The organism is bacterium 336/3 (assembly GCA_001281695.1).
Classification (GTDB): Bacteria; Bacteroidota; Bacteroidia; order Cytophagales; family Thermonemataceae; genus Raineya.
Map to the genome: position 1 here is coordinate 115,344 of LJIE01000002.1, position 57,671 is coordinate 173,014.

The following is a 57,671-nucleotide window of genomic DNA, read 5'->3' on the forward strand; positions in this document are numbered from 1 at the left end:
TATACCTCAAAATTTATGCTTAATTTTTTTATAGAATAGAAATTGAAAGGTTTATAAATAAAAAACCGCCTCAAACAAGTTTGAAACGGCTAAGTCGGGATGGCCAGATTCGAACTGACGACCTCTCGCACCCTAAACGAGTGTACTACCTGGCTGTACTACATCCCGAACTGGAGTGCAAAAGTAAAATAGTTTTTTAAAATCTCCAAATTTTAGAATTATTTTGTTAAATAAATCTAAAAAATTTGGTTTATTGTCTTTAATCGTGCAATTTGTAAAATAAAATACCATTAGATATGAGTAAACCACATATAGCTGTTTTTGGAGGAGGTAGCTGGGCTACAGCCTTAGTCAAAATTCTTACAGAACAAGATGTTAAGATTAGCTGGTGGATGCGAAATGCCAAAACAGCTGCCTTTATTAGAAAATTCCATTTGAATCCCAATTATTTAAGTGATGTATATATAGATGAAGAAAAAGTAAAGGTTTGGTTGGATGCCAAACAAGCCATTCAAGACGCTGATTATATATTGCTTGCCGTTCCTGCTGCATTCACAGAACAAGCTTTGGCAGAGCTCACCCCAGAAGATTTCAAAGGAAAACGTATTATTTCTGCTATAAAAGGGATGATACCAGAAAAGCACTTTTTAGTTACTGATTTGATGAATCAGGAAAAAGGTGTACCTTTCTTGGATATGGCAATTATTGGAGGTCCTTGCCATGCTGAGGAAGTTGCTTTAGAAAGACAGTCCTATTTAACAGTTGCCTCACCCAATGTTGCACTTGCAGAAGATATTGCCAAAATGCTCACATGCAGATATATCAAAGCTACTGCCTTTGATGATATGTATGGCGTTGAGTATAGTGCCGTTATGAAAAACATTATAGCTCTCGCAAGTGGTATTTGCCATGGCTTAGGCTATGGTGATAATTTTCAGTCTGTGTTGGTGACCAATTCCTTGAGAGAAATCAAGACGTTTTTGGATAAAGTTTATCCTCAACATCGAGATCTGACAGATACGGCTTATTTGGGCGATTTACTTGTAACATCTTATTCTCAATTTAGTAGAAATAGAACTTTTGGGAATATGATAGGAAGAGGTTATAGTGTAAAATCGGCTCAGATGGAAATGAATATGATTGCTGAAGGTTATTATGCTGTAAAAAGTATTTATGCCATCAATCAGAAATATCAAGTGGATATGCCTATTACAACGGCAGTTTATAAAATTTTATATGAAAAAGCCTCTGCTAATAAAGAAATTTCTATTTTAAAAGAGAAGTTTTTTTAAATACAAAGGTTGTAGCAAGCTGAATATATGACAGAAGAAATACTCAAAGCCTTGATGCAGTTGTTTGGGCTTACAGCCTCTTTGGAAGGCACAAATCCACAATATAGGTTACTTGTAGAGAATTTTTTAAAGGAGCATCTTAACTTAGAACTTTCTCAAAAATATCTACTTATTTTTGAGGAATATGCCAAATTGCGTACTGTAGAAGTAGATGAGCAAGGGCAGAAACTCACGAGTATGCGTGTTTCTTCTAGGATGCTTGTAATTTGTACACATATCAATCAAGAACTTACCCAACAACAAAAAATCATTGTTATTACAAGGCTTCTTGAGCTAATTTCAGCAGATAGTATTATTACAGATACAGAATTAGAGTTTATCAATACTATTGCTTCTATTTTTAATATACAAAGGCAAGAACTTGAGAATATTCTTCATTTTGTAAATCTTATCCGAATAGAAAATTCTTTTTTAGAAAATACACTTTATATTACTCCATTCGAGGATATTCACCATCAATACCATCTTCAACAAATTTATCTATCTGGCTTTTTTGTCATTCTTAGAGTTGTAAGTTTAGAAACATATTTGCTGAAATATGTTGGTGACCAAGATTTTTATTTGAATGGTTTGATTCTAAAACCTAATGCCATTCATGTTTTTTCACCTGGGAGTGTTGTAAGAGGGAGTAAGATTGACCCCATTTATTACAGCGATATTGTGAGTATTTTCCGAAAGGATAAATCTCAAGAAAATATCACTTTTGAAGCTCATCATATTAGTTATTTATTTTCTGGAAGAAAAAGTGGAGTAAGAAATATTCATATTCAAGAAACCTCAGGTAAACTTTTTGGTATTATGGGTGAGAGTGGTGCTGGGAAATCCACATTACTTGAAATATTGAATGGCAATCTAAAACCTCAGAGAGGTGAAGTACTTATCAATGGAATTGATGTTCATAAAGAAAAATTAGAAGGACTTATTGGCTATGTTCCTCAAGATGACTTATTAATAGACAATTTGAGTGTCCATGATAATTTATATTATGCAGCTAAGTTGTGTTTAGGGAATCATACAGAAGAACAAATTGAAGAAGTTGTTCAGCATACTCTTCACAGCTTAGGCTTGCAAGAAGTGAAAGATTTACGTGTGGGTTCACCTCTTGACCGTAAAATTAGTGGTGGACAACGCAAAAGGCTTAATATTGGTTTAGAGCTTCTCAGAAAGCCTTCTGTACTCTTTGTAGATGAGCCTACTTCGGGGCTTTCTTCGAGAGATTCAGAAAATATCATGGATTTACTTAAAGAATTAGCTTTAGAGGGCAAGTTGGTTTTTGTTGTAATTCATCAGCCTTCTTCCTCCATTTTTAAAATGTTTGATAAATTCCTGATTTTAGATACAGGGGGCTATCCCATTTATTATGGTAGCCCTGCTGATATGATTCAGTATTTTAAGCACCATGCAAACCAAATCAGCAGACAACAAGGAGAGTGTTTTGAGTGTGGTAATGTAAATATTGAACAGGTTTTTGACATCATTGCAGCTCGCATAGTGAATGAATATGGACGTTTTACAGAAAATCGAAAAATATCACCACAACAATGGTATCAACTTTATCAAAATGAGCATAAGATTCATTTTATAGAAAAAAGAAAGCAAAATGGACAATCTGCTAAGTTACGTTTACCCAACCGTTTTAAACAAGGTATCATCTTTTTTAAAAGAGATATTCTTACAAAATTTAATAATACACAATATTGGGTTACTAATTTAATGCAAGCTCCTTTATTGGCTTTTTTGCTTGCATATGTAAATAGATATTATGATGTAGATAAGAAAAAATATTTGTTTCACGAAAATGAGAATTTACCTGCTTATATTTTTATAGCCATCATTGTAGCCATTTTTTCAGGCTTGGTAGGTAGTGCAGAGGAAATTATTAGTGATAGAAAAGTACTTAGACGTGAGCGTTTTTTGCATTTAAGCAAAAACAGTTACTTTTTGGCTAAAATCAGTGTTTTATTTATTATTTCTGCCATTCAGACCTTTGTTTTGGTCTTAATTGGAAATGGAATATTGGGTATAAAAAGTCTATATTGGCAATATTGGCTTATGTTGTTTTCGTGTTCAGCATTTGCCAATTTATTGGGCTTAAATATTTCATCTGCATTCAAATCTGTTATTACTGTTTATATTCTCATACCTTTATTATTGATTCCTCAACTTGTTTTGGGAGGTATTGTCATTCGTTTTGATAAAGTAAATCCTGACTTTAAAGGAAGTCCTAATGATCATATTCCTTGGTTTTCAGAGTTTTTGGCTTCACGTTGGGCTTTTGAAGCATTGGTTGTTACTCAATTCAGAGACAATCTTTATGAAGCCCCTCTTTATCAGTATGATAAAGTCATCGCTACTGCTGAATATAAAAAAGTATTTTATTTAGAGAAGCTTAAGCAAATGCTTCAGGAAACAAAAGAAAACCAATCTATTACTTATCAATATTTCAATATTATCAAAAATGAGTTGGAACGAGAGTTTGAGCATATTGATAAAAAAGAAATTCCTAATTTATATGCTTTTTCTATTCCTAAATATAAACAAACTGTTTATGTTTATTCAGAAAAGGCTTTTCAAAAAATCAAAATTTATTATCAACATAGGCAAAAAATTGCTCAATATCAGAGAGATAGCTTTTTAAGGGCTAATCCTAAACATCAGGAATTACGTTCTATTCATCATAATGATGCTATCTCTCTACTTGCCCGTAATGTTGGTAGTGATAAAAAGTTAATTGTACATAAAACTCATATTGAACCTTTAATTAATAGTGTTTATATTGATGCTCATGATGTGTCTTCCCATTTTTTTGCACCTAATAAAAAAGTATTTCATCAATCTTTAAATACTTATTGGTTCAATTTGGGTATGATATGGCTGATGGTATTTGGTTTATATGTAACTTTGTATTTGAATATATTGTCTCGTATTGTAAATACAATAACTAAGTGGCTCACAGGTATTCATAGCACCTAAAATATCAAAAATATGCCTCAAAATAGCAAAGAAGATAAGCTCCAAGCATTCTCCCGATTACTTGATATCATGGATGAACTCAGGGAAAAATGTCCTTGGGACATGAAACAAACTATTCAAAGTTTAAGACATTTGAGTATTGAAGAAGTTCATGAACTTTCAGATGCTATTTTGCAGAATGATATAAATGAAATCAAGAAAGAATTAGGGGATGTTTTACTTCATATTGTTTTTTACGCTCGAATTGCTTCTGAAACCAATGATTTTGATATAGCAGATGTGATACATTCTCTTTGTGAAAAGCTAATTCGTAGGCATCCACATATTTATGGAAATGTAGAAGTGGAAAATGAAGAGCAAGTGAAGCAAAATTGGGAACAAATTAAGCAAACTGAAAGTAAAGGAGAAAAGTCCGTTCTTTCAGGTGTACCTCAAAGTTTGCCTGCCCTACTTAAAGCTATGCGAATGCAAGAGAAAGCCAGAGCTGTGGGCTTCGATTGGGAAGAAAAAGAGCAAGTTTGGCAGAAAGTAGAAGAAGAAATGCAAGAATTTCAGGCAGAGTTTAACCCAAATAATGCTTTTGATGCCCAGAAAGCTGAGGCAGAGTTTGGAGATTTACTGTTTTCGTTGGTCAATTATGCTCGGTTTGTAGATATAAACCCAGAAACAGCCCTTGAACGTACCAATCAGAAATTTCAAAAACGCTTTCAGTACCTTGAAAAGAAGGCAAAAGAAAATGGAAAAAAGCTCTCTGAGATGACACTTGCCGAAATGGATGTTTATTGGAATGAAGCCAAAACACATTCGTTGTAAGCATTAACCATAATCCTTATTTTACATAAAAACTTATATTTTTTGGGCAACATAGTTTTTCAAGTCTTGGAGACAATCCACATATTTAAAGACTTTTTTGGGAATATTTTTAATAGGATTATTTTTTAGATTCAAACTTTTCAAATTTGGCAAGTTATCAAGAAAAGATAAAGGTACTTCTTTTATTTTATTACAATCTAACAACAATTTTTCTAAATTTTGTAAATCTTTGAGAGATGAAATATCTTGAATTTCATTGTTTCTTAAAACAAGTACTTTTAAATTTTGAAGATTTTTGAGTGGAGAAACATCTTGAATTTTATTGTCTGATAAGCTCAAAATCCTTATTTTATGCAAATTTTCAACAAAAGATATATCCTGAATTTGGTTCTGGTATAAAGACAATCCTTCCAAATTTTCTAAACTTCCAAGTACTGAATGACTTTGAATTGGATTGCTCCCTAAACTAAGTTCCTTTAAATTTTTTAAATCTTTAAGAAACGAAATATTTTTTATTTCACATCCAGCTAAATTTAGAGTATGTAAATTGGGCAAGTCTCTTAGAAAAGAATAATCTTGAGTTTTATTAGCCAATAAATTAAGTACTTGTATATTTGGTAAACCTTTTAAACAAGAATAATCTTGAATTGGGTTTCCACTTAAATCAAGGTTTTCTAAATCATGTAAATTTTCAAGAAAAGAAATATCTTGAATTTTATTCATACTCAAACTAAGTTTCTTTAATTTCCCTAAATCTTTGAGATGAGAAATGTCTTGAATTTCATTGTAATCTAAATCCAATTCTTCTAAATCGAGTAAATCTTTGATTTCTGAAATATCTTGAATTTTAGGTCTATAACTGCGTAAATTAAGATATTTCAAATTTGGTATTTTTTTGAGAAACGACATACCATAGGTGCAATAGTTTTCAAAATTCAATCCAATAATTTCCTGATTTCCATTGAGCATATAACCTTTTCCGCCCCACTCTTTTGCTTCATTAATTTTGAACCCTAAAACATGTTCTAAGTCAAGAACTTGTTGTGTTTTTTTGGACATAAAATACAATGTTTGTCTTTTTAAAAATATACAAAAAACTTTACCTTTCAAAATATTATCTTCAGTCTAAAAATCGTTATTTTTGCTATCAATTTATTCTTTTTTATACCTTTATAAAGTGCTTTCACAACAAAATTTTTCAGAAAAAATAATTACTTGGTACGAGCAACATCATAGAGATTTACCTTGGCGAAAGACACAGAATCCTTATTATATATGGCTTTCAGAAGTAATTTTGCAACAGACTCGTGTAAAACAAGGTTTGCCTTATTACGAACGCTTTGTAGAGACTTACCCTACTGTTGCAGATTTGGCAAATGCTCCTGAAGATGAGGTTTTCAGGCTTTGGCAGGGCTTAGGATATTATTCGAGAGCTAAAAATATGCTTCATACAGCTAAAATTATTCATCAAGAATATCAAGATGTATTTCCAAATACTTATAAAGAACTTATAAAACTCAAAGGAATAGGCAAATATACAGCAGCTGCCATTGCGTCTTTTGCTTTTCAAGAGTCTGTGGCTGTTTTGGATGGGAATGTCTATAGGGTTTTAGCTCGTTATTTTGGTATTTCCACTGATATAGCCAGCCCACAAGGAGCAAAAGAATTTGGAAAATTAAGTCAAGAATTACTTCCTGAAAAGAAAAGTCATGTTTATAATCAGGCAATTATGGAATTTGGAGCCATTCAATGTTCTCCTCAGAAGCCAGATTGTATGTATTGTCCTTTGAGGGAGAATTGCTATGCCTACAATCATCATAAACAGCAGGAACTACCCATCAAAATTAACAAACTAAAAATAAAAGAACGTTTTTTTGCTTATGCCATTTTTGAAAATGAAGAGAGAATAGCTCTCAAAAAGCGTACTGGCAAAGATATTTGGCAAAATTTGTATGATTTTCATTTGATAGAACTAACATCTCTTGAAGATTTGAACAGTTTTATAGATACTGCATGGGCAAATTCTGAAATAACTATTGGAAAAATATCCTCCATCTATAAACATCAACTTACTCATCAAAAAATATTTATTCGATTTTTTCATATCCAAATACAAAATGCTCAACTGCTTACTTCTTTTTCTCAAGAATTACAATTTTTTGACAAGGATGAGGCTCATAAGCTTCCAAAGCCAATTTTAATTGCAAATTATTTGTTAGAATAAAATTTTTCGGTAGATTTAGGGAGTTTTTAGAATCAAATCAATAATCATATGGCAGGCGTAAACAAAGTAATTTTGGTGGGAAATGTAGGAAAAGACCCAGACATTATCACCTTTGAGAGTGGCAAAAAGGCAACTTTTTCACTAGCAACTTCTGAAAAATACAGAGACAAAGAGGGAAAATCGACAGAAAAAACTGAGTGGCATAATATCGTTTTCTGGGGTCCTGTTGTAGATGTTATTGAGAAATATGTAAAAAAAGGCAAACAAGTATATGTAGAGGGTAAATTATCAAGTCGTTCTTATGAAAAGGATGGACAGACTCGTTATATTACTGAAGTAGTAGGACAAAATCTTACTTTATTAGGAGGTTCTATGGGTGGTGGAGGACATACAGAACACCACAACCAGAGTAATAGTACGGATGAAACGCCCTACATTCCTTCTACCATAGAAAGTAGCCCAAGTGATGATTTACCTTTCTAAACATACATAAAGCATTGGCAAATCCAATGCTTTTTTATTGAAACCAAAACCTATGAATAACCAAACAAATTCTCATAATCTACTTACTTCAGAACCTAATAAATATTCACTTGAAAATCTTAAAAGTGAAGAAATGATCATCAATTTGGGGCCTCAACACCCCTCTACACATGGTGTTTTAAGATTGGAAGTAATTACAGATGGAGAGATTGTGGTAGATGTTGTACCTCATATTGGTTATTTACACAGATGTTTTGAAAAACACGCAGAGTCGTTGCCATATAATCAGATTTTACCTTATGTGGATAGAATGGATTATATAGCTGCTATGAATTCTGAGCATGCTTTTGCCATGGGTGTTGAAAGAATGTTAGGTATTGAAAAAGAGATTCCTAAAAGAGTTGAATATATCAGAGTTTTAGTAGCTGAACTCAATAGATTAGCTTCTCATTTTGTAGCTTTGGGTGCTTATGCCATTGATATTGGAGCATTTACACCATTTTTATGGATGATGCGGGATAGAGAGCATATTTTAAGACTTCTGGAGTGGACTTGTGGAGCAAGAATGCTCTATAATTATATTTGGGTTGGTGGGCTTTTTTACGATATACCTATTGGTTTTGAAGACCGTTGTAAAGAATTTGTAGAGTATGTCATTCCTAAACTTAGAGAAACAGAACAGTTAGTTTTAGAAAATAAGATTTTTACACAACGTACTGCTAATATAGGCATATTGCCTATGGAAGTAGCTATTAATTATGGAGTAACAGGTCCTATGCTCAGAGCTTCTGGCTTAAAATACGACTTGAGAAGAGTGGATGGCTATTCTGTTTATCCAGAGTTAGATTTTGATATTCCTATTGGTAAAGGAGAAATAGGCACTTTGGGCGATTGTTGGGATAGAACATGGGTTCGGATGCAAGAATGTTACGAATCCATCAAAATCATTCATCAGTGTATAGAAAAACTACAAAAAGAACATAAAAGAGATATAGAGTTTGATCCACAGGCAGTTGTTCCAAAAAAAATACGCCCACAAGCAATGGATTTCTATATCCGAGCTGAAAATCCCAAAGGTGAATTAGGCTTCTTTTTTAGGGCTGATGGCAAATCGGATATTCCTTTTCGTTGTAAAGCCAGAAGTGCTTCTTTTTGTAATTTATCCGTTTTATCTGCTCTGAGTAAAGGAATTATGTTAGCAGATTTAATTGCTATTGTAGGTTCTTTGGATTTGGTATTAGGTGAAGTAGATAGATAAAAATTATAAAAAAATTGTGAATTTTTGAGATTTTTTGCATCTTAAATGAAAACTATTATACAATTTGAAAAAATATATCTATTTCATTCTCATGATTTTTGTATTAGGAGCTTGTAATTTTTTACAAACTACGCCTAAATATGCAAGAAAAGGTATTATAGATTTATCCAAAGATTCTATTGAAAATGTAGCCTTAAATGGAGAATACTTTTTTGATTGGAATCAGGTACAACTCCCTTTCCAAATTAAGAATTCGAATAATTTTCTTAATATTCCTGATGAGTGGAATAAATATGGTTATCCACCACAAGGCTTTGCTACTTATGGTTTAATCATTCAGTTACCTCCATCTACTCACAATTTATCTCTTAAATTACCAAATATAGCCACAGCTTATAATTTATGGATAAATAACAATTTATATTATAGCATGGGGAAACTTGCCACAAACCCTGAAAAATCTGTAGCAAGTTATCAAAATACTATCATCTCTATTCCTGACAGTTTATTACAGCAAAAAACCTTGCAAATCACCTTGCAAATCAGTAATTATGAACACTTCAGAGGTGGTATTTACAACCCTATTTATTTGGGTAAAACAGATATTTTAAAAGCACAGAAAGAGTATGTCCAAGACTTCGAGTTATTTACTATTGGAACTCTCGCATTTATGCTAATTTTTCATTTAATTTTATTTCTTTTTTTATCTAAAAAATATAATACAGAATCTTTATACTTAGTTTTATTATGTACTGTCATTATCATACGAGCTCTAATTATTAATGTAGGCTCTCAATATTGGTTTGTATTATTTCCTAATAGTAGTTTTGACTTTTTAATTTACTTAGAGTTTCAAGTAGCTTATAGTGTACCTCTGTTAATAGTAAGTTTTACAAATGCTTTGTTACCTAATATTTTATCAAAAAAAGTATTAAAAATTGCTAATATTCTTGGTTATGTCCTGATTTTATCTGCTTTATTACCTACTTCTACTTATTTATACTCTCTTCCTTTTCTTAATTTATTCTCTCTATTAGCTTATTTTATAGAGTTTTATTGTTGCATTATTGCTATCAAAAAAGGGATAAAAGAAGCTTATATAATTTTTGGAGCTTTTGCTTGTTCTTTTATATTTACTATGCTTGAAATTGCACATCATTCGGGATGGCTTCATTTGGTCTATGCAAATCTTTCTGCTTTAGGCATGATTATTTTTCTGTTTTTACAATCTTTTGTCATTTCTTTTCGTATCTCACAAGCTTTCGAAAGAGCTTCTTATTTAAGTAAAAATTTAGAACAAGAAGTCGAAAAACGATTACAAGAACTTGAAATCAAAAATCAACAAATTGAGAAAGTAAATGAAAACATGATGGATAGTATTAGATATGCACAACGCATTCAAAATGCTACTTTACCAAGTGATAGGATTCTTAGTAAAAATTTAAGAGAATATTTTGTATTTTATCAACCAAGAGACATTGTAAGTGGCGATTTTTATTGGTTTCAAAATAGAGGAGATGATGTTTATGTAGCCCTTGCAGATTGTACAGGACATGGCGTTCCAGGAGCTATTATGTCCGTAATGGGTAGTATAAGCCTTGATTATGCTTTTTTTAGAGAAGATTATAACGATGTATCTAATCTCCTTGCCTCATTTGATCGGGAATTAGTGAAGCTCCTCAATAAAAATATAAATCCTCATGAAGAGCCTACTCAAGACGGAATTGTCATTGCTTTATGCAAAATTAATCTCAAAAGTAAAGAACTCTTTTATACAGCAGCCAATAGCCCTATTATTATCGTTAGAGAAGGTGTATTGATAGAGTTAAACCCTGACAGATATATTATTGGAGGAAACGTAGTAGAGTTTAAGCGTTTTACCAGTCAAAAAATGGACTTAAAGACTGGAGACATGATTTATCTTTTTTCTGATGGTTATTATGATCAATTTGGAGGGGATAAAAAGAAAAAGTACGGTACTCGGAAATTTAAAGAGTTTTTGCTACAACTTTCTACATTTCCTATATCAGAACAAAAAATAAATATCGAAACTGAGTTTGTTAATTGGAAAGGACGCTATGGGCAAATAGATGATGTACTTGTAATGGGTATAAAAATCACATAAACAAAAAACTCTTGCTATGAACAAGAGCTTTTTTAGGTGTTCTATTTTATTTTAACATTTCCATATTTTGCTGTAACCTGAACTTTTGTATTTGTATTTCTACCGTATGTTCCTTTATAATAGGCTGAAGAGTTTTCAACTGTTTTATTCTGAATTGAGAATTTTTCTTTTTCTCCAACCAAAGAGCCATATTTCAAGTTCAATTCAAACTGGCAACCAGCATCTTCATTAAAGTCAAGGCTACAATCACTATAACGAGCATCTATTGTAATATTTTGGCATCTCTTTTCTATTCCTTCTATTTTAAATGAACTATTGTAGGAGCCCTTCATATTCATAGATTTACCTAAATTTTTAATAATAAACTTACCCGCATAATCTGTCTCACCTTCTATTTGCTCTACACTCTCTATTTCTAAATTACCATAAGCATTATCTACATTCAGTGAATTTACTTTTCCTACTTCTGTATTAGAATAAGAATTTTTGAGTTTTATGTTACCAGCTTGTTCCAAATCCAAGTTACCATAAGCTACATATATACTGCCTTCTTCTATGTAAGCAACCTGAGCATTTCCATATTTTACCTGTACAGCTTTTTCACTACTTCCTGTCAACTTTTCGGCTTTAATATTTCCATAAGATGTGTGTAGTGTTGTTTTGGATGAACAATTACCTACATAAGTATTGCCGTATTTGTTATAGACCTCCAATGGTGTTGTAGCTGGCATATCAATGGTATAATTGATTTCAAAAGATGTTCTACCTCCCCAAGACCATCCACTCATATTAGATAGAAGGGTTTCAAATGCTATCAAATTACCTGATTGTGTAGTAGTTACAGATATTTTATCTAAGATTTCATCTGCTCTCTCCTTAGATGAAGCTTTTGCTATCATTTCAACTTTTACATTGATTTGGTTACTACTATTTGTATTGATATGTACTTTTCCATAAGAATTTGTGATTTTCAAATTCATTCCACTTGCCGAATAACTTTTCTGTATAGTCTTTCGAGCTTCTTGGTCTTGAGCTTGTACTTGCAATGCAACTACCATGCTCAAAATAAAGGCGATTTTATATAATAACTTCTTCATTTTTGTTTTCTTTTTGAGGTTTTGAATACTTTTCTAAAATTTCAATCTGTCTTTCTAAGATTTCGATTCGGAGCTTGAGATTCTGAATCATAGCGTTCGTAACTTGTTCGTGGTTGGGGTTTTTATAAAAATCGATTTTTAACTGTTGATAAGTAGAGTCTAAAGCCCGAAAGTCTTTCTCAAATTCTCCTAAATTTTCAGGATTTAGTTTTTTTAACTCTTCTTTTTTCTGTTGAATCATAGAAGTGTAATACACTTCTACTTCTGCCAATTCAGGATTTACTTTTTTCAAATCCATTTGTGCAACGTTTATTTGTGTTTCCTCATTGGGATTCATGTATTTGAATACTCCATAGCCTGCAAAAAGAAGTACAAATACGGCGGCAGCTCTCCATAAACTTTTATGACTAATTGTAACACTACCTCCTTGTTTTTGAGTATTTCCGAGCATTACAGGAGCTTTTTCTTCTGTTTTCTCTATTTTTTCGTCCAATTTTTGCTCGATTTTTGCCCACAAAGCATCTTCATTGTTCCACTCAAAAGAATCTTGTATGTTGTCTTTGTGGTTTTTTAGATATTTTTCTAACTCGTCCATAACCTTCGTATTTATAAATTTTCTAAAATTTCTTTTAATTTTGCTTTTGCTCTATTCAACTGCGATTTTGATGTTGATTCAGTAATATTTAATACCTCTGCAATTTGTTTGTGACTATATTCTTCTATGAGGTATAATGTCAACACTGTTCTAAATCCGTCTGGTAATAATTGTATAGCTTGATGTATTTTATTCAGTTTTTCTGATTCTGTTTCGGCTTGTTCTTGTTCTTTATCACTATCATCTCTAAAATCATGTTTTTCTATATCCTGAAACTCTAAACGTCTTTTTTTGAGTAAATTTAAAGACTTATTAATCACTATTCTTTTTAACCAAGAGCCAAAAGTCGAATCTCCTTTAAAGGTATCTATCTTTTGAAAAGCATCTAAAAATGAATCTTGTAGTACATCTTCTGCTTCACCCTGATTGTTCAAAATTCTCATAGCTACTCCAAACATTGCCTTTGCATACAGTTTGTAGAGCTCATACTGAGCTTTTCGGCTTCCTGTTCTACACTCTTCAACCAAGTGTTTATGAATATCTATATATTCTGTATTCAAGGTGCTTGTTGTTTGATTTCATACTAATGACAGACCTTTATTAAAAAGGTTGCATAAATTTCCTAAAAAATATTTTAATCAGTAAAGTATCATACAAAATAATTTATAAAACATTAATTTATAACATATTAAAACTTGCAAATAAAAAACAAAACCATTTTACTATTTGGCTGTTATTGTACTAAAACCTTTTTTATGACAACAAAACAACCTATCCATATTTTTTGGTTTCGCAGAGATTTACGTTTACATGACAATATTGGTTTGTTTAATGCCTTGACAAGTACAAATCCAGTTTTACCCATTTTTATTTTTGATAAAAATATTCTTGATGCCTTAGAAGACAAAGAAGATAGACGCATTGCTTTCATTCATCAGGCTTTGATAGAAATACAAAAAGACTTATTGCCTTTGGGAAGCTCTTTAGAGGTATTTTATAGTACACCTTTAGAAGCATTTAAAACTCTAATAGAAAAATATCACATCAAAGCTGTTTTCACAAACCACGATTACGAGCCTTATGCCAAACAACGAGATACAGAAATTCAAAACTTTTTAGATTCAAAAGGAATTATATTTCAAACATTTAAAGATCAGTGCATTTTTGAAAAACAAGAAGTTTTGAGTAATACAGGTACTCCTTACACAGTTTTTACGCCTTATAGCAAAAAATGGAAGAGCTTGGTTACTTCTCACCATGTTCAGTCTTATGATGTAGAAAGTAATTTTGGAAATTTTTTCAAAACTGAAGAACTTTCTATACCCAGTATAACCGAAATGGGTTTTAAATCACTCAAACAAGATTTTCCAAGTAAAATAGTTCGAGAAGAAATTTTACAGAATTATGCTGAAAAAAGGAACTTCCCTGCCATTGAAGGTACATCGAGATTGAGTGTACATCTCCGTTTTGGGACAATCAGTATCAGAGAATTGGCTCGAAAAGCTCAAAGCCTGAATGAATCGTTTCTAAATGAACTGATTTGGCGAGATTTTTATATGATGATTTTGTGGAATTTTCCTCATGCTGCCACCAATGCCTTCAGGGCTGAATATGAAAATATTGAATGGCGAAATAACAAAGAAGAATTTGAAAAATGGTGCAACGGACAAACAGGCTACCCTATTGTAGATGCAGGTATGCGAGAACTCAACGAAACAGGTTTCATGCACAATCGTGTACGTATGATTGTAGCCAGCTTCCTGACTAAGCATTTACTCATTGATTGGCGTTGGGGTGAAACTTATTTTGCTAAAAAACTCCTTGATTTTGATTTGTCTGCCAACAATGGTGGCTGGCAGTGGGCAAGTAGCTCTGGCTGTGATGCAGCTCCTTATTTCAGAATATTTAACCCTACTGAACAAACCAAAAAATTTGACCCTCAGCTTACTTATATCAAGCGTTGGGTCAAAGAATTGAGTGATTTTTCATACCCAAAACCCATTGTAGAGCATACTTTTGCAAGACAAAGAGCATTGGATACTTATAAAAAAGGTTTGGAGAAAAGTAAGAATTAAGCTAGTCTCCTATTTCCATATAAAGCGATTCTTCTTCTTTGTCATCAACATAAACTCGTAGTCTATAAATACCTTCTTTAGGAAAATTTACTTTCAATATTGATTGGTGAGCATAAACAGCTTGTTTTTTAAACAGAGAAAATGGATTTTGTCTATCACTATTGTCTATGATTTTTTCTCCTGTGGCGTCATTTTCTAAAGTAATATAAAATTTATGCACTTGATTTAAACTATAATTTTGAAATCGTATATATGCTATAAATTTTACCGTTGAACCTACTGCATTTGCACTAAACCCTGTAAAAACGTTATTTATTTGAGTATTTCCTCTTTCATTTTCTTTTACTTCACTACACAAAACAACGGAACAACTTCCTTTACTTTGTCCAAAACTTAAATCATTGATTAATAAAATGATCGCTCCAAGTAAAAATATTTTTTTCATAATGTATTTGGTTTATTTTCTTCAAAATAATACCAAAATTCTAATTTGTCATTCCTATATTTAATGAAAGCCTTCTCTAAATTTATGAAAGTATAGTTTTTGAGTTTAAATTATTTTTACTCTAGATTTTTCATTTTATTTAACATTTGTAGCTCTTTTTTAAGAAATCTAAATAGTAAGAAAGCAAAAACACTTAAAAATATTGTTCCACTAATTAAAACATATAAATAGAACCCAGAAGAAAGGTATTTCTTGAATATGGGTAAAAGTATTATAAAACCTATTACATAAGTGATGTAAATTATTGGAGTAAAAATAATATGTACTTGTTTTCTCCATGTATAAAACACATCCATTTGTCTGCTAAACTCATCTACAGTTTGATGTAACCTTATTTTCTTAAGTTTTTGAGAGCTTATCCACTCCAAAAACACCCTTATAATCAATGAGCCTATCATGAGAGATAAACCCAAGCCCATCATGCCTATTTGATGAGCTGAAACCCAAACAAAATACCAAACTAATATACAAGCTGTCAGTGATAAAATAATTATTGTAGATATATGATTTATTTTAACTTTTTGCAGTTTGGATTCTGCTTTTTTAATAATATCTGAAGCATCTTTTATATTTTTTTCTTCATTTTGTTTATTCCAAAGGTTTTGTAAATTATCAAACGTTTCCATGTACACAATTTGTTAAAGTGTTCTTAATTCTATGAATTTTTACACGAAGATTTTCTTCTGTAATACCCATAATATCAGCAATTTGAGAATATTCTACTCCTTCTAAAACCATTAAAATAATGGCTTTTTCTTTTTCTTGAAGTTTATGGATACAAACATACATCTGTTGTAATTTTTCTTCCTCTTCCGAAGAGTATGCTTCATGAGCTATATGAGGCATTTTTTCGGTTTTTACTTCTTTTTTGGTAGATTGTTTTCGCAGATGAAGCAAACAAGTATTTACTGATATTCGGTATATCCAAGTACTCACATTTGCTTCACCTCGAAAAGAGTCCAAATATTCCCAAACTTTGATAAATACATCTTGTGTAATATCCGAAGCAAGTTCTTCATTACCATTCATATAGCCCTTACATAACCGAAAGACTTTTGAATAATGTTGGTTGAATATTTCGTTAAAAAGTTCTTGTTTATTCACTTTGCTATAAAATTTCTTTCAGTTTTTTCATAAACCATTCAGGTTGGTCATACATTACAAAATGTGCTGCATTTTCTGCATAATGTATTTTTACTGAGGGTAATTTTTCATATTGAGTATTGTATGTTTTCTGAACTGTTGCCAAATCAGGGCTTGTAGCTGCAAGTATTGTAACAGGAACAGATATTTTAGCAATATCTTCTCTCAAATCGAGGTTTAACATATCTACATAACTATAAATGTATGTTTTCCTATCTATCATGTTCATCCAGTTTGTAATTATAGGCTGTTTTTCTTTATTTTTACACATAAAGCCTATCATTTGTTTGTTCATGTTTTCAAAAGCCGTTTTATCCATTTCTATCATCATTTTATTACGAGGGTTATCATAAGGTATTTTTTCACCTTTGTAATTGGGTATCATCAGGGCTGCTGAACAAGGCAGAGCATCTACAAGAATCAATTGTTTGAACATTTCTTTTTCTAAAGAAGCAAGCCACAAACTAAGCGTTCCACCTAAGCTATGCCCTACAAGTGTAGGTTTTTTAAGTTTTTTTGTTTTCACATACTGAATTACTTCATCTTTAATGGTAGAGAACCAAGGTGTTTCGATAGCTGGAACACCTCCAAAGCCTGCAAAAGTAAAAATATGACATTCGTTTGTCTTAGAAAGTTCGGCAACAGTTTCATTCCAAAGTTCGCCAGAACAACCAAAACCTGCAAATAATAAAATGGGGGTTCCTTTTCCTTTTACAGTTACTTGAAAAGAAGTTTGAGCATTTGTTTTTAGAACAAGGGAAACCAAAATGAGAGCGAAAGCCAAAAATCTGTTTTTCATAAAAAATGATGTTTTAGTTAAATTTTCTCTTTGGATACATCACTTTCTATATTGTTACAGATTTTTTTTAAAATTTTTAATTTTTTTTTAATAAAGCATAAAAAAAGCTGTTCATTTTACCAGAACAGCTTTTTTATTAATTATTTTTTAATTGATCAACCTTTTCAAAACATTCTTGAGCTTTTTCTTCCTCATGATAAATGTGTTTATAAATGATCCCCAGTGTATTCCAGCCATCAATGTAGTTTTCATCCAGTTCTACTGCTTTTTTTACACATTCAAAAGCTTTTTCATTATCTTTATGGTACTTTCCATAAGCAATTCCGATATTATGCCAAGCTTTTGCATTTTTATCATTTACCTTCAAAACTCTCTGAAAACAATCGATACATTCTTCTCCTTCATTGTAAGTATTATATAATACTCCTAAATTGATAAGAGCTATTTCATAATTTGGATTTATTTCCAAAGATTTTTTGTAGTAGCTCAAGGCTGTCTCCAAATTATCAAATTGTGTTTCCTGAATGAAACCCATATTATTCCACGAAGTATATGCGTTTTTATCAAGTTCTGTACTTGTTTTATAATACAACAAAGCTCTCACATAATCTCTTTTATATATCTCAAAGATATAACCCATTCTATGCCACACATAAGAGTCTTCAGAAGTTATGGCGATACATTGGTCATAGGTTTCTATGGCTTCTTCCCAATTTCCATTATCGAAGTAAGCATCTGCAAGTTCTACCAAATCGCTGTATTTGGCATCTTGATGTTCTACTTTTTCTTTTGCTTTTGTTATTCTTTCTTGTTTATCCATAAGTTTAATTTTTATGTTACAACTTTATAAAAGCAAGTATATAAAAACTTTTATTTCTTCTCTTTAGATTATGAGCGTATGCAAAAATTATTGAGTATATATTTTATCTAAAAAAAATACTATAAAAAACATAGATAACTACAATTTTCAATACAAAAAGATATTTTATCTTTATTTTTTATAAAAAACAGTATAAAATATCTAAAATGTATTTATTTTTGCGACAAAGTTTTATACCTATGTTTATAATTCAGGTCGCAAATAGTAGTCATCTAGATTTTGCTGAAAGAATTTGTCAAGAAATTGAAAATTCAGCAAAAATCAGGGGAACAGGTATTGCCAAGCGTTCTCCCGATTACATCCAACAAAAAATGTTGGAAGGTAAGGCTGTGATTGCCCTTACCGAAGACAACCAATGGGCAGGGTTTTGTTATATCGAAACATGGCAAAATGAAGAGTATGTAGCCAATTCTGGTCTAATTGTAAACCCTGCTTACCGACAACATGGGCTTGCCCGAAGGATTAAGTTTCAAATTTTTGAACTCTCTCGTAGCAAATACCCACATGCTAAAATTTTTGGACTTACCACAGGACTCGCTGTGATGAAAATAAATTCGGAGCTTGGTTATGAGCCTGTTACCTACTCAGAACTCACTCATGACGAGAAGTTTTGGAACGGTTGTAAAAGCTGTGTGAATTATGAGATTCTAAAAAGTAAAGATTTTAAAAATTGCCTCTGCACAGCCATGTTATATGATGCTCAAGAAAAATTAAAACAACAAGAAAATGCAAAAAGAGAAGATTATATTAGCTTATAGTGGTGGCTTGGATACCACTTATTGTGCTGTTTATCTGAGTAATATATACGAAGTTCATGCCGTTACCATCAATACTGGAGCTTTTTCTGATAAAGAAATAGAAATATTAGAAGAAAGGGCTAAGACTTGTGGAGTCGCTTCTTATGTTTGTATGGATGTTCGTAAAGCATATTATGAAGAGTGTATCAAGTTTCTTGTATATGGCAATGTACTCAAAAATGGTGTTTACCCTCTCAGTGTGAGTGCAGAAAGAATTATTCAGGCGAAAAGTATTGCTGAATATGCAAAAAAACTAAATATCAATATCATTGCTCATGGAAGTACAGGGGCAGGCAACGACCAAGTAAGATTTGACATGATTTTTACGCATGTACTCCCACAAGTAAAAATCATCACGCCTATCAGAGATAATAAACTTAGCAGAGAAGAAGAAATAGTTTTTTTAAATTCCAATGGAATAGATTACGCTCCTGAAAAAGCTACTTATAGCATTAATAAAGGTATTTGGGGAACATCTGTAGGTGGAAAAGAAACCCTTAACTCTTTTCAAAATCTGCCTGAACATGCATGGCCTACCCCTGTTACAGCTTCAGAACCTCAGAATATTAACCTTTATTTTGAAGAAGGTGAGCTTTTAAAAGTAAATGATATTCATTTTGGGCATCCAATAGAAGCTATTGAATATCTACAAAATATCGCCCAGCCATATGGCATTGGTAGGAATATCCATGTGGGTGATACGATTATAGGAATCAAAGGAAGAGTTGGTTTTGAGGCTGCTGCCCCCGAACTGATTATCAAATCTCATCATTTGCTTGAAAAACACACACTTACCAAATGGCAACTTTTTTGGAAAGATCAATTGGCAAACTGGTATGGCAACTGGCTACATGAAGGGCAAATGCTAGACCCTACCATGCGTGATATTGAAGCTTTTCTAAAAAACACTCAAAAAACGGTAACAGGAAGTGTTTATATTACTTTGTACCCATACAGATACACCCTCAATGGCATTGAAAGCAAACACGATTTGATGTCTGCCAAATTTGGTACTTATGGAGAAATGAATAATGCTTGGACAGGCAATGATGTGAAAGGTTTCACCAAAATATTTGGAAATCAGACTTCTATTTTTCATCAGGTAAATGCTTTTACTGAACATGAACAAAATTAGAATTGGAATTGTAGGCGGGGCAGGCTATACAGCAGGCGAATTACTGAGAGTATTGGTATTTCACCCTTTTGTAGAAATTGTATTTGTTCACAGTAAAAGCAATGCAGGTAAGTTTATTTATGAAGTTCATGATGATTTATTGGGAGATACCCAGCTCTCGTTTAGTTCAGAATATCATACTGATATTGATGTAGTATTTTTATGTGTATCGCATGGTGAAGCCAAAAATATCATAGAGGTTTTTAAACACACAAAAATCATTGATTTAAGCCACGACCACAGGCTAAAATCGTCAAATCATCAATTTGTGTATGGTTTACCTGAACTCCAAAAAGAGACTATCAAACAGGCTCAGTATATTGCAAATCCTGGTTGTTTTGCTACTGCCATTCAGTTGGCTCTTTTACCTTTGGCAGAAAAACAGCTTTTAAAAACTGATATTCAGGTATTTTGCACAACTGGCTCAACAGGGGCAGGACAATCACTGTCAGAAACCTCTCATTTTAGCTGGAGACAAAACAATCTATCTGTTTATAAGGCTTTTACACACCAGCATTTAGCAGAAATTGAGCAGAGTGTACAACAGTTACAAAATACATTTGAGCATGAAATTCAGATAATACCTCAAAGAGGAGCTTTTACAAGAGGAATTATGGCTTGTCTGACAATGAATTTAGAACTTGAGCTTGAAGAAATTCAAAACATCTATATACAAAAATATCAAGATGAACCTTTTGTGTGGGTATCTCAAAAAAATATACATCTCAAGCAGGTTGTCAATACCAACAAATGCTTGTTGTATATAGAAAAACACGAAAACAACTTAATGATTATCAGCATTATAGACAATTTATTAAAGGGAGCATCTGGGCAAGCAGTACAAAACATGAATCTGATGTTTGGCTTAGATGAAACCACAGGTTTAAAATTAAAATCAACAGCTTTTTAAAAATATGGAAAATTCTGCAACAGCTACCGAAACTACTATGCAAATGTTTGATGTTTATCATCTTTTTGACATAGACATTACAAAAGCCTCAGGTTCTACACTTTGGGACAGCAAGGGGAAAGAATATCTGGATTTATATGGAGGACATGCCGTTATTTCTGTGGGACATAGCCACCCAGAGTATGTTCAGGCTATTACGAAACAGTTACAAAGTGTTAGTTTTTATTCTAACTCTATCTATATCAAGCAACAAGAAGAACTTGCTCAAAAATTAGGAAGACTTTCTGGCTACAACGATTACCAACTGTTTTTGTGTAATTCTGGTGCAGAAGCCAATGAAAATGCTTTCAAATTGGCTTCATTCCACACAGGCAAAAAGAAAGTAATTGCCTTTACAAAAAGTTTTCATGGGCGTACTTCACTGGCAGTAGCTGCTACTGATAACCCTCAAATTGTAGCTCCTATCAATCAGAATGAGCATATTATATTTTTACCTTTGAATGACATTTTCTCTTTTGATCATGCTTTTTCGGACGATGTGGCTTGTGTAATCATTGAAGGCATACAAGGTGTTGCAGGTGTTTATGCTCCTACTATTCCTTTTTTGCAACACATCGAAAAAGCTTGTAAAGCCAAAAATATTCCTCTGATTTTGGATGAAGTACAATCTGGTTATGGGCGTACAGGTAAGTTTTTTGCCCATCAAAGAGCTGGTATCAAACCTGATATCATCACGATTGCTAAAGGTATGGGCAATGGATTTCCTGTGGCAGGTGTGATGATAGCTCCACATATCAAAGCCAAAAAAGAAATGTTAGGAACTACTTTTGGTGGCAATTATTTGGCTTGTGCTGCTGCCATTGCTGTTTTGGATATTATTGAAAAAGAAAATCTGATTGCCAACGCCCAAGAAAAAGGGAAATATTTAGTTTCCAAACTACAAGATATTTCTAAAGTAAAAGAAATCAGGGGTTTGGGTTTGATGATAGGAATTGAATTATATGAGCCTTGTGCTGAAGTCCGAAGGGCATTGCTTGAAAAACACCATATTTTTGTGGGTTCTTCAAGCAATAAGAATACGATTCGTATTTTGCCTTCTTTGGCTATCACCGAAATTCAAATCAATCAATTTATTGACGCATTCAAATCTGTTATTACTTAAAATGAAACAATTTACTTCTGTAAAAGATATTCCTGACCCCAAAGGGTTAGTACAAGACGCAATCAAACTGAAAAATAATCATAGATTTTCTGATTTAGGTAAAAATAAAACGATTGGGCTTCTTTTTTTTAACCCAAGCCTACGAACTCGTATGAGTACCCAAAAAGCTGCTCAAAATTTAGGAATGAACCATATTGTTCTCAATGTTGGGCAAGACGGCTGGGCGTTGGAGTTTGAGGAAGGAGCTATTATGAATGGAACAACTGTAGAGCATATCAAAGATGCTGCCCCTGTGATGGGCTTGTATTGTGATATACTGGCTATCAGATGTTTTCCAAATTTAAAAAATAGAGAAGAAGATTACTCTGAGAAAATTTTACAGCAATTTATCAAATATTGCAATATACCTGTAATCAGCTTAGAGTCAGCAACTTTGCATCCATTACAAAGTCTTGCAGATATGATAACCATTCAGGAGCATCAAAAACAAAATGCTCCCAAAATAGTACTGACATGGGCTCCACATATCAAGCCCATTCCTCAGGCTGTTGCCAATTCGTTTGCAGAATGGGCTGTGGGTTGTGGTCATCACCTAACCATCACACATCCAAAAGGTTATGAACTTTCTGAGGATTTCACACAAGGGGCTACTATTGAGCATAATCAGGAAAAAGCTCTTGAAAATGCAGATTTTGTATATGTGAAAAACTGGTCTTCGTATCAAGACTACGGAAAAATTCTAGATGTCCAAGAAAACTGGCTTTTAGATCATCAGAAAATGAGTGTAACACATGACGCTAAAATTATGCACTGCCTGCCTGTACGCAGAAATGTAGAACTATCTGATGAATTGCTGGATAGCGAAAATTCTTTGGTTCTAAAGCAAGCAGAAAACAGGATTTATGCAGCTCAAATAGTCTTACAAAAAATTTTAGAAACCAATTTTTAGATTATGCAAAAGTTACACATCATCAAAATTGGCGGAAATGTGGTGGATAATCCCAAAGTTCTAGAAAAATTCATAGAAGATTTCTCTGCTGTTACCTCACCCAAAATATTGGTACACGGTGGAGGCAAATTAGCTACCGAATTAGCTGAAAAATTGGGCATTCCACAAACTATGGTAGAAGGCAGAAGAATTACAGATTTTGAAACGCTCAAAATTACGACAATGGTTTATGCAGGCTTGATAAACAAGCAGTTGGTAGCTCAATTACAAGCCAAAGGCATACAAGCATTGGGACTGAGTGGAGCAGACAACAACCTAATTTTGAGTGAAAAACGAAACCATTCTTCCATCAATTTTGGGTTCGTAGGAGATATTAAAAGTATAAACACTTCTTTTTTAAGCAGTTTGCTGTCTCAAAATATTGTTCCTGTTATTTGCTCTATCACCCACGATGGCAATGGGGTGTTACTCAATACCAATGCTGATACCATTGCCACAGAATTGGCTATTGCCCTTTCAAACCTTTATAAAGTACATTTGAGTTTCTGTTTTGAGAAAAAGGGAGTTCTGACAGACATTGCAGACGAAGAATCTTACATTCCCCAAATCGAAAAAACGGTTTACCAGCATTTGAAATCTGAGAAAGTCATTTCGGATGGAATGCTCCCAAAACTTGAAAATGCTTTTCAGGCTATTGAAAAGGGAGTTTCTAAAGTCCTGATTTACCATGCAAAATATCTCCATACATTAGAAAACGATTTTATAGGCACAGAACTTTATGGATAATCTAAAAACCATCTTAAAACAAGAAAGTATTGAATTACTCAAAGAGCTTATCGCTATTGAATCTTTTAGCAAAACCGAAGACAAAACGGCTGATGCCATAGAATCGTTTTTTAAAGCCAAATCAATCCCTACAGAAAGGCTCATGAATAATGTTTGGGTTAAAAACAAGTTTTTTGATGCCCAAAAGCCTACTATTTTACTCAATTCGCACCACGACACTGTAAAACCCAATAAACAATATACCCGAAATCCTTTTAGTCCTGATGTTGAAAATGGTATTTTGTATGGTTTGGGTAGCAATGATGCTGGTGGAGCTTTGGTTTCTTTAGCTGCCTGTTTTTTGTATTTCTACGATAAGCCTTTGGCTTTCAACCTTATTTATGCTGCTACTGCCGAAGAAGAAATTTCTGGAAAAAATGGTGTTGAGATAGTTTTGCCTCATCTTCCTGAAATTTATTTTGGAATTGTAGGCGAACCCACCCAAATGCATATTGCTGTTGCAGAAAAAGGTCTTTTTGTGATAGATTGTGTGGCTCATGGCAAATCGGGGCATGCAGCCCGTGAAGAAGGCGAAAACTCTATTTACAAAGCTTTTAAAGATATTGACTGGTTTAGAACCTATCAATTTCCTGAAAAATCCGATTTTTTGGGAAATGTAAAAATGTCTGTAACCATGATTCAGGCGGGTTTACAACACAATATTGTCCCTGAAACCTGTCAGTTTACAGTTGATATTCGTACCACAGATAAATACGACAATCAGGCTGTTTTAGAGGTGATTAAGCAACATATTTCTTGTGAGGTTATTCCTCGTTCTTTGAGGCTCAACCCCTCTTTTGTACCTCTCTCGCATCCACTTGTGGCTTGTGGTATCAAAATAAATAGAGAAACATATGCTTCACCTACCACCTCAGACCAAGCCCTGATGTCATTTGATACCTTCAAAATGGGACCTGGGGACTCTGCAAGGTCACATACTGCCAACGAATTTATTTATCTACACGAAATTGAAACAGGCATAGACATTTATATACAACTCCTTGAATCTTTTAATCAGACACTCTTATGAAACTTTGGCAACATACATACAGCCCGCAATCTGAAATAGATACACTCATTGAAAATTTTACCATCGGACAAGACCCCATTTGGGACATATATCTTGCCAAAGCAGATGTACAAGGCTCACTAGCTCATGCAAATATGCTTTATAGCATTGGTTTGCTAACTGCCCAAGAGTGGCAAGATGCTCAAGAAGGCTTGTATAGCATTTTAGAAAGCATAGAAAATGGCTCTTTTACAATAGAAAATGGCATAGAAGATGTTCATTCTCAGATAGAATGGATGCTTACAGAACTCAAAGGAGAAGTTGGCAAGAAAATCCATGCAGGGCGTTCGAGAAACGACCAGTCGTTATTGGATATAAAACTCTTTATAAAATCTGAAATTCAGGATATTACAAAAAAAATAGAATCTTTATTTCTCCAATTGATTGGATTAAGCGACAAACATCAACACGATTTACTCCCCGGTTATACACATTTTCAGTTGGCTATGCCTTCTTCGTTTGGGCTTTGGTTTGGAGCGTATGCCGAAAGCCTCTCTGACGATTTGGAGCTACTTTTAGCAGCCTACAATATGGCAAACAAGAACCCTTTGGGTTCTGGGGCAGGTTATGGCTCTTCTTTCCCTTTGGATAGAGAGCAGACTACCGAACTGCTCGACTTTGCATCTCTCAATTACAATGTAGTTTATGCCCAAATGACTCGTGGAAAAGTCGAAAAAACTACAGCAATGGCTCTTTCGGGTGTTGCTGCCACACTTTCCAAATTTTCGATGGATGTGTGTTTGTACATGAATCAGAATTTTGGATTTATCAGTTTTCCTAAGAAATTCACGACAGGTAGTAGCATTATGCCCCACAAGAAAAACCCTGATATTTTTGAACTGATTAGAGCCAAATGCAACAGAATACAAGCTTTACCCAACGAACTGACGTTACTCACCAATAATCTGCCTTCAGGTTACCACAGAGATATGCAGCTCACCAAAGAATGCCTGTTTCCTGCACTGATGAGTCTAAAAAGCTGTCTGGATATACTCATGTTGGCTTTGGAGCATATCATCATCAAGAAAGATATTTTGGATGATGAAAAGTACCTATACTTATTTACCGTAGAAGAAGTAAACAGATTGGTACTTTCGGGCATTCCGTTTAGAGATGCGTATCATTTGGTTTCTCAACAAGTTGAAAACAAGAGCTTTGCATTCAGAAAACTCTCGTTAAATCATACACATCAGGGAAGTATCGGGAATTTATGTAATGAAGAAATCAAAAAGGCTTTTTTCGAAAAACTAAAAGCATTTGGCTAATCTTCTGAAAGATAATAAGATGTTTCATCTTTGATGATATTCATGACGATATTGCTGTGGTATTGTCCGATATTTGGGATATTCGATAACTTATTGACAACAAAGTCGTTGTATGCCTCGATATCGGTGGTTGCCACCTTCAAAACATAATCGTAAACACCTGAAAGACTGATAATTTCTTGTATTTCTGGTATTTTGACAGCATCCTGTTCAAATTTCTCAAGTTTTTCTTTGGATTGCTCTTTTAAAATGATGTTGCAGTAAGCAAACAACTTGATTCCCACCTTTTTAGGGTCAAGTATCACCGTTCTTTTCTTGATGACTCCCGTTTCCTCTAAGTATTTGATGCGTTCGTAGGTGGGTGTGTACGACAACCCAACCAATTGAGCGACTTCTTTAACAGGAACAGTACAGTCTTTTTGTAAAATATTAAGAATTTTAGCGTCTATTTTATCCATAAACAAAGCATACTAAGCGTTTTGTGGTTTTATAGAACAAATATACACGAAAAATCAAGTAAAATGGAATTTATTGTGAAACAACGTTACGTTCTTGTTTTTCTTCAAAATTGGAGAAGGTTGAGGACATAACTATTATTTTCCTGTTGGAGTAGTTTTTAACATCTCTATAATTTTAACAGAATCATTATCAGCTTCTTGATTAGAATAACCTGTTGGTTGAGCAGTAAAGATAGACTGTGTTGCACTCAATAGTACAGCATTTTTTGTTTGTACATCATCTCCAGCTCCTTTTACAAATGTTTCAAAAGTTTTTAAAGAATTATGTTTATGTCTATTTACAATATGATTATGTACATGAGCTTTATAGTTCTTTGTTATCAAAGATAAAGCATAAAATAAACCACTTGTGATGATAATTTTAGATACAGTGTATTGAAATATTTTAGATGTATCATTATTTTCTGGATTAATAAAAAATGCTCCTACACCCCAACCTATAATTATTAATATCATTCCTTTCAGCCAGTTTAACCATAATTTTGAAGATTTGTCATGATTTTCTGCTTCTGTTTTAAACAAATCTGCATATACAGCTACCCCAACTTGTGAACTTGCTTGAGTAGCTTTATCTAGTATTTCTTTTATTTTTTGTTCTACTTCCTGTTCTCTCAATATTAAATCATCATATACTTTTTGAATATCATTGAGTTTTGCTTGTAATTCTAATTCGTCAAGTTTTTTAAAATATGTGATTATGGGTAAAACTGTATTAAATAAATCTTTATAACCTGATTGTAAAGTATTAGATATATTTCTTCTATTTTGAGTAATATTGCTAGAGTTCTTTTCAACAGAAAAAGTCAGCATATGATTAAATGCTGAGTGAATAGAGTTAATGGAATCATTTATTTTACTAATTGTTTCTTTAGGAATTTTGTTTATTTCACATTCGAGTAAATCCTTAGATATCTTTACTGCAGACTCCATAAGTGGATAATCAGCTTCAAAAGAGAGTTCTGTACCCAAATCTGTTCTTTTAAAATTTTCAGGTATAAAACTTGCTACTTCTGTTACTAAGTGGCTTAGAGCATTTGACATATTTTGTAAAATTTAAGTTCCCCCAATTTACAAACAAAAAAACTTCCACGCATCAGGGAATCCCTGATTTTCAGGGTGTGTAAGAAAAAGCATCAGATTGCATTTTCAAGCTTTCTATTTTGCATATAAGAAGCAAAATTGTTATTTTTAGCTACTTTTAGCAGTGTAAGATTTTTACTTTTTTGAAAGAAATGGAGTTTCAAGAACGCTTGTGTCGTATGGCAGATGCCCGTAACACCTACCGATATGCCTTCGATGTGATAATGGAGAAGGGGTATAAGATTTTCTTCATCCCTGACCCACGAGATGAGTTTGATGGCGATTATTGGGCAATGAAAGACAAACGAGATTTTATAGCCTCCGACCCACTCAGGCTATTAGGGCTTATCAGTATTTGGGAGGAGTTTGGCGATACTTGGTACACCCAACCCAAACGCCCTTTGCGAAGTAATGCCTACATCATGGATAGAGCCTTGCCCGATACCGTAGAAGATTTTGAGCAGATGTCCCAAACAGATTTTGAATCGTTTATCTCTGATTATCAAATACTTTTTGAAGCTTTGGGCAAAGATTATCCTTTACACTCAAACATGACAAGGCAAGCCTTGTTCGATATTCTCGAAGATTTTTATAAATGGGAAGAGGAAGAATAATCTTTAGAAGTTGTTTAAAAACAGTTTAAATACTTGATATTAAACAACTTGATTTTTGCATTTTTTTCAAATATAAAAAGTGTTGGGTTGAAAATTCAGCGAGGTGAGCGAAGGTTTGTGTGTGGAAGCTTTGAATTTTCTTGATTTTTTGGTTCTTTTTTCTTGATAAAAAAGAACAAGGACTCCATTAACTTATCAAAACAATAATAAATTTAAACAACCTTTTAGATTTTAAATATTTTTTCAGGAATTTTATAAACAATATAAGCAGAAAGCATACCCACAAGCCCCCCAACAATTACATCTGTTGGGTAATGGGCTGCCAGATAAATACGACTGAACGACACCACTCCAGCCCAGCCAAAAAGAAGATAAATAAATCGGTAATGTTTTCGTAAGGCAAGCCACCAAAACATGGCAAGCCCGAAAGTATTAGCAGCATGTGAAGAAGCAAATCCGTATTTTCCACCACAACCAGCAGGCAGATGCAGAACATTTTCCCAAGCAGAAACATGGCAGGGGCGTAAACGCTCAAAAAAAGGCTTCATCAAAGAAGACGTAATTTGGTCTGAAAGCACTACCACAAGCGTAATACCTACAATATAAAATACACTTTTCCGACCATACACCTTTATAAGCAGATACAACAAAAACACATAAAAGGGTATCCAGATACCTGTATGGCTTGCCCATTTCATCAAGAAATCAGCTGTTGGGTGATGCATTTCGTTTACCCACAAAACCACCGATTTGTCCCAAGCATCTATTGTTTCTAACATACTACTTAGTTTTGCGACTCAGAGAGTAGAAAACTTCCCTTTTCATAGATATTATGAACGTCAGGGCGTTTCATACTCAATTTTTCAGCAATATAAGATTTATTAGAAGCATCTACTATTATTTTTTGTGGGGAAAATTGAAGCCAATCTAAGTTTTTAAGCGAATTATTCTGAACTATCAGATATTTGGGTTGTATGGTATTGATTTTAGCAATATCCAATTTTTTGAGTGGTTCTTGCACAAATACAATGGTTTTACCTTTCCAAATCCATAATTTCCAAGTGTCAAAATCTTGCCACTTGGGGGGTGTATTGTAATGCTTTTCGGATGTTCCCAGTTCATCCAAAAGGTTTTTGGTATTAAAATTAAGCCTTCCAACATGGTTTTGCAGGGTACTATCTGTCCAAATAATGGACTTCTGCCCTTCAGTCAGGCTACAAGCCCACGCATTGCCCACACCATACACCACAAACACTTGCTGGCGTTGTTGAGTTGCATTTTTATAGATAGAGGATGCTGTCAGAAACACCAAAGAAAATGTACTCAGAGCCAGCCATTTGACTTTTCGTTTTTCAAAGAAAAAGATAAAACCCAGTAAAAACACACTCAAAGCCAAGGCTTCTTTAAAATCTAGTACCAAACTGGTTGTGGCATAATCGAGGTTTTCTACCTGAAATACTATTTTGTTGGTAACCCAGATTGTTTTTTCTAAAAACCAGCCCAGTAAAGTATTGAGATAAGGAACTGTTGATAGTGCCACCAAAGCCAAACCTACTACCAATACCACATTTCCCAAAGGTATAATGAGCAAATTGGCTAAAATTCCATAGGTTGGGTATTGATGGAAGTGATACAACGTAATGGGTAGGGTGAAAATCTGTGCTGCCACCGAAACTACAATAGTTTTCCAAATCCAGTCAGTCAGGTAATTTTGGGGCTGATAGGCCACATACATTTTCGGGAACAAATATACTATTCCCAAAACAGCCAAATACGAAAGCTGTAAACCCACATCCATCAGTAAAAACGGATTCCAACACAACAAAAAGAACAAAGAAACAGCCAACGTATTGAAGATATTACTGTTACGTTGTAAATTCTGAGCCAATACAATCATCGAAAACATCATCACAGCCCTAAGTACCGAACCCGAAAGCCCTGTAACAAAAGCATACATCCACAAAATTAGTAATACAATGCTTACAAAATAAATTTTACCATTTGGCAGTCGTTTGATTTTACCCAATAAAAACACCAAAATCATGTAGATAATCCCTACATGCATACCCGAAACAGCCAGTACATGCGTTACACCTGCATTGGTGTAGGCTTGTTTGAGATCTTCATCCAGATGATGTTTGACTCCCAACACCAACGCCGAAGCCATTCCATACTCCTGCTCCGAGTGGATATTTTTCTTGAGAGCTTTATCACAATATTGGCGAATCTGGATAGATGCGTATTCAAAATACTCATACCAAGCCATTTGACTTTCTACAAAAAGAAAATCTGTTTGTTTGATGTATTGTTGGTGGTAGATATTTTGGTAAGAAAGATATTTTCTGTAATTGAATTGTGCTTGATTGAGTGGGGCATTGATGAGTTGTAATTTATTTTTTGTGATAAAAACATCTCCAAAATCAGGCTTATGACTGCCTTTTTCAAGAAAAACGTTCACTTTATCAGTGGCTTTTACCCAACCTTTCTCATTTTTGACTTCATCTATCTGGCACACAAAATAATAGGTTTTGTTCTTTTCCAGTACCTCAGAAATGACACGAGCCTTGTATGCTTCAAAATGGTCTGTTTGTTGCAAAACATGATGTGGCAATCTCGAATCGTTGCGAAAATGAACAAGTAAAATTCCAAAAACAAAGATATTGGCAAGGGCAAGTCCTCCCATCAGAGGTGAGAAAGCGTGTTTTTTGTATTTTGGAATGCTCAAAAAGAGTAAAACATAGATAATTCCAAGTCCCAACCACACCCAAACCAACTGATTTGCGTTGAGTTCGGCAAAATGCCCAATCAATATTCCTACAATAAGAGCAAACAAAAACCTCACAAAATAAAGCCCTTGTAGGCTACTCTGTGAAGGTTCTTGGATTTTTGTAGTTTCCAACCATTTATTTTTTAAAAACTCTATTGCTTTGTTTGTCATTTTTCTAAAGTTTCAAACCAAGAACGCAACGCTCTTCGCTTAGGCTACGAATACCTTCTTGAATATTTAGCTCATTTTTAGCACTATAAAAAAGGCTGACATATTCTTTTTTGTATTCACGGCGTTTCATAGCTTCCAAAAAACGTCTGATTTCTTCTTCAGTTTCCAAAAGCAATTTCGGTACCAATGTTGGTTTTCCTTCATCATCTTTTGCAACCATTGTAAAATAACTCGTATTTGTGTGCCTCTGCTCCCCTGTTTTGATATTTTCGGCAGTTACCCTGATACCCACCACCAAAGAGGTTTTTCCTACATAATTCACAGATGCAGCAAACCTTACCAAGTCCCCTACTTCCACAGGGCTTAAAAACTCAACATTATCTACTGTTATGGTTACACAATAAGCCCCTGCATGTTTAGAAGCACAAGCGTAAGCTACTTTATCCATAATGGACAGGAGTATTCCTCCATGAATTTTACCTCCAAAATTGGCATAAGAGGGAATCATAAGTTCAACAAGCTCTGTTTGAGAGTATCGAACGGGTAAGGTTTCTGTAAGCATACTATTAAATATTTGTAAGGTCAATATTTTTTACTTCTTCTACAGAATTCAAGCTTTTTAGATATTCTATTGTTAAGGGACGTAAAGGAGAATCCATCTCGTAAAAATGACAAGCCATATCGTTTTTACCTTTTCTCGAAACACTCATGGTTGCAATATTGCAATCATCATGAGAAAGAACATTGGCTATAAAAGCTACAATCCCTCTTGTGTCGTCTGCAAGCACAATAAGTGTGTGTGAAGAAGCTGTAATATCTGCTCTAAATCCATTGAAAGAGGCTATATTAATTAATCCTCCTCCTCTACTTTCTCCAAGAATCTCCACAGATTTATCTCCTGCTGAAAGCTCCAACTTTACGGTATTTGGGTGATACAAAGAAGCATTTCCGATAGCCTTAAAAGTATAATCCAAGCCTTTTTCTTTGGCATAATCAAAGGATGTTTTGATACGAGTATCGTCTGTGGCAAAATCTAAAAGTCCAGCAATGATGGCTCTGTCACTGCCATGCCCTTCGTAAGTTTGAGCAAAAGAGTTATAAAAAGTGATGACTGCCTTTTGAGGTATTTCACCTAAAATTTTTACTGCTGTTCTGCCAATACGTACAACTCCAGCCGTATGAGAGCTTGAGGGACCAATCATGATGGGTCCAATCATATCGAAAATACTACTACGTTCACTCATAAAAACAATTAAGATTGCGTTTTGCAATATCCAATTACGCAGAATTTTGCCATCAAAAAAAGAGAATCTCAAATATTTTTATAATGTTTGTAAAAAACTTATCAAACTATGAACATAGAAAAAACTCTAGAACAACTTTATACACTTTTGGTGGGTTATACCCCAAAAATTGCAGGAGCTATTTTAGCATGGATTGTAGGAAGTTGGCTTGTTAGCAGAATTTCTATTATTTCAAGGAAAGCTCTTTTAATCCGAAATTTTGATCCTTCGATTAGTAAATTTCTAATCAGTTTAATTTCTATTGGACTCAAAGTCTTACTGTTATTCAGCATTGCAGGTATTTTAGGCATAGAAACCACTTCGTTTGTGGCAGTATTGGGAGCAGCCAGTTTGGCTGTGGGTTTGGCATTGCAAGGTAGTCTTTCCAATTTTGCAGGAAGTGTACTTATTTTGTTTTTTAAGCCCTATAAGGTTGGTGATATGATTACCTTTCAAGTTTTTACAGGGGTTGTCAGAGAAATACAAACTTTTAGCACAGTATTGGAAACTACTGAAGGGCAGATTATTATATTACCAAATGGGATTGTAGCTAATGGAGCTATTATCAATCAAACAGGAGGGCAACAACGAAGAGTAGAATACAAATTTAAAGTATCCAATGTACATGATTCTGAAATGGTAAAAGGTATTTTACTCAATATTGCAAAAACAGAAACTATGTTTTCGCAAGAACCAGCCCCCAATGTAGTAATTACAATGTTGGAAGATAATGCTTATTTTGCTTCTTTGGTTTGTTGGCTTGCCCCTGAAGATTATGTAAGTTCAGCTTCTCGTATTGCAGCAAACATCCATGAGAAAGTTCAGAGTACTTTTACAAAGCAGGGAATCGTAAATCCTCCTGCTTAATTATTTGCATTCATTGTACTTTTTTTTCAAAGTTTTTTCAAAATCCTCAGGAAAATGCTCATTCACTTCGTTTTTAGCAATAAAATCGATAGAGAATTGTATCATTTCGTAGCCCGCATAATTGGCTGTATTATGGGCGAAAAAAGTCCCTGAATCAGCCATATAGTTCCAAAAATCTAATATCACTTCTTGTTTATCAACATCTATCACATGGTATAAATCTGCTTCTATCCATCCTTCTTGTTCTTCATCAAAAATATTTTCAATACTTTCAATATTTCCCTCTCCAAAATACAATTCTGCACAAATTTTAATTTGTTCTTCTTGTACTGGAGTAAAACTATTCAAATTACCAGCTTCAGTGCTGTAGGTCTGAATGTGTTTAAAAATGATGTTTTCCATAATTTTTTATTTTTTAAATCATCAATACTCTCCAAATACTACATACAAGTAACATAACAAGTGTAACAGGTGTAAGCACTTTCCAAGCCAAATACATGAGTTGGTCGGTACGCAGGCGTGGGTAAGTCCAACGAACTACTACTTGTAAAAGCAAAACAATAATGGTTTTGCTACAAAGCCAAAATATAGCCCAAAAACCTGCTAAAAAGCTCCCTGTTTCACCAGTAGTCCATTCTGCAAGGCGTACACTGCCTATATTGGGCAAAGGTGTATTCCAGCCTCCAAAAAACAAGATAATTCCGAGCATACTTACAAGTATCATCATGGTATATTCTGCCAAGAAGAATATGGCAAATCGAAACCCAGAGTACTCTGTATGAAACCCACCTATAATTTCCGACTCGCCTTCGGGCAAATCGAAGGGGGCTCTGTTGGCTTCCGCAAGCGTTGTAATAAAAAACACCACATACACCACAAACAATAAAGGCATTTGAACAATATTCCATGTCAGAAAACCTCCTATGTGTGTTACTTCTACCCCTAACGCCTTGATACCAAATAAATAAATAGACTCCTGAGAACTAAGTCCTTGTCTTACAGCTATTTCTGTTAAATCTAAACTTTGAGCAAGTACCACTACACACAACACTGAGAGCACTAATGGAATTTCATAAGAAACAATTTGAGCAACTGAACGCATTGCTCCATACAAAGCAAATTTATTGTTAGACCCCCAGCCTGCCATCAATAAACCTACCACATCCAAAGAAACAATAGCAAGCAAGAAAAAAACACCTATTTCGATATGAGAAGCTTGTAAGCCTTTTCCCAAAGGTATCACAACCATTCCAGCAAAAATAGCAGGAAAAATGACAATAGGAGCAAGTAAAAACAGTTTTTTATCTGCTTGAGTAGGTACAATATCTTCTTTTTGTAAAAGTTTTAGTAAGTCAGCTACTGGTTGTAGCGTTCCAAATTTTCCTACTTCGGTGGGTCCCATACGATCTTGAATAAATGCTGCAAGTTTACGTTCTGCGTAAAATGTAATCAGTACCAAAACAAGCACTAAAGTCAGATAAGCCCCAAAGTATAAAACTGTTTCCAACATAAATTTTGAGTTTGCCAAAAATAAACTATTTTTGCGTCAATTTTACTAAAAAAACTCTAAAACATATGAAAATAGCTGTTGTCGGTACTGGTTATGTAGGCTTGGTTACTGGTACTTGTTTAGCAGAAACAGGTAACACTGTTACTTGTGTAGATATCAATGAAGAAAAAGTAAAGAAACTCCAATCTGGTGTTATTCCTATATATGAGCCTGGTTTAGATATTCTTTTTGACAGAAATATTGCTCAAGGTAGATTAAAATTTACCACCAATTTAGTAGAAGGCATTGAAGATGCAAAAATTATCTTTTTGGCATTGCCCACACCTCCAGGTGAAGATGGTTCAGCAGATTTGAAGTACATTTTAGGGGTTGCTGACGATTTAGGCAAAATCTTAAAAAATTATGTAGCAATTGTAGATAAAAGTACTGTACCCGTAGGAACTGCAGAATTGGTACATAAGAATATTGCCAAAAATGCAAAAGTAGAGTTTGATGTGGTTTCTAATCCCGAATTTTTAAGAGAAGGTGTTGCTGTTGAAGACTTTATGAAACCAGATCGTATTGTAATTGGTACAAGTTCTGATAGAGCTAAAAAGGTAATGGAACAATTGTATTTGCCTTTTGTAAGACAAGGCAATCCTATCATTTTCATGAGTGAACGCTCTGCTGAAATGACTAAATATGCAGCCAATGCATTTTTAGCTACCAAAATCACATTTATGAACGAAATTGCAAACCTATGCGAAAAAGTAGGTGCAAATGTAGATGATATTCGTAAAGGTATTGGTTCTGATACTCGTATCGGTAAGCGTTTCTTGTTTGCAGGTATTGGTTATGGAGGTAGTTGTTTCCCTAAAGATGTTCAGGCTTTAGCCAAAACTTCTGAAGACAGTGGTTACGATTTCAAAATTTTGAAATCTGTGATGAATGTAAATGACCTCCAAAAAACAAGATTACAAGAACCTCTTTCTAAATATTTTAATGGAGATTTAAAAGGTAAGCAAATAGCTATTTGGGGATTGGCTTTCAAGCCTTATACAGATGATATTAGAGAAGCTCCCGCTTTGGAAAATATCCAACATTTACTCAATTTGGGTGCTAAAGTAAGAGCGTACGACCCTGAAGCTATGGAAAATGTTCGCCATATATTTGGAGATAAAATCGAGTACGCAGATAGTCCTTATGGAGCTTTATTAAATTCAGATGCTCTCATGATTATGACAGAGTGGCCTGTTTTCCGTACCCCTGATTTTGAAGTAATGACAAGTCTTCTGAAAAATAGAGTTATTTTTGATGGCAGAAACTTATATGAGCCTCAAGATATACAAGCTTTAGGCTTTGAATATTACAGCATAGGTAGATAGTATGGCTAAAAAAGCTTCTATTGTTATAGGATTGGGCTTTGGAGACGAAGGAAAAGGTTTAACCACCTCTTTTCTTGGCTTCCAAAGCCCAAATTCTTTGGTGGTCAGATTTAACGGAGGACAACAAGCAGGACACACTGTTTGCATAGGAGAAAAAAAACATGTTTTTTCTAATTTTGGTGCAGGTACATTCCAAAATATTCCTACCTACTGGTCAAGATTTTGTACTTTTTCTCCTTCTGCTTTTATTACAGAACACAAAGTTTTAGAAAGTTTGGGAATATTTCCACAGATTTTCATAGACAATCTTTGCCCTGTAACAACTCATTACGATATTCTTTATAATCGTTTGTTAGAACAAAAACGTGGAAATCAGCGACATGGCAGTTGTGGAATGGGTTTTGGGGCAACCATTGAACGCCACGAAAACAGTCCTGTAAGGCTTTACGCTCAAGATTTAAGTTTCCCTGAAATTGTAAACATCAAGCTTAAAAGCATCAGGGCATATTACCACGAAAAACTTATCCAACAAGGCATTACAGATTTCTTAGAAATGCCTCACGAACAAGAAGACAACAGATTTCTTGGCTATTTATCTGAATTACAGAAACTTAAAAATTCTCAAAATATATCTTGGGTACACGAAAAAGATGTTTTTTCAGATATATACCCTTTTGAGCATTTTATTTTTGAAGGAGCTCAGGGTGTTCTTTTGGATATGGATTTTGGTTTTTTTCCGAATGTAACCAGAAGCAATACCACCTCCAAAAATGCTTTAGAGCTGATTACTCGAAATTCTAAAAGTAAAATCTCAGACATAAATATCTGGTATGCAAGCCGTTGCTATCATACTCGGCATGGAGCTGGCTGGTTTCCATTAGAAAATACTCGTCTCGATTTACAAAATACCGAAAACGAAACCAATCAACTCAATGATTATCAGGGTTTTTTCAGAAAAGCACCCCTCAATTTAGAGCTTTTGCATTATGCTTTGCAATGTGATAGCAATTTTTCAAAAGGATTACCTAAAAACTTAGTGCTTACCTGTGCTGACCAATTACCCAATCAAGAGTGTTTGGTGTGGGGAAATGGCTTGGAAAAAATGAATGTTTCAAGCCTTTCTAAAAGATTACAACCTCATTTTGAGAAACTTTTGGTAAGTTTTAGTGCAGATAGTGAGCAGTTACAAAATGATAACTCCATTTAAGTATTTTTATTAAGAAAAAACAAACAAATGTCGTATATTTGGGTGTTATACTTCATGTAATGGACAAAACTATACATATACAACAAACTTCTAAAATTGATAGGAAAAATTAACTTTGTTGTCTAACAATTTTAAATTTAAAGTATGCTTTTTGAAGAATACCAATATTTGAATTATCAGTTTCCTGAACCACAATATTTGGGTGCAAAGTACACTCTTTTACCTTGGATAAATCAATTCATACCTAAAAATACAAAAACGGCTATTGACGCTTTTGCAGGCTCTCAATCAGTTGGATATTTATTTAAACAGCTTGGTTACAAAGTGATTGCAAACGACTTTTTAAACTTTAATAACCAAATTGGGAAGGCTTTAATAGAAAACAGAAGTATAAAATTAGAGAAAGAAGATTTACTATTACTTTTCCAACCAGCAAAAAACAAGGACGAATTTAAGCTAATTGAAGATATTTTTACAAACGTCTTTTTTGAAAGAGAAGAAGCAGAATTTTTAGACAATTTTAGAGCAAATATTCCATTACTTGACAGCGAACTCAAACAATCACTTGCTTATACTGTAATCAATCGTAGTATGACAAGGAAAATAACAATGGGACATTTTGGACATACACAAGCATTGGTGTATGCAAACGACCCAGAAAGAATAAAGCGAAATAGAAGTTTGGTAAGACCTATAAAAGAAATTTTTGAAGAACTTCTGCCAAAATACAATAACTCAATATTTGACAATAAACAAGATAATAAAAGCTACAATCTGAACATTTTAGAATTGTTACCAAATATAGAAAACGTTGATCTAGCATATTTTGACCCACCTTATTGTTATAGTCATGCTGACTATCAAGGCTTTTATCATTTGCTCGAAACCTATACAGAATATTGGAAGGATAAAGAGTTTATCAACGGTATAAAACGATACGAACCACAACGTTTTAGTGGGTTTGACAAAAAACGAGATGTCATTTCCTCTTTTGAAAAACTGTTTGAATTATCAGAAAATATCCCCAATTGGCTAATCAGTTATAACAATAGAAGTTATCCCAAAATTGACGAATTTGAAAAATTAATCTCAAAGTTTAGAAATGTAAAAATTGAAACCAAAACCTATCAAAATGGTAGAGGTGGAAAAGGAAGTGTTGCAGGTAGTCAAGAAATACTATTTGTTTGCAGTCCTAAAAAGAAACATTTTGTTTCAAGCAATCTAAAAGAACAATTAGTAAATGAAGGATTTTAAATATTGGAAGAAGCTCCACGAAAGCGAAAAATTAGAAGAGTTCAGCCAAGATAAAACAGGTTTGTTATGGTTGAAAACTAAATCAATTGTTAGAAAAGAGCTTATCGTAGATTTTCTTGCAAATAATAAAATTCAGCTTAAAGAAACAGCTTTGGCAAAGCAATTCATAGAGTTGTTTGATTTGTTATGTCTAGATATAGAAAACTCAAATAAAAAGTTGAACGACTTTATCAAGGCTGAAAACATCAAACAAGTTAAAGGACTTGACACAACCCAATTGGTTTCTGAACTCTACAAACTTAAAAACTTTGACTGGGGTGGTGACTACCAAAACTCATTGGACAAATATTTGGTAAGTAGGTATGTAAAAGTTCATAAATCTTTTGATACACTAATTTCAAAATTCGAAACTGAAATCAATGTTGCTGTTCAAGGCTATGTATTGAATAGTTGGTATAACCATTGGAGTAGTATTTTAATTGAACATATTTTCAAATCTCATTCAGCAGTATTACCAACAGTCGGTCAAATCAAAAGCGTTGATTTTTTTATAAATGATGTACCTTTTGACTTAAAAGTTACTTATTTACCAGCAGAATATATCAAAACAAAACGTAAGGAAAAAGGCTATCCTGTTGAACTTACCTATTTAAAAAAGAAAGCACAAGAGGCAAAAATCAGTTTTGATAAGAAAGCAAAACCAGCAGACATTTCGTATGAAATCATTGAAAAAATGAAAAATAGAAATGATACATTTTGCATTGAAGTATTGACAACTTTGAAAAACGAGAAACTACAAATTTTAAAGGAAGTTCAAAATAATCCTAAAATATTAGCAACTTGGCTCTATGAAAATCAAGGCGAAATGCGTTTTGGTTCTGAAAATCGTTTATTCCTTGTACTTGTGGACACTGACGACTTTGGTAACTCATGGAAATTGAAAAGAAACCTTGACCTTTTGAAGCCAACAATTATCAACTACTTGGATAATTTCAAAAACAAGAAAATTGATGACTTAAAAGTAAATTTTGAGTTTAAAGGTAAACCTCAGACTTTTACTGCATTGGCAGATGTAATATTTGTAGTAAAGTAATTGAACAAAAAATACAGGACATAATAAGTAGATTTTAAAGAATTTCTTATACAAAATAAATATATATAAATTCATTAATCTTCAACTATTCAAAAAGTCCCCATTTAAGTTCAATAATATCCATTTTCATAGTATTAAACACAAAAGCCCCAAATTAGATTTAGGGCTTTTATAATTTATCATTGATAACTGATAATCAAATTATTATTTTCCAACTTTTACAATTAAGTCAGCAATACGGCTAGAATAACCATATTCGTTGTCGTACCAGCCTACTACTTTTACAAGTGTACCCATAGAAGCTGTCATCTCAGCATCAAAAATACAAGAATGAGTATTTCCAACGATGTCAATAGATACGATAGGCTCATCTGTATATTCCAAAATGCCTTTCAAAGCACCATGAGCAGCAGCCTTCATCACAGCATTGATTTCTTCTTTGGTTGCAGGTTTTTTCAAAACTACTGTAAGATCAGTCAATGAACCATCAGGAATAGGCACACGCATTGCTACACCATCCAATTTACCTTTTAGGTGAGGCAATACCAAACCTACTGCTTTTGCTGCACCTGTAGAGGTAGGAACAATAGAATAAGCAGCAGCTCTTGCTCTACGTAAATCTTTGTGAGGAGCATCTTGAAGGCTTTGGTCTGATGTATAAGCGTGGATGGTTGAGATATATCCAGCCTCGATACCAAAAGCATCATCCAATACCTTTGCCATAGGAGCAAGACAATTGGTTGTACAAGAAGCATTAGAAATAATTGTTTCTGAACCTGTTAGGGTATGTTCGTTTACACCCAATACCACAGTAGGAATATTTCCAGATGCAGGAGCAGAAATGATTACTTTTTTAGCACCAGCTGTGATGTGTCCGCCAGCACCAGCCTCATCTACGAAGCGTCCTGTAGATTCAAGAACAACATCTACATTAAGTGTACCCCAAGGAAGATTTTTAGGGTCTCTTTCAGCGTAGATACGAATTTTTTGACCGTTTACAATCAAATTTTCGCTATCATAGCCAACTTCTCCTGCGAATTTACCATGTACGGAATCGTATTTGAGTAAGTGGGCTAAAGTTTTTGTATCAGTAAGGTCATTGATTGCAACAACCTCTATTTCGGATTTGCCGAGCATAGCTCTGTAAGAAAGCCTGCCAATACGACCAAAACCATTAATAGCAACTCTAACTTTTGACATTATCTAGTTTGCTTAAAATTGTGAAACAAATACTAAAATTTGCCCGCAATATTACAGATAAAAATTAGATTTTAATAATAGTGCCTCTGAATTTGTTTATATTTTCTAATTTTTCAGTCTAAATCGAGTTATATAGCTTTATTTTTCTACTTCATTCTTAAAATCTCTGAAAGCTCTATAAATCGCTGATGCCATAAGTGTCTGGCTCCAAGGGTCTTTTAGATAAGATTCTTCTTCTTCATTAGATAAATACCCTAATTCAACCAGAATACTTGTACTAGCAATTTCTCTAAGCACCAAAAAACCAGCCTGTTTGATACCTCTTGATTTTCGGTTGAGCCTATCATTAAATTGTTTATCAATCAATGTGGAAAGACGTAAACTATTTTCAAGATACGTATTTTGATTAATATCAATCAAAATAGAAGCTTGAGGTGAGTTAGGGTCAAAACCTTTATAATTTTTCTTATAACCTGATTCTAAAGCAACCACAGCATTTTCTCTTCTGGCAACCTCTAAGTTCTCTTTACTCACATGAAGTCCCATCACAAATACCTCTAAACCTTTGGCCTCTGCCGATTTTTTATTTTTTTTCACATCCATCGAATTACAGTGAATCGAAATGAAAACATCTGCATCATTTCGATTTGCAATTTCAGCTCTTTTATACAGCTCAACAAAGGTATCTGTAGTTCTGGTATAGATTACATTGACATCAGGTAAATATTTTTTAATAGTTGCACCTAATTCTAAGCTAACTGCTAAGGTTATATCTTTTTCTTTTGTATTTTTGCCCAACGCTCCAGGGTCGTGTCCGCCATGTCCTGCATCAATGACAATGGTACGAATTTTGTATTTCTGTGGACTTGGTGATTGAGATTTAAAAGGTAAAGTAAATGCAAAACAGATTAGCACAATAATTGCTAAGAATAGAAAGTTTTGTCCATTTTTTTTATTTACCAACATTCGATTTAACATTTTTAATTATAGAATATTTGTGGTTCAAACTGTTGCAAATATAAGGGCTTTGAGCCTAATTTTCCTAACCTTTGTATTTTATTTGATAAGTAACTCTGTATCAGCACAAAATGATACCCTGAAAATTAGTGTAGATACCATCCGAAATGTGGCTAACAAAAAGCCCACCAACGATACTTTGCCCAAAACCAAAGCATCTGATTTAAAAACTACTGTCAAATTTACTGCCAAAGATTCTATCAAAATCAATGTCAAAACAAAAAAAGCTGCCCTATACGAAAAAGGGCAAATTGATTATGGAGAAACGCAACTCAAAGCTGCTCGCATATTTCTAGATTTAAGTTCACAAATCGTAAGAGCCAGACCTAAATTTGATAGCATTCAAAAGAAAAAAATGTTGGATAAGCCCTTCTTAAAAGAAGGTGCAGAAAACTTTGGTATGGACTCCGTAGATTATAATTTAGAAACTCAAAAAGGTCTGATTTTCAATATTGTAACTAAACAAGGAGAAGGTTTTATTGCAGGCTCTCGTGTAAAAAAAGACGAAAACAATGAACTTTGTATTGGAGATGGACATTATACCACCTGTGATTTGGCTCATCCACATTTTCGTATTGTAGCAAAAAAAATTAAGGTTACTAAAAAACAAAACGTAATTGTAGGACCTTTTTATTTAGAAATTAGTGATGTTCCTACCCCACTTGGTTTTGCATTTGGGATTTTTCCTAAACCTCAACAAAAAACATCAGGTATTATCATTCCCGAATATGGTGAAGCAAGAGAAAATGGTTTCTTTTTGCGTGGTGGTGGCTATTATTGGGCTATCAGCGATTATGTAGATGCTCGTTTTACAGGCGAAGTTTATTCTTATGGCAACTGGGGAATAGGTAGTACTGTCAATTACAAAAAGCGTTATGGTTATAATGGAGGGCTCAATTTTAGTTATAGAAGCTTATTTGACAAGCCTTTAGATGAGTTTAATAGAGTAAAAAATGGGCAGTTTAGTTTGTCATGGAACCACACTCCAGAGTCCAAAGGCACAGGCAGGTTTTCAGCTTCTGCCAATGTTGCAAGTTCAGGATTCAATAGAACCAGTGTTACAGATATTAACGCCCTCATTAACACTAACTTAAACTCCTCTATTAGTTATTCTAAAACATTCAAAGGCAAGCCTTTTGCTTTGTCTTTGGCTGCAAGACATCAGCAACAACTTACTCGTAATGAAGTAACACTCAATCTACCTGATGTCAATTTTACAATGAACCAAGTTTTTCCATTTAAATCCTTAGTTAAAAACCCTCGTAGTTTTTTTGGAACAATTGGTATCAATTACTCTTTAAATGGTTCAAATACAATTACTAACAGAATTTCAGGAACTAGTTTTTCTTTTCCAACTACAGAGCAAAGACAAGACAGTGTTTATGCTTTCAAGCCTGAAAATTTTTCATTGTTTCTCCAAAATGCTAAAATCAATTTAGCACAAACAAGTACACTCTCTGCTCCTTTTAAGTTACTTAAATATTTTAATGGCTCTTTTTCAACAAATTTTGCTCAAACATTCCATCAAAGAAGGTTTAGCTATGAATGGAATGAAATAAATGATTCTACAGGTTTGGTAAGAGTGGATACCTCTAATCGTTGGGGTACTTCTTTCAGATATAGTTTTAGTACAAGTTTGGGTACAAATATCTATGGTTTCTACAATTTTGCTAATTCTAAAAGTCGTTTACAAGCCATCAGGCATACTATTATTCCAAGTATCAATCTTTCTTATAGTCCTGATTTCTCGCAAGATAAGTTTGGCTTTTATCAAAGAGAGCAAACAGGTTTCAATGTAGATAGACTTGGGGTTCGTACACCCAGATTTGAGAATTTAGCCCGATTTGAAGGTGTGCCAGGTCAAGGACGTTCAGGGACGATTGGTATTAGTCTAAGAAACGTTTTGGAGGCTAAACTTCGCTCCAAAGTTGATTCGGCTGGTGCAAAACCTCAAAAAATCAATTTATTAGATGAGCTTTCATTTGGTACATCCTATAATATGCTTGCCAATAAATCTTTGGGGCAATATGCATGGGCAAATGTAACGATGAATACTCGTATCAGACTATTTGGCAAAATAGATATTGCTTTGAGTAGTTCATTAGACCCTTATTTATATAGAGATACTATTGTTAATAATACTACTAGTAAAGTTAAATCTTTTGATTTAGCATGGGCAAAAGGCAGGCTCGGGCAAATCAGTACAACCAACTTATCATTTTCCACTATTTTCAATCCTGACTTTTTTAAGAAAAAGACAAATCCAGTTACAACAGGCAGTAGAGGTAATACTGATGCTGATATGAATAGACTTTTGAATCCTATGGGTAATAACAATACAGGTTTAACTACCTCTACAGTTCAAAATCCTTTCAATAATGCAAACAATTATGTAGATTTTGATGTAACATGGAGTTTAAATTTGAATTACAACCTTTCTCTTTCAAGGCTTCCTCAAAAAGATATTACACAAACACTTAATTTTTCGGGAGATGTAAGTCTAACAAAAAATTGGAAACTAAATTTTAATAGTAACTATGATTTCAAAGCCAACGCTTTTGGAGCATCTCAATTTAGTTTTATTAGAAATTTACATTGTTGGCAAATGAGCTTTAATTGGCAACCTTTTGGACAATTTCAGTCTTATACATTCAGGCTCAATGCCAATGCTTCTACACTCAAAGACTTAAAAGTAGAAAGACGTAGAACTTGGTATGATAGATAGAATATGAAACCTTTACACTAAAAATTTTTATTTTTAGATAAATTCTTATATTTGCATAAAAACACCTTAAACAATACAAAACTAAGATGATGGTGTTCTCACTTTATTCTCTCCTATATGGTCGGTGATATATTACTAACCCTTTTTTTAGTTGCTCTCAATGGAATTTTTGTGGCTGCTGAATTTGCTATTGTCAAGGTCAGAGCCTCACAAGTAGAAACCAAATATCAATCTGGCAATCGCCTTGCAAAAAACGCTCTTAAGATTATCAACAATTTAGATGCTTATCTTTCTGCAACTCAACTTGGTATTACACTTGCCAGTTTGGGTTTAGGTTGGGTTGGTGAGCCTATTGTTGCTAAAATCATTGGAAATACTTTTGAAGCCTTACAAATTACCATTTCTGAAAAAGCTCTTCATCAAGTTTCTTTGGTTACAGCATTTTCTTTGATAACTGTTCTCCATATTGTTTTTGGTGAATTAGCTCCAAAATCTTTGGCTATTCGTTATCCTGAGCGTACTACTATGCTCTTAGCGATGCCTTTGCAAGCTTTTTATATAGTTTTCAAACCTTTTATATGGGTTTTAAATGGTTTTGCTAATTTCATTTTGAAAGTGATAGGTGTACCTTTGATACATGAACATGATACACATACAGAAGATGAAATTCGTTTACTTTTAGAAGAAAGTAAGAAAAGTGGAAATATCAATACTACTGAACACGAACTTTTAGAAAACGTTTTTAAGTTTGATGATAGGCTCACAGAGCAAATCATGACCCCAAGAACCAAAGTTGTGGGTCTGAGAATTGATACGAGCATTCAACAAGCTTTTGAGCTGATTATGAGTGAAGATTATTCTCGTATCCCTGTGTATGAAGACTCTTTAGATAATATTGTTGGTATTTTACACACAAAAGATATTCTAAAAAATCTAAAAAGTACAGAAGCTACAGTTGCATCTCTAATGCGTAAGCCTTACAGAATCTCTGAAAGAAAATCTATCAATACATTGCTTAGGGAAATGCAAAAAGAACGCATCCAAATGGCTATTGTATTAGACGATTTTGGAGGAACAGCAGGTATCGTAACCATGGAAGATATTTTGGAAGAAATTGTAGGAGACATCCAAGACGAATACGACAACGAAACACCTATTGTACAACAAAAAAGTGAAACAGAGTTTATTGTAAAAGCTTTGGCTAATATAGATGAGGTGAATAAATTTTTGCCAGAACCTATCCCCGAAAGTGAAGATTATGATACAGTTGCAGGTTTTATCAATGAGGTTTTTGGAAAAATCCCTGATGTAAATGCGGAAGTAACTCACGAAATTTATACTTTCAAGATTTTACAAAAAGATAACAATACCATAGAAACTGTATTATTGAAACTTTCTTTGCCAAATAGAGAAGAGAAACCTGCTATCACTTTCGAATAAATGAGTCTAGCTACTATTTCTTTAGAAAATATTGAATTCTTTGCTTATCATGGTTTCTATGAAGAAGAACAAAAAATTGGCAATAAATATAGTGTAGATATTACCATCACTGCCGATTTGAGTATGGCTTCTCAGAACGACAAATTAGCTGATACCATCAATTACGAACATTTATATAAAATTGCAGCCGAGGAGATGAAAAAACCCACTCGGCTGTTAGAGCATATTGCTAAACGTATCATTGACAGCATTTTTCAGCATTTCCCTAAAGTACAAAAAGCAGAAGTAGCTGTTTCTAAATACAACCCTCCTATTGGTGGGGTTTGTACCAAAGCAAAAGTCTGTATCTCAGAAGATAATCCTGCTTTGTTTAAGGTAGATTAATAATATGTGGATTGTTGAATATTACCCAACCATGGAATAAACTAAGGAATAGTGCTACAAAAGGCATAGCTATCAGTAAACCATCAAATCTATCTAAAAAACCTCCATGTCCAGGAATAACTGAGCCTGAGTCTTTGATATCTAAGCTACGTTTGAGCATAGATTCTACCAAATCGCCATAAGTGCCTACAATTACAATAATGGCAGAAATGACATGCCATTTCCAGCCAGCTAAACTTGTGAAGTATATAGACAGCACAAAAGCCACTACCTGCGAAAAGAACATGCCTCCAGCGAAACCTTCCCAGCTTTTTTTAGGCGAAATACGTTCAAAAAGCTTCGTTTTTCCAAATTTTCTACCCACAAAATACGCTCCTGAGTCACTCGCCCACAAACAAAATAAAATGCCTAAAGGAATTTGATATTGATAGGTAATATCTCTTTCTGCATATCCATTTAAAGAGATATCTATCGTAAGCCAACTATTAAACACAAAAAGGGAAAAAGGAAAAACAACATATAATAAACCTAAAATGCTTAAAGCAATGTTTATAAAAGGCTGTTTGTCATTTTTATCATATAATTTTACAATAAATGCTAAAAATATTCCCACAGAAATGAATGCATATAAATATCTTATAAGAAAAATTATTATTTTTTGCATCCAAATGTGAGCATGTTCATAGTATGCCAAAACTTGTGTAAAAAATAAAAAAACAAGTAAAATCCCATTAAAAACCATCATGTATTTCTTCATGGGCTTATATCCTGCTTTTTCAAGCAGCGTATAAAACTCCCACAAGCTAAAAGACATAATAAAGGCGAAGAGCAAAAAGAAACTATATTCACTCCAATAAATGGCATTAATCAGAATGGCTGCACCCAAAACTCCTGCTATTACTCTTTGAGCCAAATTCGACATTTTATCTAATCCAAGCATATTTTTCTCTGTTTAATCTCTGCTACAAATATTTTTATATTGGCAATAACCACAAATTTCTATATCATCTGTTTTTTGGAAGTCTTGTTCAGTATCCAGCATATTTCTGATAATTTGTTGTAACCAAAGCTCTGTTTTATGCAAAAACCACTCTTTATCGTCCAAAGGCAAGCCTTTGGAATTAGTTTCTTTGGCATCTTTGGGTTTTGAAATTTGGAGGGTCATCAAACCATCTTCCAGCCTTCGCATAGAATAAATTCCTGCTTCAATGGGCTGGTTCTTAAACTTTTCCCATTGAGAATTATTTTCTAAATTTTTCAGGAGCAAATATCTATATAACCATAATTGCCTTGCTTTGCTCAAATCTTTACTTTCTGCAATTTTCAAAAACTTCTCCTCATCCATTCTCAAGTCTTCGGGGCTTACACTGCCTGTTTTATAGTCAATAATTCTGAGAACCTGCGAAAACTTATCCACTCTATCCACTATTCCACGCAGTCGGACTTGTAAAGCCTGCTGATTGTCTTGGTATGTAAACTCAGCAGGCAGTATTTTCAACATTTCTTCTTTGTTTTCTAAACTTAGAATTTCAAAGTTCTTTTCTCCTAACACTTCATTCTCAAGTTCATCTATTTGTTCTTGTAAGAAACTTTTGATGTAGTGCATGGCTGCTTCTTGAGCAATCAGGTTATTGCCCACCATCGAATCTTTGGTGAAACTTGCTTTCTCTTGAAACTTTTGTTTTACTCGTCTTTCAACTGTATCTAATTGTTTTTCTAAGATTTTATCTGTAATAACACCCTCTTTGTTAGTTTCACCAAAAATATCCTCCAAAACAGCATGAATTACGATACCAAAAGTATCCGCTCCAACTTCTTCTTCTACTTCATCAGCATCTTTAATACCTGCCAAATAATTGAAATAAAATTGTAGAGAACACTTGATAAACGAATCGAGAGCTGAAGGGGAAATATTATTTTCCAATCGTTCTTTGATAAGATCCAGTATTTCAGGTGTTTTCTTAATTTTTAAATCTTCCTGATTGGTTTGTATAGGTGTTGCAAATTGAGCTGTAAGGCGTTTAATTGTCAGTAGTGGATTGAGTTTTGCCAAATCATTTTCTAACTGCAATACATAACGACTTACCTCATTACTACCTCCACCCGATTGTGTTTTAGACGAACAATACACCAAAGCAACTTTTTCAGCTCTTTGTAAAAGCCTATAAAAATGATAGCTCTGCATAGATTCCTGCTCTTCGTGAGTGGGTAATCCAAAGCTTTTTGCCACATCAAATGGAATAAGCGATTGGCTTTTTTTGCCCTGTGGAAAAGTCCCTTCATTGGCTGCAAGTACAATTACCTGTTCAAAATCTAAGGTTCTGGTTTCCAAAAAACCCATAATTTGTAGCTTGCTATCTCTATTGCTTTCAAAAGGTATGCGTTCTTCTCTAACCAATTGGAATAAAAAATTCCTAAATGTTCTAAAATCCAACGAATATTCTTTACGAGCTAAGAAACCTCTCAATTTTCGGAATAAACGTTTGAATTTTTTTAGATAAAAACGTTCTAAGTCATCTGTATTTTTAGCAAAAGCCTTTTCAAAATACTCCATAAGCTTCTGAATTTTTTTGGCAATGCTACTTACTTTGGTGGTATCCCAATAGGTAAATAACAAACCCAAAGGCTCTTCAAGTTGTTCATATAAAGAAGTTAAAGTGTCTTTTATTTTCTCATTTTCTTCTTTTGCCAACAATCTTTTAGGTAAACGTTTGAGTTCTGAGGAACTCATGTATATTTTATTGTATCTTACAATGTACTGAATAGCTTCTCTAATAAAGCTATGGTTCATATCAAGGCCTAAATCTTTGATTAATAGTTGCTCGTATTTACGAACAAAAGGGTGATTGAGAACCTTAAAAATTTGACTATAATGGTATTTGATGGAGTTTTTTTCTTCATCAACTCCTTCCTGATTTTTCTTAAACCACTTTTCTACTTTTTTACTTTGTTGCATCTCAAAAAGCATCATCACTAAATTGAAGAGTGTTGAACTTTGTAAGTTCAAACCCATTGTGATGTTGTAGCCTTTATAATGCTCTTCTTCATCTATGCTATGAAGTAAGGAAAGCAATAAACTCTCCTCAGGCAATACAATAACAGTTCTTTTCTTTTTATCCCAATTTTTGAGAAGTTGCTCTGCCACATGAGCTTGTAGTGTAAAATTCCCACATTCTATAACACTCACGTTTTTAGGTGTTTCCAACAAGTTTTTATCTTCCCACAACCACAAATTATTTTTATCTTTCCATTGTTTTTGGTATCGTTTCAGAAATTTAGCAGCAGGGTTTTCACCTTTATGCCTCATATAGAAATAATCTGTATCCCAGAGCAATGTAACTTTATCTTTTTCTTTAAGTTGTTCTATAATTCTTTCTTCACTTTTATTGAAAGCATTGAATCCCACAAACACATAATGTTTAACCTCTTGATTATCAATTAGTATACTTTGTGTGTTTTCAGCTAAATGTCTATACATCAAGCCTGTATAAGCTTTATTAAGTTCTTGTAGTCTTTGTTTAAATTTTGCGTAAAGAATGTAGAGTTTATCCCAAAACTCAAAATAATATTTGAGATTTTCTTGACTTTGGGTCTGGCGATATTCTGACAAATTCCAGCTTTTAATACGCTCAATATCAGCCAAATTTCCAAATATTTGTTTGGCATCTGCTAAGTTTTGGTCTATGATACTAAAATCTTTTAGCAATGTAGGTAACCAAGAAAGCAAATTATCAGACTCTTGGCGTTGATTTAAAACTTCTTGAGCTATTTTTTGAAGCAATAAAAGTTGCTCTATAGGGTCTGTTCGTTTAAAACCTACACTTTGTGTAATAAAATCATCAATTGCATATACAGCAGGAGGTGTTTCAATACCAGCTTTGGCAAATTCCTGTTTTAAGGAACGCATACTTCTGCGAGAAGGAACAATGACTCGTATTTTTTCTAATTCTGTGAAGTTCTCTGTAATATGTTGGCGTACTTTTTCTAAGAACGGTATCATGCTAGCCTACCAAAAAGATTTTTTTTAAGAAAAGGCTAAATTAAGAAAAAATGACACAATTTCTATTTTTCTCACTCTTTTTGTCTTGTAAATCAAATTATTTGCCCAAAATATAATTTTTTTCTTTTTAAATTTGTTAATATTTAGTTAATAAATTTAACATTAAAGAAATACAATTTAATGAAAAGTATTTTTATATTAGGATTCTTTATATCTTTTTTATCAAGTTTTGCTCAAGATACCTTGCAAAAAAACAACACTCCTATTTTCAATTATAAAAATGGTTTAGGTTTTTTTATTCCTGATAGTTCATTTTCATTGAATTTAAAGTTTCGTATACAATCTCGTATTTTAATGAATACAAAATCTATAGAGGACTTTTCACCAAGTAGTTGGGAGACAAGAGTCAGAAGAGCTCGTTTAAGCTTTTCAGGGCATGTCTTCAATCCTAAACTTACTTATAATGTTCAACTTTCTTTTTCGAGGGGAGATATGGATTGGTCTGATGCTGATGAGTCATCGCAAAATGTAAGTCCAAATGTATTAAGAGATGCTATGATATTTTATAAACCTTCTAACAGACTACTATTTGGTTTGGGACAAGGTAAACTTTCAGGCAATAGGCAAAGAGTTATTTCTTCAGGAGCTTTACAATTTTATGATAGGTCGCCAGTTAATGCAAATTTCACGTTGGATAGAGATTTTGGTATTTTTGCAACCTATACAATGGGAAAAAAAGATTTTAAAACTATCTTGAAAACAGCTATTTCATCTGGTGAAGGTAGAAACTCCAACTTGAGTAATGCAGGTCTGGCTTATACAGCGAGATTAGAATTGCTCCCTTTTGGAGTGTTTACAGACACTGGAGATTATTTTGAGGGGGATGTGGCTCGTGAAGAACGCCCAAAAATATCTATTGCAGGTGGTTATCATTTCAATGATATGGCTGTACGTACACAAGGACAAATAGGGAGAGATTTATTTGCTCCCAAAAGTTATCATACATATTTATTTGATTTCCTACTCAAGTATAAAGGTTTTGCTCTGTCATCCGAATACATTCGTAGAGATACAGAAGGAACTCCTATTACTATCAATTCTGATGGTGTAATGAGTAATGTTGTTACAGGAGATGGTATCAATACTCAAATTAGCTACTGTTTTGAATCAAGATGGGAAATTGCAACTAGATACTCACTCATAACACCTCATAAAGATATTGCAAGCACTTTCAATCAAATCAATCAGTTTGGGATTGGTACAACTAAATATTTCAAAAAGCACAAAGTAAAAGCTCAGTTCAATATTTTTTATCACCATGAAAGAAATTTAACAACTTTCACAAATACACAGAAGCATTTTTTTGGCGTATTTCAGATGGAAGTAGGTATATAATTTGCATTTCAGACAAAAAATAATTTATTTTAGAAAACTAAATTTCAATTCATTATGCAAAAAATCACAAAAATTTTAGCTTTTGTATTCATTTCTAGTAGCTTTTTTATGAGTTGTGGAGACAAAAAAGACTCTACAGATACAGCTAAACAAGATACTGCTGCTAAAGTAGAAAAGAAAGAAGAACCTAAGCAAGAAGAGAAAAAAGAAGCTAGTAAGCCCTCTGAAGATGATATTAAAGCCTTTTTGTATAGCAAAGAGGGTACTTTTGGCTGGCGTATAGATGCAGGTACTTTAATTCTTTTAGATTTCTTTAAAGATGGCAGATTAAGCGTACAAGGTCCTGATGGTGAAGCTACTATGTGGGAAGGCAAATGGAGCTTGGCAGGCGACCAGCTTACAATGGAATGTAAGGGTTGTGGCGAAATGAAAGCGAAAGAAACAGTTACTGTAAAAATGGATGGAGAGAAACTTGTATTGGGTGATAAAACCTATAGTCGTAACAAGCCTCAATAAAATAAAAAAGGTCTGTAAATTACAGACCTTTTTTATTTATATCTTACTGAAAAATAATTAGTTATTAACTCTATATCTAATCTCTTTAGAATGTTCCAATCATATATTTGTCTAGAAGATTGAAAAATTAAAATTCTGACAAGTTGTTCTTCTGTTAGATTTTTAAGAAAACTCCATTGATAAATCAATTTGTCAATTTTTTCAAATTCATCTATCAATTTGGAATTGTTTTTAACTATGCTCATTACACTATATAAATAAGTTTCAGGATATTCTATTTCCTCTATCTTACCTTTGATAATATAGCTTTCTATATTTTTATGGACTAAAGCTGGATTTATCTTCTCAAATTTGTATAGTTTGTGATAAAAATGATGGTAATAGGCTCCTAAGTAAATAGAAAATCGGGAAGCCACAGTTTCATCCAAACCAAATAACAAAACACCTTTTACTTTTCTATTAAACATCTCTTTATCAGCTTTTAGCATTTCTGGGGTTACAGTTCTAGACCAAAAAGATGATAAATCGACAAATAAAAAATCGTTTTTCCATACAAAAAAAGAAGGGGCTTGAATTATAAATTTTTCATCCTCTATATCTCTTGAATCATTGAGTCTATTCATATAAGAATCCAAAACATAGAGAGCTAACTCGTTTTTCTCATCAATAATTTTTCCTCCTCCTTTAGATAAGTGATATGTTTCTTTTAGCAATTCAAAATGTTCTTGAGTATTTTTAATTTGCTTATACTTTACTTTAAAATGTTGTAATCTGCTTTTTTTATTTAAAATATTATATCTTTTTTCTTGATTTGTTGTTTGAGGCAATTTAACATCTTGTTTTTCCGATTCAAAACAAGATGTTAAGCAAATCACCATTAATATGGCAATATAGGTTTTCATCTAATGTCTTTTTTAAAGACTTGTTTTATTTCATCTTTCCTCAAAGCATTCAAACACATTTCTTTGGTTAGTCCTGCTTTTCGGGCTACAAGTACCCCAAACTGATGATATAAATATCCTTCTTTGTCGTGAGCATCAGCATTGATAGCAATTTTCACCCCTTTTTCAAGAGCTTTATGCACCCAACGCCAATCCAAATCCAAACGCAAAGGATGAGCATTAATCTCAATAGCTACTCCATTTGCAGCACAAGCATCTATCATCTTGGGGATATTGAGAGGATAACCCTCTCTACGCAAAAGCAATCTACCCGTCGGATGCCCAACGATAGTTGTGTAAGGGTTTTCTATGGCTTTTATGATGCGTGCTGTGGCTCTTGCTTCATCCATTTGTAAATTAGCATGGATAGAAGCCACAATAAAATCGAAACTTTTAAGCACATCATTGCTATAATCCAAATCTCCATTACTCAAAATATCAGATTCTATTCCTTTAAATATCTTAAAATCAGGATTCTGTTGATTTAGTTTTTCTATTTCAAGATGTTGGTCAGCTACTCGTTTCTCATCTAAGCCACCTGCATAATACGCTGATTTAGAGTGGTCTGTTATTCCTAAATATTCAAAACCAAAAGCTTTGGCAGCTTTCGCCATTTCCTCTAGACTATGTTTGCCATCACTGTAAGTAGAGTGAGCATGAAGGGTTCCTTTTAAATCTTTGGTTTCAATTAAAACTGGTGTTTGTGCGTATTCAAATTCCCACAAACCTTCACGAAGTTCGGGCTGTAAATAAGGCAAATCAAATTGTTTGTATATATCTTCTTCATTATCAAACACCTTACTTTGAGACACTTGTAATAAAGTTTGATTATTCTTCTTGTATGCTAAGTGTTTTGGATTTGCTGAAAGCAGAAATACAGTATTATAGAATTTTTGAGCATTTGCAATATTTACTTCTATTTTCAAAGTACTTTCTTTAAAAACACCTCTCCAAGTATAAATTCCACATTTTTCTTTATATGTTTCCAAAAAAGGACAAGCTTGCAAATACTCATGTAAAAGTTGTATTTGAGATGTTTGGACAACCACTTCCAATGTATTAATAATCTCTAAAGAGCGTCTGTACTCACCAACCCAAGACATTTTTTGGCATAAAGGGCTTGCTTTTAAGTACTGCTCCAACTCATGAGCATAAGGCAGAACATCTGCATATAAAAGTTTATCAGAATTTAACTTGATGAAAAGTAAACCATTTTTAATAGTCTCCTGAATTTTCTCGCCAAAACCTTTTATTTGAGCTATTTTGTCTGTCTCACATGCCTTAAAAAGCTCCTCAGGGCTTGTAATGTTGGCTTCTTGCCAAAGTGTCCGAACTCTTTTAGCACCAAGTCCTTTTATTTTTAAGATTTTTAGTAAACCCGAAGGTGTTTTTGCCAAAATATCTTCAAGCTCCTGAAATGTATTTTTTTCTATAATTTCGAGAATTTTTTCTGCAATACTTTTTCCTATGCCTTGTAGTTTTTGAATTTGCTCTTTGGGTAGTTTGGCTATCTCGTCTGTTACTTTTTCGAGTTTGAAAACAGCAGCATGATAGGAACGAATTTTAAATTCGTTTTCGTTATGGAGTTCTAAAAGCGTAGCGAAAGAAGACAAACAATCTGTTATATCCTCATTTGTAATATTTAGTTGATTATTCATTGTTTTAAAACCTATAAGGTTTGTATAAGCAGATTTATAAATTGTTTTATTACTATTTTCCGAAACCTTATAGATTTCTTTATTATGCTATCAATTCTTTTACTTTTTGAATCGTTTTTTCAGCACCTGCATAAACCTGAGAAATAGTTGCTTCCATCATGTAGCAAGGGCTTGTTACAATTTTATTGGCTTTATCTACAAAAACATCATCAACACTTACCATCACTGCCAAATTCCCTGTTTGGTTAATGCCTCCACTAATTGCTGCAATATCATAAGGAGATTTATCAATGGTATTACCAATTGTAAGTTGTATACCTGCATTTATGCCTTCTAATGCTTTTGCAATCGTTGTAGGAGCCATACAAACTGCTCCAATAGGTTTCTTAGCATTATAAAAATCCTGAATTATTTTTTTTACACTTGGCAGAATTTCACCAGCAGGTCCTTCAAAAGCCCATTTGGTAAAATTTTTAGCTACTCCAAAACCTCCAGGCATAATAAGAGCATCTAATTCCGTGATATTTACTTGTTCTATATCTATAATTGCCCCTCTGGCTATACGAGCTGCCTCTACAAGAACATTTCTTGCTTCAGGCATTTCTTCGCCTGTCAGGTGGTTTATTACATGATGTTGATTGATATTGGGTGCTATACAAACAGCCTCTATATTCATTTTATCTATTGCCAAAAGTACACTGACTGCCTCGTGTATTTCAGAACCATCATATACACCACAACCAGAAAATAATACACCAAATTTTAATCTCTTTTCCATAATAGTTTAAGATTTATACACGCCAAGATAGCAAAAAGCCTTATGAAAGGCAAAACCTCATTTATATTTTATCTGAGCCTACCAAATACAATATTCCCCTCAAATGCTACATAAGATTGCAATCCATTTATATTAGAATTAACTGCTATTTCCAAGCCTATCTCTTTTGAGAACAGAAAATCTATACTTACTCTTGTTTTTAGACCTATTCCATTTCTAATTCTATAATCTGTCACTTTATATCCATTTCCCCCTAAAAAACCTCCACCAGAATAATACTCGAATAAAGGTGTTTTAAAATGCACCCATGAAGCTCCTAATTCTGTTCCAAAACGAATAGTTGGATGGTTGATAGGGATTTTTTTTATACAACTAACAGATACAAAACTTGAATATTGCCTGACTTTGTTATTTCCATTAAAAAGTGGCTGCCACAGAGGTATGGGTGTATATTTATAAGAAGAATTTTGAATTCCACCACTAATATTTAATCCATTATTTTTACTAAAAAAATAGGCTATATTCATACCACTACCCGAAGCAATTGAAAAGCCTCCATAGAGTATTCTTTTTTTAATAAGTATAGAGTCTTGAGCTTTTGCAGAAATACTCAAGAAACTCAATACAATCAAAATCAATCTTATTTTCATAAAAAAATGGTTTATAATTTATAGCTCTACCATAAATCATAAACCAAATTAAAAACAAAAAATATATTTCACAATCTTAATCCATCAAGAAAGGATAATCTTGTTGCACATAAATATCTGTAAATGCCTCTTTTGCATCTGGATATGGAGAGTTTTCGGCAAACTCTACAGAATCTTCTACTTCTGCCATAAGTCTTGCTTCTATTGCTTCCAAGTCTGCTTCTGTAGCATATTTTTTCTTGAGAATGGTTGCTCTTACCTGCTCAATCGGATCAAGAGCTTTGTATGCTTCCAATTCTTCTTTTGTACGATATTTGGCTGGGTCAGACATTGAGTGTCCACGATAACGGTATGTTCTGAATTCCAACAAAGTAGGTCCATTTCCACTTCTCGCTCTTTCTGCTGCTCTTTCTACTGCCAAATGAACTTCTTCTACATTCATAGCATCTACAGGCTCAGAAGGCATATCATAGCTTTCACCCAATTGGTATAATTCTGTTACATTAGAAGTACGCCCAACAGATGTACCCATTGCATAACCATTGTTTTCAATAACAAAAATTACAGGCAATTGCCACAACATAGCCATATTAAAGGCTTCGTGAAGAGCTCCTTGTCTGGTTGCTCCATCACCCATGTAACAAATACAAAGATTTTTAGTTTTGTTATATTTTTCTGCGAAAGCTAATCCAGCCCCCAAAGGAATTTGTCCACCTACAATTCCGTGTCCACCTACAAAATTAACTGCTTTATCAAAAATATGCAT

General features: G+C 33.5%; 51 protein-coding genes, 1 tRNA gene and 2 pseudogenes (1 of these 54 only partly in view). 27 read left to right on the forward strand and 27 right to left on the reverse strand.

The window, feature by feature from the left end:
- Window positions 1-94: 94 nt before the first annotated feature.
- Window positions 95-168: transfer RNA gene (locus tag AD998_19790), tRNA-Pro, on the reverse strand.
- Window positions 169-296: 128 nt separating this feature from the next.
- Here AD998_19790 and AD998_19795 point away from each other — a divergent pair.
- The 3 genes from AD998_19795 to AD998_19805 are packed head-to-tail and all read left to right on the forward strand — an operon-like array spanning window position 297 to window position 5,138.
- The gene (locus AD998_19795) at window positions 297-1,292 is read left to right on the forward strand and encodes a glycerol-3-phosphate dehydrogenase (GenBank protein ID KOY84679.1); all 996 of its coding nucleotides are present in this window, start codon (window positions 297-299) and stop codon (window positions 1,290-1,292) included.
- A gap of 27 nt (window positions 1,293-1,319) precedes the next feature.
- Window positions 1,320-4,325: a hypothetical protein gene (locus tag AD998_19800; GenBank protein KOY84680.1), complete on the forward strand. Its 3,006-nt coding sequence runs from the start codon at window positions 1,320-1,322 to the stop codon at window positions 4,323-4,325.
- 12 nt (window positions 4,326-4,337) lie between these two features.
- Window positions 4,338-5,138 carry a pyrophosphatase gene (locus AD998_19805; GenBank protein KOY84681.1) on the forward strand — a complete coding sequence of 267 codons (801 nt, stop codon included), beginning with the start codon at window positions 4,338-4,340 and terminating at the stop codon, window positions 5,136-5,138.
- A 33-nt stretch (window positions 5,139-5,171) separates the two neighbouring features.
- Here AD998_19805 and AD998_19810 read toward each other — a convergent pair.
- A pseudogene (locus AD998_19810) lies at window positions 5,172-6,047 on the reverse strand (hypothetical protein).
- Window positions 6,048-6,315: 268 nt separating this feature from the next.
- Between AD998_19810 and AD998_19815 the strand changes: the two are divergent.
- The 4 genes from AD998_19815 (at window position 6,316) to AD998_19830 (ending at window position 11,228) form a co-directional block, all read left to right on the forward strand.
- On the forward strand, window positions 6,316-7,362 hold the full coding sequence (locus tag AD998_19815) for an A/G-specific adenine glycosylase (GenBank protein ID KOY84744.1): 1,047 nt from the start codon (window positions 6,316-6,318) through the stop codon (window positions 7,360-7,362).
- A gap of 48 nt (window positions 7,363-7,410) precedes the next feature.
- Window positions 7,411-7,845 (forward strand): single-stranded DNA-binding protein, encoded by a 435-nt coding sequence (locus AD998_19820; GenBank protein KOY84682.1) that lies wholly within the window; start codon window positions 7,411-7,413, stop codon window positions 7,843-7,845.
- A 52-nt stretch (window positions 7,846-7,897) separates the two neighbouring features.
- A complete protein-coding gene (locus AD998_19825) occupies window positions 7,898-9,103 on the forward strand; it encodes an NADH dehydrogenase (GenBank protein ID KOY84683.1) in 1,206 nt (401 codons plus the stop codon).
- 91 nt (window positions 9,104-9,194) lie between these two features.
- Window positions 9,195-11,228: a hypothetical protein gene (locus AD998_19830; protein KOY84684.1), complete on the forward strand. Its 2,034-nt coding sequence runs from the start codon at window positions 9,195-9,197 to the stop codon at window positions 11,226-11,228.
- Between the two features lie 41 nt (window positions 11,229-11,269).
- On the opposite strand, the gene AD998_19835 is transcribed toward AD998_19830, so the two are convergent.
- The 3 genes and pseudogenes from AD998_19835 to AD998_19845 all read right to left on the reverse strand — a co-directional run bounded on the left by AD998_19835 (window position 11,270) and on the right by AD998_19845 (window position 13,480).
- Entirely contained in the window at window positions 11,270-12,325 is a 1,056-nt protein-coding gene (locus tag AD998_19835; GenBank protein KOY84685.1) for a hypothetical protein, read from the reverse strand.
- Window positions 12,306-12,617, reverse strand: a pseudogene (locus AD998_19840) (hypothetical protein). The gene AD998_19835 and the pseudogene AD998_19840 overlap by 20 nt, the downstream one beginning before the upstream one ends.
- 314 nt (window positions 12,618-12,931) lie before the next feature.
- Window positions 12,932-13,480 (reverse strand): hypothetical protein, encoded by a 549-nt coding sequence (locus AD998_19845; GenBank protein ID KOY84686.1) that lies wholly within the window; start codon window positions 13,478-13,480, stop codon window positions 12,932-12,934.
- 195 nt (window positions 13,481-13,675) lie between these two features.
- Between AD998_19845 and AD998_19850 the strand changes: the two genes are divergently transcribed.
- Window positions 13,676-14,995, forward strand: a complete 1,320-nt coding sequence (locus AD998_19850) for a deoxyribodipyrimidine photolyase (protein ID KOY84687.1) — start codon at window positions 13,676-13,678, stop codon at window positions 14,993-14,995.
- A 1-nt stretch (window position 14,996) separates the two neighbouring features.
- Here AD998_19850 and AD998_19855 read toward each other — a convergent pair whose 3' ends face one another.
- The 5 genes from AD998_19855 to AD998_19875 form a co-directional block, all read right to left on the reverse strand.
- On the reverse strand, window positions 14,997-15,440 hold the full coding sequence (locus tag AD998_19855; GenBank protein KOY84688.1) for a hypothetical protein: 444 nt from the start codon (window positions 15,438-15,440) through the stop codon (window positions 14,997-14,999).
- 116 nt (window positions 15,441-15,556) lie between these two features.
- A complete protein-coding gene (locus AD998_19860; protein KOY84689.1) occupies window positions 15,557-16,126 on the reverse strand; it encodes a hypothetical protein in 570 nt (189 codons plus the stop codon).
- On the reverse strand, window positions 16,113-16,604 hold the full coding sequence (locus tag AD998_19865) for an RNA polymerase subunit sigma (GenBank protein KOY84690.1): 492 nt from the start codon (window positions 16,602-16,604) through the stop codon (window positions 16,113-16,115). The genes AD998_19860 and AD998_19865 overlap by 14 nt, the downstream gene beginning before the upstream one ends.
- 4 nt (window positions 16,605-16,608) lie before the next feature.
- Window positions 16,609-17,442, reverse strand: coding sequence for an alpha/beta hydrolase (locus AD998_19870; GenBank protein ID KOY84691.1), 834 nt, complete (start codon window positions 17,440-17,442; stop codon window positions 16,609-16,611).
- A 136-nt stretch (window positions 17,443-17,578) separates the two neighbouring features.
- Window positions 17,579-18,262 carry a hypothetical protein gene (locus AD998_19875; protein ID KOY84692.1) on the reverse strand — a complete coding sequence of 228 codons (684 nt, stop codon included), beginning with the start codon at window positions 18,260-18,262 and terminating at the stop codon, window positions 17,579-17,581.
- Between the two features lie 239 nt (window positions 18,263-18,501).
- On the opposite strand from AD998_19875, the gene AD998_19880 reads away from it, so the two are divergent.
- The 8 genes from AD998_19880 to AD998_19915 are packed head-to-tail and all read left to right on the forward strand — an operon-like array spanning window position 18,502 to window position 26,473.
- Window positions 18,502-19,080, forward strand: coding sequence for an acetyltransferase (locus tag AD998_19880; protein ID KOY84745.1), 579 nt, complete (start codon window positions 18,502-18,504; stop codon window positions 19,078-19,080).
- Window positions 19,049-20,254, forward strand: coding sequence for an argininosuccinate synthase (locus AD998_19885; GenBank protein KOY84693.1), 1,206 nt, complete (start codon window positions 19,049-19,051; stop codon window positions 20,252-20,254). The genes AD998_19880 and AD998_19885 overlap by 32 nt, the downstream gene beginning before the upstream one ends.
- On the forward strand, window positions 20,241-21,203 hold the full coding sequence (locus AD998_19890; GenBank protein KOY84694.1) for an N-acetyl-gamma-glutamyl-phosphate reductase: 963 nt from the start codon (window positions 20,241-20,243) through the stop codon (window positions 21,201-21,203). Before AD998_19885 ends, AD998_19890 begins: the two co-directional genes overlap by 14 nt.
- A 37-nt stretch (window positions 21,204-21,240) precedes the next feature.
- Complete coding sequence (locus AD998_19895; GenBank protein ID KOY84746.1) at window positions 21,241-22,365, forward strand: acetylornithine aminotransferase; 1,125 nt, start codon at window positions 21,241-21,243, stop codon at window positions 22,363-22,365.
- 1 nt (window position 22,366) lies between these two features.
- Window positions 22,367-23,314, forward strand: a complete 948-nt coding sequence (locus AD998_19900) for an acetylornithine carbamoyltransferase (GenBank protein KOY84695.1) — start codon at window positions 22,367-22,369, stop codon at window positions 23,312-23,314.
- Window positions 23,315-23,317: 3 nt separating this feature from the next.
- Window positions 23,318-24,100 carry an acetylglutamate kinase gene (locus tag AD998_19905; protein KOY84696.1) on the forward strand — a complete coding sequence of 261 codons (783 nt, stop codon included), beginning with the start codon at window positions 23,318-23,320 and terminating at the stop codon, window positions 24,098-24,100.
- Window positions 24,093-25,169 carry an acetylornithine deacetylase gene (locus AD998_19910; protein ID KOY84697.1) on the forward strand — a complete coding sequence of 359 codons (1,077 nt, stop codon included), beginning with the start codon at window positions 24,093-24,095 and terminating at the stop codon, window positions 25,167-25,169. The genes AD998_19905 and AD998_19910 overlap by 8 nt, the downstream gene beginning before the upstream one ends.
- Complete coding sequence (locus AD998_19915; GenBank protein ID KOY84698.1) at window positions 25,166-26,473, forward strand: argininosuccinate lyase; 1,308 nt, start codon at window positions 25,166-25,168, stop codon at window positions 26,471-26,473. Before AD998_19910 ends, AD998_19915 begins: the two co-directional genes overlap by 4 nt.
- Here AD998_19915 and AD998_19920 read toward each other — a convergent pair.
- Both AD998_19920 and AD998_19925 read right to left on the reverse strand, forming a co-directional pair.
- The gene (locus AD998_19920) at window positions 26,470-26,931 is read right to left on the reverse strand and encodes an AsnC family transcriptional regulator (protein KOY84699.1); all 462 of its coding nucleotides are present in this window, start codon (window positions 26,929-26,931) and stop codon (window positions 26,470-26,472) included. The two genes, AD998_19915 and AD998_19920, sit on opposite strands and share 4 nt — an antisense overlap.
- A 135-nt stretch (window positions 26,932-27,066) precedes the next feature.
- The gene (locus AD998_19925) at window positions 27,067-28,032 is read right to left on the reverse strand and encodes a hypothetical protein (GenBank protein KOY84700.1); all 966 of its coding nucleotides are present in this window, start codon (window positions 28,030-28,032) and stop codon (window positions 27,067-27,069) included.
- Between the two features lie 263 nt (window positions 28,033-28,295).
- On the opposite strand from AD998_19925, the gene AD998_19930 reads away from it, so the two are divergent.
- Complete coding sequence (locus AD998_19930; GenBank protein ID KOY84701.1) at window positions 28,296-28,685, forward strand: hypothetical protein; 390 nt, start codon at window positions 28,296-28,298, stop codon at window positions 28,683-28,685.
- A 224-nt stretch (window positions 28,686-28,909) separates the two neighbouring features.
- On the opposite strand, the gene AD998_19935 is transcribed toward AD998_19930, so the two are convergent.
- Genes AD998_19935 through AD998_19950 form a run of 4 tightly spaced genes read right to left on the reverse strand, consistent with a single transcriptional unit; the run spans window position 28,910 to window position 32,867 of the window.
- Window positions 28,910-29,464, reverse strand: coding sequence for a hypothetical protein (locus AD998_19935; protein ID KOY84702.1), 555 nt, complete (start codon window positions 29,462-29,464; stop codon window positions 28,910-28,912).
- 5 nt (window positions 29,465-29,469) lie between these two features.
- Window positions 29,470-31,623, reverse strand: coding sequence for a hypothetical protein (locus AD998_19940; protein ID KOY84703.1), 2,154 nt, complete (start codon window positions 31,621-31,623; stop codon window positions 29,470-29,472).
- Window positions 31,624-31,627: 4 nt separating this feature from the next.
- The gene (locus AD998_19945; GenBank protein ID KOY84747.1) at window positions 31,628-32,185 is read right to left on the reverse strand and encodes a thioesterase; all 558 of its coding nucleotides are present in this window, start codon (window positions 32,183-32,185) and stop codon (window positions 31,628-31,630) included.
- Between the two features lie 4 nt (window positions 32,186-32,189).
- On the reverse strand, window positions 32,190-32,867 hold the full coding sequence (locus AD998_19950; GenBank protein ID KOY84704.1) for a serine dehydratase: 678 nt from the start codon (window positions 32,865-32,867) through the stop codon (window positions 32,190-32,192).
- 108 nt (window positions 32,868-32,975) lie between these two features.
- On the opposite strand from AD998_19950, the gene AD998_19955 reads away from it, so the two are divergent.
- Complete coding sequence (locus tag AD998_19955; protein KOY84705.1) at window positions 32,976-33,773, forward strand: hypothetical protein; 798 nt, start codon at window positions 32,976-32,978, stop codon at window positions 33,771-33,773.
- Here the strand turns inward: AD998_19955 and AD998_19960 are convergent, their stop codons facing one another.
- Window positions 33,774-34,175, reverse strand: coding sequence for a hypothetical protein (locus AD998_19960; protein ID KOY84706.1), 402 nt, complete (start codon window positions 34,173-34,175; stop codon window positions 33,774-33,776).
- A 13-nt stretch (window positions 34,176-34,188) separates the two neighbouring features.
- The gene (locus AD998_19965) at window positions 34,189-35,283 is read right to left on the reverse strand and encodes an NADH-quinone oxidoreductase subunit H (protein KOY84707.1); all 1,095 of its coding nucleotides are present in this window, start codon (window positions 35,281-35,283) and stop codon (window positions 34,189-34,191) included.
- A 65-nt stretch (window positions 35,284-35,348) separates the two neighbouring features.
- On the opposite strand from AD998_19965, the gene AD998_19970 reads away from it, so the two are divergent.
- From AD998_19970 to AD998_19985, 4 genes are all read left to right on the forward strand, one after another.
- A complete protein-coding gene (locus AD998_19970) occupies window positions 35,349-36,647 on the forward strand; it encodes a UDP-glucose 6-dehydrogenase (GenBank protein ID KOY84708.1) in 1,299 nt (432 codons plus the stop codon).
- 1 nt (window position 36,648) lies between these two features.
- Entirely contained in the window at window positions 36,649-37,854 is a 1,206-nt protein-coding gene (locus AD998_19975; protein ID KOY84709.1) for a hypothetical protein, read from the forward strand.
- Window positions 37,855-37,998: 144 nt separating this feature from the next.
- The gene (locus AD998_19980; GenBank protein ID KOY84710.1) at window positions 37,999-39,108 is read left to right on the forward strand and encodes a DNA methyltransferase; all 1,110 of its coding nucleotides are present in this window, start codon (window positions 37,999-38,001) and stop codon (window positions 39,106-39,108) included.
- Window positions 39,095-40,201, forward strand: coding sequence for a hypothetical protein (locus tag AD998_19985; protein KOY84711.1), 1,107 nt, complete (start codon window positions 39,095-39,097; stop codon window positions 40,199-40,201). The genes AD998_19980 and AD998_19985 overlap by 14 nt, the downstream gene beginning before the upstream one ends.
- 204 nt (window positions 40,202-40,405) lie before the next feature.
- On the opposite strand, the gene AD998_19990 is transcribed toward AD998_19985, so the two are convergent.
- Window positions 40,406-41,401, reverse strand: a complete 996-nt coding sequence (locus tag AD998_19990; GenBank protein KOY84712.1) for a glyceraldehyde-3-phosphate dehydrogenase — start codon at window positions 41,399-41,401, stop codon at window positions 40,406-40,408.
- Between the two features lie 138 nt (window positions 41,402-41,539).
- Window positions 41,540-42,367: an N-acetylmuramoyl-L-alanine amidase gene (locus tag AD998_19995; GenBank protein KOY84713.1), complete on the reverse strand. Its 828-nt coding sequence runs from the start codon at window positions 42,365-42,367 to the stop codon at window positions 41,540-41,542.
- Between the two features lie 31 nt (window positions 42,368-42,398).
- Here AD998_19995 and AD998_20000 point away from each other — a divergent pair, with 31 nt between their 5' ends.
- From AD998_20000 to AD998_20010, 3 genes are all read left to right on the forward strand, one after another.
- On the forward strand, window positions 42,399-45,143 hold the full coding sequence (locus AD998_20000; GenBank protein ID KOY84714.1) for a hypothetical protein: 2,745 nt from the start codon (window positions 42,399-42,401) through the stop codon (window positions 45,141-45,143).
- A gap of 117 nt (window positions 45,144-45,260) precedes the next feature.
- Window positions 45,261-46,583: a hemolysin gene (locus tag AD998_20005; GenBank protein ID KOY84715.1), complete on the forward strand. Its 1,323-nt coding sequence runs from the start codon at window positions 45,261-45,263 to the stop codon at window positions 46,581-46,583.
- The gene (locus AD998_20010) at window positions 46,584-46,967 is read left to right on the forward strand and encodes a dihydroneopterin aldolase (protein KOY84716.1); all 384 of its coding nucleotides are present in this window, start codon (window positions 46,584-46,586) and stop codon (window positions 46,965-46,967) included.
- Here AD998_20010 and AD998_20015 read toward each other — a convergent pair.
- A complete protein-coding gene (locus tag AD998_20015; GenBank protein ID KOY84717.1) occupies window positions 46,954-47,907 on the reverse strand; it encodes a hypothetical protein in 954 nt (317 codons plus the stop codon). The genes AD998_20010 and AD998_20015 overlap by 14 nt on opposite strands.
- A gap of 12 nt (window positions 47,908-47,919) precedes the next feature.
- Entirely contained in the window at window positions 47,920-50,967 is a 3,048-nt protein-coding gene (locus tag AD998_20020) for a hypothetical protein (protein ID KOY84718.1), read from the reverse strand.
- 180 nt (window positions 50,968-51,147) lie between these two features.
- Here AD998_20020 and AD998_20025 point away from each other — a divergent pair, with 180 nt between their 5' ends.
- Both AD998_20025 and AD998_20030 read left to right on the forward strand, forming a co-directional pair.
- Window positions 51,148-52,362 carry a hypothetical protein gene (locus tag AD998_20025; GenBank protein ID KOY84719.1) on the forward strand — a complete coding sequence of 405 codons (1,215 nt, stop codon included), beginning with the start codon at window positions 51,148-51,150 and terminating at the stop codon, window positions 52,360-52,362.
- Between the two features lie 54 nt (window positions 52,363-52,416).
- A complete protein-coding gene (locus tag AD998_20030; GenBank protein KOY84720.1) occupies window positions 52,417-52,878 on the forward strand; it encodes a hypothetical protein in 462 nt (153 codons plus the stop codon).
- Between the two features lie 32 nt (window positions 52,879-52,910).
- On the opposite strand, the gene AD998_20035 is transcribed toward AD998_20030, so the two are convergent.
- From AD998_20035 to AD998_20055, 5 genes are all read right to left on the reverse strand, one after another.
- On the reverse strand, window positions 52,911-53,780 hold the full coding sequence (locus AD998_20035) for a hypothetical protein (GenBank protein KOY84721.1): 870 nt from the start codon (window positions 53,778-53,780) through the stop codon (window positions 52,911-52,913).
- Entirely contained in the window at window positions 53,777-55,459 is a 1,683-nt protein-coding gene (locus tag AD998_20040; protein ID KOY84748.1) for a DNA polymerase IV, read from the reverse strand. The genes AD998_20035 and AD998_20040 overlap by 4 nt, the downstream gene beginning before the upstream one ends.
- A gap of 100 nt (window positions 55,460-55,559) precedes the next feature.
- Window positions 55,560-56,255, reverse strand: coding sequence for an isoprenylcysteine carboxyl methyltransferase (locus AD998_20045; GenBank protein KOY84722.1), 696 nt, complete (start codon window positions 56,253-56,255; stop codon window positions 55,560-55,562).
- A gap of 68 nt (window positions 56,256-56,323) precedes the next feature.
- Window positions 56,324-56,905 (reverse strand): hypothetical protein, encoded by a 582-nt coding sequence (locus tag AD998_20050; protein KOY84723.1) that lies wholly within the window; start codon window positions 56,903-56,905, stop codon window positions 56,324-56,326.
- Window positions 56,906-56,981: 76 nt separating this feature from the next.
- Window positions 56,982-57,671: the 3' portion of a pyruvate dehydrogenase gene (locus AD998_20055; GenBank protein ID KOY84724.1), read on the reverse strand. 357 nt of this gene lie beyond the right edge of the window; the window shows 690 of its 1,047 coding nt (coding positions 358-1,047); its start codon lies off the right edge, out of view — the gene reads right to left on this strand; its stop codon occupies window positions 56,982-56,984.

Bases quoted from the DNA above. Each gene is read 5' to 3' on its own strand.
- AD998_19910 (KOY84697.1), top strand. From the start codon at position 24,093: ATGGATAATCTAAAAACCATCTTAAAACAAGAAAGTATTGAATTACTC.
- AD998_19990 (KOY84712.1), bottom strand. From the start codon at position 41,401: ATGTCAAAAGTTAGAGTTGCTATTAATGGTTTTGGTCGTATTGGCAGG.
- AD998_19985 (KOY84711.1), top strand. From the start codon at position 39,095: ATGAAGGATTTTAAATATTGGAAGAAGCTCCACGAAAGCGAAAAATTA.
- AD998_19835 (KOY84685.1), bottom strand. From the start codon at position 12,325: ATGAAGAAGTTATTATATAAAATCGCCTTTATTTTGAGCATGGTAGTT.
- AD998_19915 (KOY84698.1), top strand. From the start codon at position 25,166: ATGAAACTTTGGCAACATACATACAGCCCGCAATCTGAAATAGATACA.
- AD998_19795 (KOY84679.1), top strand. From the start codon at position 297: ATGAGTAAACCACATATAGCTGTTTTTGGAGGAGGTAGCTGGGCTACA.
- AD998_19980 (KOY84710.1), top strand. From the start codon at position 37,999: ATGCTTTTTGAAGAATACCAATATTTGAATTATCAGTTTCCTGAACCA.
- AD998_19825 (KOY84683.1), top strand. From the start codon at position 7,898: ATGAATAACCAAACAAATTCTCATAATCTACTTACTTCAGAACCTAAT.
- AD998_20005 (KOY84715.1), top strand. From the start codon at position 45,261: ATGGTCGGTGATATATTACTAACCCTTTTTTTAGTTGCTCTCAATGGA.
- AD998_19995 (KOY84713.1), bottom strand. From the start codon at position 42,367: ATGTTGGTAAATAAAAAAAATGGACAAAACTTTCTATTCTTAGCAATT.
- AD998_19820 (KOY84682.1), top strand. From the start codon at position 7,411: ATGGCAGGCGTAAACAAAGTAATTTTGGTGGGAAATGTAGGAAAAGAC.
- AD998_19885 (KOY84693.1), top strand. From the start codon at position 19,049: ATGCAAAAAGAGAAGATTATATTAGCTTATAGTGGTGGCTTGGATACC.
- AD998_19955 (KOY84705.1), top strand. From the start codon at position 32,976: ATGAACATAGAAAAAACTCTAGAACAACTTTATACACTTTTGGTGGGT.
- AD998_19805 (KOY84681.1), top strand. From the start codon at position 4,338: ATGCCTCAAAATAGCAAAGAAGATAAGCTCCAAGCATTCTCCCGATTA.
- AD998_19970 (KOY84708.1), top strand. From the start codon at position 35,349: ATGAAAATAGCTGTTGTCGGTACTGGTTATGTAGGCTTGGTTACTGGT.
- AD998_19905 (KOY84696.1), top strand. From the start codon at position 23,318: ATGCAAAAGTTACACATCATCAAAATTGGCGGAAATGTGGTGGATAAT.
- AD998_19890 (KOY84694.1), top strand. From the start codon at position 20,241: ATGAACAAAATTAGAATTGGAATTGTAGGCGGGGCAGGCTATACAGCA.
- AD998_19930 (KOY84701.1), top strand. From the start codon at position 28,296: ATGGAGAAGGGGTATAAGATTTTCTTCATCCCTGACCCACGAGATGAG.
- AD998_20020 (KOY84718.1), bottom strand. From the start codon at position 50,967: ATGATACCGTTCTTAGAAAAAGTACGCCAACATATTACAGAGAACTTC.
- AD998_20030 (KOY84720.1), top strand. From the start codon at position 52,417: ATGCAAAAAATCACAAAAATTTTAGCTTTTGTATTCATTTCTAGTAGC.
- AD998_19860 (KOY84689.1), bottom strand. From the start codon at position 16,126: ATGGAAACGTTTGATAATTTACAAAACCTTTGGAATAAACAAAATGAA.
- AD998_19935 (KOY84702.1), bottom strand. From the start codon at position 29,464: ATGTTAGAAACAATAGATGCTTGGGACAAATCGGTGGTTTTGTGGGTA.
- AD998_19895 (KOY84746.1), top strand. From the start codon at position 21,241: ATGCAAATGTTTGATGTTTATCATCTTTTTGACATAGACATTACAAAA.
- AD998_19875 (KOY84692.1), bottom strand. From the start codon at position 18,262: ATGGATAAACAAGAAAGAATAACAAAAGCAAAAGAAAAAGTAGAACAT.
- AD998_20025 (KOY84719.1), top strand. From the start codon at position 51,148: ATGAAAAGTATTTTTATATTAGGATTCTTTATATCTTTTTTATCAAGT.
- AD998_20045 (KOY84722.1), bottom strand. From the start codon at position 56,255: ATGGAAAAGAGATTAAAATTTGGTGTATTATTTTCTGGTTGTGGTGTA.
- AD998_19850 (KOY84687.1), top strand. From the start codon at position 13,676: ATGACAACAAAACAACCTATCCATATTTTTTGGTTTCGCAGAGATTTA.
- AD998_19900 (KOY84695.1), top strand. From the start codon at position 22,367: ATGAAACAATTTACTTCTGTAAAAGATATTCCTGACCCCAAAGGGTTA.
- AD998_19975 (KOY84709.1), top strand. From the start codon at position 36,649: ATGGCTAAAAAAGCTTCTATTGTTATAGGATTGGGCTTTGGAGACGAA.
- AD998_20035 (KOY84721.1), bottom strand. From the start codon at position 53,780: ATGAAAACCTATATTGCCATATTAATGGTGATTTGCTTAACATCTTGT.
- AD998_20015 (KOY84717.1), bottom strand. From the start codon at position 47,907: ATGCTTGGATTAGATAAAATGTCGAATTTGGCTCAAAGAGTAATAGCA.
- AD998_19870 (KOY84691.1), bottom strand. From the start codon at position 17,442: ATGAAAAACAGATTTTTGGCTTTCGCTCTCATTTTGGTTTCCCTTGTT.
- AD998_19945 (KOY84747.1), bottom strand. From the start codon at position 32,185: ATGCTTACAGAAACCTTACCCGTTCGATACTCTCAAACAGAGCTTGTT.
- AD998_19920 (KOY84699.1), bottom strand. From the start codon at position 26,931: ATGGATAAAATAGACGCTAAAATTCTTAATATTTTACAAAAAGACTGT.
- AD998_19855 (KOY84688.1), bottom strand. From the start codon at position 15,440: ATGAAAAAAATATTTTTACTTGGAGCGATCATTTTATTAATCAATGAT.
- AD998_19965 (KOY84707.1), bottom strand. From the start codon at position 35,283: ATGTTGGAAACAGTTTTATACTTTGGGGCTTATCTGACTTTAGTGCTT.
- AD998_19880 (KOY84745.1), top strand. From the start codon at position 18,502: ATGTTTATAATTCAGGTCGCAAATAGTAGTCATCTAGATTTTGCTGAA.
- AD998_19830 (KOY84684.1), top strand. From the start codon at position 9,195: ATGATTTTTGTATTAGGAGCTTGTAATTTTTTACAAACTACGCCTAAA.
- AD998_19950 (KOY84704.1), bottom strand. From the start codon at position 32,867: ATGAGTGAACGTAGTAGTATTTTCGATATGATTGGACCCATCATGATT.
- AD998_20050 (KOY84723.1), bottom strand. From the start codon at position 56,905: ATGAAAATAAGATTGATTTTGATTGTATTGAGTTTCTTGAGTATTTCT.
- AD998_19940 (KOY84703.1), bottom strand. From the start codon at position 31,623: ATGACAAACAAAGCAATAGAGTTTTTAAAAAATAAATGGTTGGAAACT.
- AD998_20010 (KOY84716.1), top strand. From the start codon at position 46,584: ATGAGTCTAGCTACTATTTCTTTAGAAAATATTGAATTCTTTGCTTAT.
- AD998_19800 (KOY84680.1), top strand. From the start codon at position 1,320: ATGACAGAAGAAATACTCAAAGCCTTGATGCAGTTGTTTGGGCTTACA.
- AD998_19925 (KOY84700.1), bottom strand. From the start codon at position 28,032: ATGTCAAATGCTCTAAGCCACTTAGTAACAGAAGTAGCAAGTTTTATA.
- AD998_19960 (KOY84706.1), bottom strand. From the start codon at position 34,175: ATGGAAAACATCATTTTTAAACACATTCAGACCTACAGCACTGAAGCT.